Source organism: Finegoldia sp. BIOML-A4 (assembly GCF_009679635.1).
GTDB lineage: Bacteria > Bacillota > Clostridia > Tissierellales > Peptoniphilaceae > Finegoldia > Finegoldia magna.
Map to the genome: position 1 here is coordinate 57,672 of NZ_WKZC01000002.1, position 57,671 is coordinate 115,342.

General features: G+C 32.4%; 56 protein-coding genes (2 of these 56 cut by a window edge). 1 reads left to right on the forward strand and 55 read right to left on the reverse strand.

The window, feature by feature from the left end; genetic code table 11:
* The 34 genes from GKG01_RS02665 to GKG01_RS02825 form a co-directional block, all read right to left on the reverse strand.
* Positions 1-863, reverse strand: the 5' portion of a protein-coding gene (locus tag GKG01_RS02665; protein ID WP_154271332.1) for a UvrD-helicase domain-containing protein. Its footprint begins 172 nt before the window's first position; only the first 863 of its 1,035 coding nucleotides appear in the window; it begins with the start codon at positions 861-863; its stop codon lies off the left edge, out of view.
* The gene (locus GKG01_RS02670) at positions 848-2,404 is read right to left on the reverse strand and encodes a TOPRIM nucleotidyl transferase/hydrolase domain-containing protein (RefSeq protein ID WP_154271333.1); all 1,557 of its coding nucleotides are present in this window, start codon (positions 2,402-2,404) and stop codon (positions 848-850) included. Before GKG01_RS02670 ends, GKG01_RS02665 begins: the two co-directional genes overlap by 16 nt.
* Positions 2,405-2,435: 31 nt before the next feature.
* Positions 2,436-5,039: a DEAD/DEAH box helicase family protein gene (locus tag GKG01_RS02675; protein ID WP_154271335.1), complete on the reverse strand. Its 2,604-nt coding sequence runs from the start codon at positions 5,037-5,039 to the stop codon at positions 2,436-2,438.
* A gap of 4 nt (positions 5,040-5,043) precedes the next feature.
* Positions 5,044-6,696 (reverse strand): site-specific DNA-methyltransferase, encoded by a 1,653-nt coding sequence (locus GKG01_RS02680; protein ID WP_154271337.1) that lies wholly within the window; start codon positions 6,694-6,696, stop codon positions 5,044-5,046.
* 2 nt (positions 6,697-6,698) lie between these two features.
* Positions 6,699-6,914, reverse strand: coding sequence for a helix-turn-helix transcriptional regulator (locus tag GKG01_RS02685; RefSeq protein ID WP_154271340.1), 216 nt, complete (start codon positions 6,912-6,914; stop codon positions 6,699-6,701).
* A 318-nt stretch (positions 6,915-7,232) separates the two neighbouring features.
* Positions 7,233-8,765: a glutamine-hydrolyzing GMP synthase gene (gene guaA, locus GKG01_RS02690; RefSeq protein ID WP_094205270.1), complete on the reverse strand. Its 1,533-nt coding sequence runs from the start codon at positions 8,763-8,765 to the stop codon at positions 7,233-7,235.
* An 8-nt stretch (positions 8,766-8,773) separates the two neighbouring features.
* Positions 8,774-10,369 (reverse strand): ATP-binding cassette domain-containing protein, encoded by a 1,596-nt coding sequence (locus tag GKG01_RS02695; RefSeq protein ID WP_094204086.1) that lies wholly within the window; start codon positions 10,367-10,369, stop codon positions 8,774-8,776.
* 244 nt (positions 10,370-10,613) lie between these two features.
* Positions 10,614-11,639 (reverse strand): phosphoribosylformylglycinamidine cyclo-ligase, encoded by a 1,026-nt coding sequence (gene purM, locus GKG01_RS02700; protein ID WP_094205268.1) that lies wholly within the window; start codon positions 11,637-11,639, stop codon positions 10,614-10,616.
* On the reverse strand, positions 11,639-12,112 hold the full coding sequence (gene purE, locus GKG01_RS02705) for a 5-(carboxyamino)imidazole ribonucleotide mutase (protein ID WP_154271341.1): 474 nt from the start codon (positions 12,110-12,112) through the stop codon (positions 11,639-11,641). Before purE ends, purM begins: the two co-directional genes overlap by 1 nt.
* Before the next feature lie 9 nt (positions 12,113-12,121).
* The gene (gene guaB / locus GKG01_RS02710) at positions 12,122-13,573 is read right to left on the reverse strand and encodes an IMP dehydrogenase (RefSeq protein ID WP_094207541.1); all 1,452 of its coding nucleotides are present in this window, start codon (positions 13,571-13,573) and stop codon (positions 12,122-12,124) included.
* Positions 13,574-13,761: 188 nt separating this feature from the next.
* Positions 13,762-14,715 (reverse strand): hexose kinase, encoded by a 954-nt coding sequence (locus GKG01_RS02715; protein ID WP_094205265.1) that lies wholly within the window; start codon positions 14,713-14,715, stop codon positions 13,762-13,764.
* A gap of 71 nt (positions 14,716-14,786) precedes the next feature.
* Complete coding sequence (locus GKG01_RS02720; protein WP_154271343.1) at positions 14,787-16,331, reverse strand: FAD-dependent protein; 1,545 nt, start codon at positions 16,329-16,331, stop codon at positions 14,787-14,789.
* Positions 16,332-16,457: 126 nt separating this feature from the next.
* The gene (locus tag GKG01_RS02725; RefSeq protein WP_094204092.1) at positions 16,458-16,898 is read right to left on the reverse strand and encodes a C-GCAxxG-C-C family protein; all 441 of its coding nucleotides are present in this window, start codon (positions 16,896-16,898) and stop codon (positions 16,458-16,460) included.
* Entirely contained in the window at positions 16,891-17,811 is a 921-nt protein-coding gene (arsS, locus tag GKG01_RS02730; RefSeq protein ID WP_094207544.1) for an arsenosugar biosynthesis radical SAM (seleno)protein ArsS, read from the reverse strand. Before arsS ends, GKG01_RS02725 begins: the two co-directional genes overlap by 8 nt.
* Entirely contained in the window at positions 17,808-18,755 is a 948-nt protein-coding gene (locus GKG01_RS02735; protein WP_154271345.1) for a (Fe-S)-binding protein, read from the reverse strand. Before GKG01_RS02735 ends, arsS begins: the two co-directional genes overlap by 4 nt.
* Positions 18,730-19,392 carry a TIGR04283 family arsenosugar biosynthesis glycosyltransferase gene (locus tag GKG01_RS02740; RefSeq protein ID WP_154271347.1) on the reverse strand — a complete coding sequence of 221 codons (663 nt, stop codon included), beginning with the start codon at positions 19,390-19,392 and terminating at the stop codon, positions 18,730-18,732. Before GKG01_RS02740 ends, GKG01_RS02735 begins: the two co-directional genes overlap by 26 nt.
* Positions 19,364-20,845 (reverse strand): TIGR04282 family arsenosugar biosynthesis glycosyltransferase, encoded by a 1,482-nt coding sequence (locus GKG01_RS02745; RefSeq protein WP_154271349.1) that lies wholly within the window; start codon positions 20,843-20,845, stop codon positions 19,364-19,366. Before GKG01_RS02745 ends, GKG01_RS02740 begins: the two co-directional genes overlap by 29 nt.
* A gap of 54 nt (positions 20,846-20,899) precedes the next feature.
* Complete coding sequence (locus GKG01_RS02750) at positions 20,900-21,670, reverse strand: rhodanese-like domain-containing protein (RefSeq protein WP_172975082.1); 771 nt, start codon at positions 21,668-21,670, stop codon at positions 20,900-20,902.
* Between the two features lie 101 nt (positions 21,671-21,771).
* Positions 21,772-22,668: a 4Fe-4S binding protein gene (locus GKG01_RS02755; protein WP_154271352.1), complete on the reverse strand. Its 897-nt coding sequence runs from the start codon at positions 22,666-22,668 to the stop codon at positions 21,772-21,774.
* Entirely contained in the window at positions 22,661-22,813 is a 153-nt protein-coding gene (locus GKG01_RS09015; RefSeq protein ID WP_172975083.1) for a CD1871A family CXXC motif-containing protein, read from the reverse strand. The genes GKG01_RS02755 and GKG01_RS09015 overlap by 8 nt, the downstream gene beginning before the upstream one ends.
* Positions 22,814-22,828: 15 nt before the next feature.
* Positions 22,829-23,983, reverse strand: coding sequence for a TlpA disulfide reductase family protein (locus GKG01_RS02760; protein WP_154271354.1), 1,155 nt, complete (start codon positions 23,981-23,983; stop codon positions 22,829-22,831).
* Between the two features lie 207 nt (positions 23,984-24,190).
* Complete coding sequence (locus tag GKG01_RS02765) at positions 24,191-25,051, reverse strand: DegV family protein (protein ID WP_154271356.1); 861 nt, start codon at positions 25,049-25,051, stop codon at positions 24,191-24,193.
* A 211-nt stretch (positions 25,052-25,262) separates the two neighbouring features.
* Positions 25,263-25,661 (reverse strand): hypothetical protein, encoded by a 399-nt coding sequence (locus tag GKG01_RS02770; RefSeq protein WP_094205255.1) that lies wholly within the window; start codon positions 25,659-25,661, stop codon positions 25,263-25,265.
* Entirely contained in the window at positions 25,651-26,391 is a 741-nt protein-coding gene (locus tag GKG01_RS02775; RefSeq protein ID WP_154271358.1) for an NAD-dependent protein deacylase, read from the reverse strand. The genes GKG01_RS02770 and GKG01_RS02775 overlap by 11 nt, the downstream gene beginning before the upstream one ends.
* Entirely contained in the window at positions 26,384-27,292 is a 909-nt protein-coding gene (locus GKG01_RS02780; protein ID WP_172975084.1) for an EamA family transporter, read from the reverse strand. The genes GKG01_RS02775 and GKG01_RS02780 overlap by 8 nt, the downstream gene beginning before the upstream one ends.
* Positions 27,292-27,747, reverse strand: a complete 456-nt coding sequence (locus tag GKG01_RS02785; RefSeq protein WP_154271360.1) for an 8-oxo-dGTP diphosphatase — start codon at positions 27,745-27,747, stop codon at positions 27,292-27,294. Before GKG01_RS02785 ends, GKG01_RS02780 begins: the two co-directional genes overlap by 1 nt.
* A gap of 9 nt (positions 27,748-27,756) precedes the next feature.
* The gene (gene mobB / locus GKG01_RS02790) at positions 27,757-28,764 is read right to left on the reverse strand and encodes a molybdopterin-guanine dinucleotide biosynthesis protein B (RefSeq protein ID WP_154271362.1); all 1,008 of its coding nucleotides are present in this window, start codon (positions 28,762-28,764) and stop codon (positions 27,757-27,759) included.
* Positions 28,761-29,942: a molybdopterin molybdotransferase MoeA gene (locus tag GKG01_RS02795; protein WP_154271364.1), complete on the reverse strand. Its 1,182-nt coding sequence runs from the start codon at positions 29,940-29,942 to the stop codon at positions 28,761-28,763. Before GKG01_RS02795 ends, mobB begins: the two co-directional genes overlap by 4 nt.
* Positions 29,943-29,952: 10 nt before the next feature.
* Entirely contained in the window at positions 29,953-30,588 is a 636-nt protein-coding gene (locus GKG01_RS02800; RefSeq protein WP_154271365.1) for a formate/nitrite transporter family protein, read from the reverse strand.
* A 2-nt stretch (positions 30,589-30,590) separates the two neighbouring features.
* Positions 30,591-31,343, reverse strand: a complete 753-nt coding sequence (fdhD, locus tag GKG01_RS02805; RefSeq protein WP_154271367.1) for a formate dehydrogenase accessory sulfurtransferase FdhD — start codon at positions 31,341-31,343, stop codon at positions 30,591-30,593.
* A gap of 143 nt (positions 31,344-31,486) precedes the next feature.
* Entirely contained in the window at positions 31,487-32,107 is a 621-nt protein-coding gene (locus GKG01_RS02810) for an epoxyqueuosine reductase QueH (protein ID WP_154271370.1), read from the reverse strand.
* Entirely contained in the window at positions 32,079-32,774 is a 696-nt protein-coding gene (locus GKG01_RS02815; RefSeq protein WP_154271371.1) for an HAD family hydrolase, read from the reverse strand. The genes GKG01_RS02810 and GKG01_RS02815 overlap by 29 nt, the downstream gene beginning before the upstream one ends.
* Complete coding sequence (locus GKG01_RS02820) at positions 32,774-33,478, reverse strand: TrmH family RNA methyltransferase (protein WP_154271374.1); 705 nt, start codon at positions 33,476-33,478, stop codon at positions 32,774-32,776. Before GKG01_RS02820 ends, GKG01_RS02815 begins: the two co-directional genes overlap by 1 nt.
* Entirely contained in the window at positions 33,479-34,459 is a 981-nt protein-coding gene (locus GKG01_RS02825; RefSeq protein WP_154271375.1) for a C39 family peptidase, read from the reverse strand.
* A gap of 113 nt (positions 34,460-34,572) precedes the next feature.
* Between GKG01_RS02825 and GKG01_RS02830 the strand changes: the two genes are divergently transcribed.
* Entirely contained in the window at positions 34,573-35,277 is a 705-nt protein-coding gene (locus tag GKG01_RS02830) for a class I SAM-dependent methyltransferase (RefSeq protein WP_154271377.1), read from the forward strand.
* Between the two features lie 45 nt (positions 35,278-35,322).
* On the opposite strand, the gene GKG01_RS02835 is transcribed toward GKG01_RS02830, so the two are convergent.
* From GKG01_RS02835 to GKG01_RS02935, 21 genes are all read right to left on the reverse strand, one after another.
* The gene (locus GKG01_RS02835; protein WP_172975085.1) at positions 35,323-36,774 is read right to left on the reverse strand and encodes a helicase HerA-like domain-containing protein; all 1,452 of its coding nucleotides are present in this window, start codon (positions 36,772-36,774) and stop codon (positions 35,323-35,325) included.
* Between the two features lie 15 nt (positions 36,775-36,789).
* Entirely contained in the window at positions 36,790-37,299 is a 510-nt protein-coding gene (locus GKG01_RS02840) for a hypothetical protein (RefSeq protein WP_154271379.1), read from the reverse strand.
* A 1-nt stretch (position 37,300) separates the two neighbouring features.
* On the reverse strand, positions 37,301-38,578 hold the full coding sequence (locus GKG01_RS02845; RefSeq protein WP_154271381.1) for a glucose-6-phosphate isomerase: 1,278 nt from the start codon (positions 38,576-38,578) through the stop codon (positions 37,301-37,303).
* 8 nt (positions 38,579-38,586) lie between these two features.
* The gene (locus GKG01_RS02850; protein WP_154271383.1) at positions 38,587-39,693 is read right to left on the reverse strand and encodes a PP2C family protein-serine/threonine phosphatase; all 1,107 of its coding nucleotides are present in this window, start codon (positions 39,691-39,693) and stop codon (positions 38,587-38,589) included.
* Between the two features lie 12 nt (positions 39,694-39,705).
* Positions 39,706-40,827: a class I SAM-dependent RNA methyltransferase gene (locus GKG01_RS02855; protein ID WP_154271385.1), complete on the reverse strand. Its 1,122-nt coding sequence runs from the start codon at positions 40,825-40,827 to the stop codon at positions 39,706-39,708.
* A 130-nt stretch (positions 40,828-40,957) separates the two neighbouring features.
* Positions 40,958-41,992, reverse strand: coding sequence for a DUF4097 family beta strand repeat-containing protein (locus tag GKG01_RS02860; RefSeq protein ID WP_154271386.1), 1,035 nt, complete (start codon positions 41,990-41,992; stop codon positions 40,958-40,960).
* Complete coding sequence (locus GKG01_RS02865) at positions 41,993-42,307, reverse strand: PadR family transcriptional regulator (protein ID WP_002835632.1); 315 nt, start codon at positions 42,305-42,307, stop codon at positions 41,993-41,995.
* A 68-nt stretch (positions 42,308-42,375) separates the two neighbouring features.
* Positions 42,376-43,419, reverse strand: a complete 1,044-nt coding sequence (locus GKG01_RS02870) for a DNA polymerase IV (RefSeq protein ID WP_154271387.1) — start codon at positions 43,417-43,419, stop codon at positions 42,376-42,378.
* A gap of 42 nt (positions 43,420-43,461) precedes the next feature.
* Complete coding sequence (locus GKG01_RS02875) at positions 43,462-44,418, reverse strand: SH3 domain-containing protein (RefSeq protein ID WP_154271388.1); 957 nt, start codon at positions 44,416-44,418, stop codon at positions 43,462-43,464.
* A gap of 138 nt (positions 44,419-44,556) precedes the next feature.
* A complete protein-coding gene (locus GKG01_RS02880) occupies positions 44,557-46,410 on the reverse strand; it encodes an oligopeptide ABC transporter substrate-binding protein (RefSeq protein ID WP_154271389.1) in 1,854 nt (617 codons plus the stop codon).
* A gap of 11 nt (positions 46,411-46,421) precedes the next feature.
* Positions 46,422-47,342, reverse strand: coding sequence for an ABC transporter permease (locus GKG01_RS02885; RefSeq protein ID WP_154271390.1), 921 nt, complete (start codon positions 47,340-47,342; stop codon positions 46,422-46,424).
* A 9-nt stretch (positions 47,343-47,351) separates the two neighbouring features.
* On the reverse strand, positions 47,352-48,320 hold the full coding sequence (locus GKG01_RS02890) for an ABC transporter permease (RefSeq protein WP_094207571.1): 969 nt from the start codon (positions 48,318-48,320) through the stop codon (positions 47,352-47,354).
* A gap of 1 nt (position 48,321) precedes the next feature.
* Positions 48,322-49,260, reverse strand: a complete 939-nt coding sequence (locus tag GKG01_RS02895; RefSeq protein WP_154271391.1) for an ATP-binding cassette domain-containing protein — start codon at positions 49,258-49,260, stop codon at positions 48,322-48,324.
* Between the two features lie 9 nt (positions 49,261-49,269).
* On the reverse strand, positions 49,270-50,265 hold the full coding sequence (locus GKG01_RS02900; RefSeq protein ID WP_154271393.1) for an ABC transporter ATP-binding protein: 996 nt from the start codon (positions 50,263-50,265) through the stop codon (positions 49,270-49,272).
* A 546-nt stretch (positions 50,266-50,811) separates the two neighbouring features.
* On the reverse strand, positions 50,812-51,726 hold the full coding sequence (locus GKG01_RS02905; RefSeq protein WP_094207574.1) for a PfkB family carbohydrate kinase: 915 nt from the start codon (positions 51,724-51,726) through the stop codon (positions 50,812-50,814).
* Positions 51,727-51,734: 8 nt separating this feature from the next.
* Complete coding sequence (locus tag GKG01_RS02910) at positions 51,735-52,913, reverse strand: zinc ribbon domain-containing protein (protein WP_154271395.1); 1,179 nt, start codon at positions 52,911-52,913, stop codon at positions 51,735-51,737.
* 301 nt (positions 52,914-53,214) lie between these two features.
* Positions 53,215-53,703, reverse strand: coding sequence for a dihydrofolate reductase (locus GKG01_RS02915; RefSeq protein WP_241684731.1), 489 nt, complete (start codon positions 53,701-53,703; stop codon positions 53,215-53,217).
* Positions 53,703-54,257: a hypothetical protein gene (locus GKG01_RS02920; protein WP_154271399.1), complete on the reverse strand. Its 555-nt coding sequence runs from the start codon at positions 54,255-54,257 to the stop codon at positions 53,703-53,705. Before GKG01_RS02920 ends, GKG01_RS02915 begins: the two co-directional genes overlap by 1 nt.
* A gap of 15 nt (positions 54,258-54,272) precedes the next feature.
* Positions 54,273-55,322, reverse strand: coding sequence for a magnesium/cobalt transporter CorA (gene corA / locus GKG01_RS02925; RefSeq protein ID WP_154271401.1), 1,050 nt, complete (start codon positions 55,320-55,322; stop codon positions 54,273-54,275).
* Positions 55,323-55,334: 12 nt separating this feature from the next.
* Positions 55,335-55,667 (reverse strand): thioredoxin family protein, encoded by a 333-nt coding sequence (locus GKG01_RS02930; RefSeq protein ID WP_154271403.1) that lies wholly within the window; start codon positions 55,665-55,667, stop codon positions 55,335-55,337.
* Positions 55,654-57,671: the 3' portion of a glycogen/starch/alpha-glucan phosphorylase gene (locus GKG01_RS02935; RefSeq protein ID WP_154271405.1), read on the reverse strand. The gene runs 361 nt beyond the window's last position; 2,018 of the gene's 2,379 nt are visible here — the last part of the coding sequence; its start codon lies beyond the right edge, outside the window; the stop codon is at positions 55,654-55,656. The genes GKG01_RS02930 and GKG01_RS02935 overlap by 14 nt, the downstream gene beginning before the upstream one ends.

Below are 57,671 nucleotides of genomic sequence, written 5' to 3' on the forward strand. Positions count from 1 at the left end.
CAATCCTCTCCTTTTACATCTCCCCAATTTTTATGAGTATATCCATATTTTTTCGAATTACTATAATGTAATTTAATAATATTTTCGTCCTTAAAAATTTCCTTTATTTCATTCTCATTATCGATATATTGAAACCTAGAATTATCGTCACTAATATGATGCGAATATATTTCTATATCTAAATTATCTCTGATAAATTCACAAGTTTTATTATTACATCGCCAGCTCTTATCAAAAGTATTATCATCAACAATAAATCCATTTGATACGAACTTATCTTTATAACGATTGTAATCCTCAAACAAGTTTTTATTCACAGGTCCATCTCTACTTGTATCATAGGTATGTTGAAAAAAATCACCAACAAAAAGTATCTTTACATGCGACTCCATAATTTTTAAAAGGAAATTAAAGTCTCTACCTGAAATATCCTGAATTTCATCAATAAGTAATTCATCAAAATATTTTTCTATTCTTTTTTTTATGTCATCAATAATATCAAAGTATTCGAAACTCATAGCCAATCTATTACTAAAAAAATATCCTGATGACGTAAGATAATACTTTAAATCCGTTTTCTTTATGCTTCTTAATTTATTGCTTTCAAAAATTATACCTTTAGCTCTTACCTTGTCAGCTAAAAATGGTTTATAACAAAAGGAATATAAAAAATTAAAATATGTCATTAAACTAATATTGCTAGGGAACTCTCCATTAAATTTTTCCAATATTTTCTTCTTAATATTAGAAAAATTATTTGTTGTGTAAGTTATAATTAAACTTTTCTTATCCAAAGATAAATTATCAATAATATAGCTAGTTTTACCAGAACCTGCTACTGCAAAAATTACTCGTTTATCCAATTTATTGCTCTTTCTATATATTCAGGCGCTTCTAAATCACCAATCTCAGCTAGTCTAAGAGCTGAAGTAGTTTTATTTTTTAACATATACTGTAGTGCCTCTTTACCAAACTCAGATTCACAAACCTGCTTATTCTTTTCATATAAATAATATTCAAAAGTTGGTTTCTCATTATCTTCTTCAAAAAAAATTTTTATATTTTCAAAATTATAATCCTTATATTTATTGATACATTTTTCTTGATAATTCGAATCATTATCGGTTATTACCGCAACCTTAGAGCCCGTTATTTTCGCTATATCCAAATACCTTTTAAAACTTAAACCCCTAATGGCTAAAACATGAACGCCTTCATAACTAAGGCTTTTTTTAGTCACATCCATATAAAACTCATTAAAAAGTATAAACTCTGAGGGCCCTTCCACTAAAATCAATTTTTCAGATAATATAAATTCTAAAATTCCAGCTGGTGGTGCTTTTAAAAAATAATCAGAGGTTTCTTTATTTAGAGATTTTAAATAAAGAGGAACATTACTTTTTTGTTTAGATAATATAATCAAATTATACAATTCAAGCCCAGTACTTATAAGACTACTATGTGTCGCAATAAAAATTTGACCATTCTGATGCTGTTCAATATTTGCAATTAATCTTTTTAAATTAGTATAACTTAAATGGTTTTCAGGTTCTTCAAATAATATAATGTCCACATTTTCACCTGATTTTTCTAATGCAAAGTCAGTTTTTATTAAAACTTGTAGCCCAGTTCCTCTATTATTTAATGCAATTGAATTTTCGTATATCATAAGTTCATCACTAAATACATTTGAAAAACTATTTTGTAAGGCAAACTGATAATTTTTGTCTGTTGGGAGCCTTTCGTTTAACTCCTTAAGATTATCTTCACAAAATTTTGATTTCATTTGTCTATATTTACTTTTGTGATTTATTCTTTCAAGTTCGTTTCCTTCTGTATATTGTTGATACATTTTTTGTACAAAATAATTTGTTTTATATTCAGAATTCATATTGCCGCTGTCTATAAACACAGTTCTAAGTTTTTTCTTATACCCACTAAAAGTTTCATCTGAAAAAGTAGAAAATCTTATTTGATAATACTCATAAGGAAAAACCGATGTTTCTTCTGATAGAAATTCGTTTATTTCTTTCCCATATTCATCATTTGGAGAGCAAACCAGTCTAATTCCATCTGTAACAATTCCTAACGAATTATTATTACCATTCATAGTATGATCAAATTCACCTTTTAAGTACAACTCAACCTTCATTTCTGGCAAATTTTCATATCTTCTAGAATTCTGAAATTTATTAATAGCATCAATGTTTATTAATTTATCCAATCCTATATTTTCAACTCTTTTAATACTTCCTGATGCAGCAAGCTCAATAGCTTCCAGTACCGAGCTTTTTCCTACTTCATTATCACCCACTAATATATTAACTCTTTCATTTGGACATATTGTATAATCCTCAAAACTCTTAAAGTTTATTAATCTTATCTTATCTATTGTTACTGACAATTGTACCTCCCAGCATACTTAATATTATTCATCATTGTAAGCATTGTCTTATAGAATTATCAAATTCATTAATCCTAAGCTCTCTATTAAAGAATGGAAGCCCTATAATCCTATACTTATTATCATCTACATAAGTTTTTGTTGGTATCCCTTGCTCTTCAATTTTTAGTAGGAAATCTTCTTTCCATTTGTCTTTTTCTATTAAATGGCTTCCTTTAGGTTCGATATAAATTTGTTCTTGGAGATACCAATCTGTACCTTTCTTTTGCAAGAACAATAAAAAGTCAGGCTCAAATCTTTCTCCAGTATCAAATTCATAAATAGCTAGAGCTGGTATCCTTTCGTTTCTTACTAGATAAATTTTCTCATATTTGTCACTTAAGTCCTTTACTATCCCCTTAAAATACTTAACAAAGGCTTTTTCTTCATCGGTTCCGTAATTATCGTTATAAACATACCAAGGTTCAAATGCTAGATCCATAGAATCTTCATTAACGATCATAGCTTGTGAACTACCTAATCCATCCCCATGAGGATTATCAACATATATTTTCTTATCTTTTAATACTTCATGAATCCTTTTAGCATAAAATTCTTTTGTCCCTTCATATTCGGTCTCTATTTTTTGAATATATGTCGAAACTTCTTTTAATATTTTCATTGTTCCGGCATATAGATCTTTTGCTTCTATTTTTTCGTTAGAGCTTTCGATTTGTAATGTAATATTTCCTAAGTAATTCTCAGATTGTAAAAATTCTTTCTTAGATTTTAAGTTAGGAAAATATGATTTAAGTGTATTGAATTTCAGGACCTCAAAATTTGACATTGCACCTTCAGTAATATTTAAAGGTATATTTTTAAATTCATATCTAAAAGTATTGGTCATACCGTTAGCTTTTACTTTTCCTTCATCAAATAATCCATATATAAATGAACTGCCTGTTGATACTCTATATTGATAAAATCCATTTCGTATTTTTTTATCTATTCCTGTGACTAATTTTCTTGACTTCTCAACTTTTTTATTTGAAAATACATATGCTTCTCTGAAAAAATCTGTTTGTTTAAAATCATCTTTCAATATATAATTAATTTCCATCGGAGCATTTGCTAATAAACCCGTTTGTTTTAGAGCGTATCTCAACTCTCCAATATACCTCGAATCCTGCATAGAGTGATATAAAAGAGTTTCTAATATTCTATTTTCATTAGTTACATCATAATCATATTTACGCTTATTTCTTGGTTGATCATCTTCAATTTTAAATGGACAATATCTAGCTCCACGTCCTATTAGTTGAGCTTCACTTATCGTCGTCTTCCCTGGTTTTCCATTTTTTCCATCTCGTGTTTCATATAATCTTACAATATCAAAAAGATTTAATACATCCCAACCCTCATTTAACATATCAACTGTGAAAATTATTCTATATGGATTATCTTTTGCTTCAAGAGAGTTTACGGCAACTTGTTTTTCCTTTTCTTCAGATTCACTCTTAGAATTTAATATTATAGAGTTTTCAGTTGCAAATCCTAATTTTATATCAGATACAAGAGCATTTAAACTTGGGTCTTTTTTAAGAAAATATCCTATAGCATTCCTTAAATATTCATTATCAGAATCCTTATATTTTAGAATTTCTTCAGCCTTGAGATTATTTAATTTTTGGTAAAATTCATCATAGAATGCTTTTGATTCTTTAATAGTTTTAGATTTTAATAAAACAACTGGCTTTATATTTTGACCATTGTCACCAAATAAATGTCTTCTATAATAGCTTATAACAAGAGCAAGCAGAGTTCTCGTCCACCTATCATAATCACCCTGCATATTATTAAAGTCTTTGGTATATCCACTTTCTCTAAACTTAGATAAGGTATAATCATATACAATTTTATCCAAATATTTTTTCTCAACATTAGGATCTTTCAAGTCAGCGGTTGCTGTAAATTCTAATAAGGCATTATCTCTATTTGCTCTAAATATTTTTTCAATTGTGTATTCCCAGCTTTTGGCATTTTCTTCTAGGTTTGTTTTTTCACTTTTTGTAAGACCCTTAGTAACAGTATTTATATGGTGGGATTCATCTGAGATTAAAACAATCTTATCATCCTCAAAATCATCAATAGTAGGCGAATTCTCCTTTGGAAAATTCATATCCATATGAAGCTTTTGTGTGGAAGTAAAGCAAATATTTATGGCGTTTTTATCGTAAAAAGCAAAATTGTTTACTTCTTTTACTTGAACCTGTTCTCCCATCAATTCGATATTATCTGCAAAAAGATACTTAATAGAAGATTGATTGAGGAAATTTTCTTTAGTTTTTTCGATAATATTATTCTGATTTACAAAAAATAAAAACTTTCTATAACCTTTGGTATATAAATATAAAATAAGACCTGCCATAATAACAGTCTTACCAGAACCAGTTGCCATATGAAATAAATTATGAATTTGTTTATTTTTAATCAAATCACTTTCAACATAGGTTATAAAATACCTAAAAGCATCTTCTTGATAATCACGCAAAATGATATTAGGATTTAAGTTTGACTCTATATAGGAAGGCAATTCTTTCAAAGCCCCTATTTTTTTAATAACGTCTAACTCTTGGTACAAATATTGATCAGTCATAACATCACTCCTTGCCATAGAAGCTTCTAGTAAATGTCTTGTCAGACTCACTCACCTTATAATCTTCATCGTCTACATCTGAAAAATTTACATATAGCTGGTTTTTATTTAATAGCTCCATCACAAGATTCTTTTGCTCATCAAGGCTAAGCTTATCAAAATCATCTTCACTTTCTTTTAAATCACTAGGAAGGACAGAAGGAATTAATTTTCCATTGTCTATGGACTTATTCAAAACAATTTTAACTTGATAAGTATTTTCCGCTTTTTCTAGTTCATTGACTAGACTTTCATTATCTTCTAAAAGTTCACAGTAAACAAAAGATCCACCACCTTGCCAGTTTACTGATTTAGAAATGCCAAACTCAAAACCATCAACGACTTTTTGTAATCTTTCTAAGCCAATGAATATTTGTTCACTCATTTGCTCTATTCCTATATATTTTCTCCCCAATTTATGAGCAGTTGCCGCTGTTGTTCCGGAACCAAGGTGATAATCTAATACGATATCTCCTTTATTACTTCCCATTTCAATAATTCTTTGAAGTAATTTTTCTGGCTTTTGTCCAGAAAAGTCTAATAATTCAGATCTGTATCTATCTGTGGAATATATATCATCCCACCAATCTTCAAGTTTTTTCCCTTGAGCTTCTGCTTTTTCTTTAAAATCCTCTTTAGTATCAGCATTTCCAAATACCTGACCTGTATTATGAACACCACTCTTATGCTTAACATACGGCTGATTAAATAATGTATTTTCTCCATTGCCATAATATAAAATATCATCATGCTTTCTTGGTAAAAACCTAGAGCTTCCTGATGGGCCAGTGTAACACCAAATAATATTATTTTTAAAATTTTCTTTTCCAAAAATATCATCCATTAATACTTTTGCATAATGAGATTCATTAAAATCCAAGTGTACAAATATAGATCCATCTGGTTTTAGTAATCTTTTAGCTATAGTAAACCTATTTTTCATAAATGTTAACCAAGTTGAATGATTAAATTTATCATTATACTTAAATGAATCTCCTCCAGTGTTAAAAGGAGGGTCAATGTAAATAAGCTGCACTTGACCTTCATATCTTTCTAATAAAGACGACAAGCCAGCCAAATTATTTCCTTTTATAATTAAGTTATCATCTTCTTTAAATTCTATATTTTCTTCTATTCCGTCTTTTGTGTATCTCTTGGCATTCCCTAAAACTTTTGGTGCTAGTAGTCTATTTACCTGATCTGGGGCTAGGGTTTCATTATAAAAAATTTCATCTCTTTTTTGGTCTTCTTTAGTTTGTCCACCTTCAAGGACACAGTCTTTATAAGGCCATACCAATGAAACATCTAGTTTTTGACTAATTAGATTATTATTAGAATCAACAAGACCTATCTTATTTTTATACATAGTAAAAGAATCTGAAAGAAATTCTTTTGATTCTAGGACCCATACAAATTTATTTTTATCAAAAACATATATGTCATCAACTTTAGTAAAAAAAGCTTCTTTCAATAAATCATTATTTAGCAAGGCCTTTAATAATTTCTCATCATTAGCTCTTGCTGCATCTGATACCTTAGTCTTGATAATTTGATTAGATTCCCCAAAAAAACGTTCATCAAAGCTCAATACCTTTTTTAATTCGTCTAAAAATTTCATAACTACCTCACATACTCCATAACATCTTCAACTCCACAATCCAACACACAACAAATCTTTGCTATAGTTTCTAAATCAATTCTTTTAACTTTATTATTACAATAAGAATTAAGTTGCGTCCTTTGAAGGTTTGCTTCTCTTTCTAATTTGTTTTTGCTTATATTTTTTTCTTCTAAAACCTGGTCTATTTTAAAAATAATTTTCCCAAAGTTTTGCATAAAGTTCTCTCCCTTATAATTTTTAAAATCGGTATTTCAATTAATTATATTATATCATATTTTCAAAAACTTCTTACAGGTCTAAGATTCTTATTTTCTTTGAAGTATATCTAAACTTATATCATATCTTATTTAAAGATTATAGACAATCAAAAAGACCGCAGATTTTAACTACGGTCTAATTTTTTGTCCAAATGTAAACCACTTGGAACTATTATTCAATTTATTCTTTTTTACAAATGTTCCCATTTTAGTCCCAGCTACAGTTTTTTATCTTCTGTAACCGTTGATTTTACAAGGTTTTTTGTTTTTTTGCTACTATTCCCATTCAATTGTTGCTGGTGGTTTACTTGTAATATCGTAAACTATTCTATTGATGTGATCTACTTCGTTGATTATTCTTACTGAAGTTTTATCTAATACTTCGTATGGGATTCTTGCCCAATCAGCTGTCATGAAGTCTGTTGTTGTTACGGCCCTTAGTGCTAATGTATAGTCGTAAGTTCTGAAATCTCCCATTACTCCGACTGTTCTATTGTTAGTGATTACTGCGAAGTATTGGTTGATGTCTTTGTCGATTCCTGCTTTTGCAACTTCGTCTCTGAATATATAGTCTGCTTCACGCAACACTTCTAATTTTTCTTCAGTGATTTCTCCCATAACTCTGATTCCTAATCCTGGTCCTGGGAATGGTTGACGATATACCAAATATTCTGGCATTTCTAATTCTAATCCCAATCTTCTGACTTCGTCTTTGAATAAATCGCGAAGTGGTTCGATTAAATCTTTGAAATCAACTACATCTGGAAGTCCTCCAACGTTATGGTGAGATTTGATAACGGATGCATCGCCTTGTCCAGATTCTATTACATCGGGATAGATTGTCCCTTGCGCTAAAAAATCTACAGATCCGATTTTCTTAGCTTCATCTTCAAATACTCTGATGAATTCTTCTCCGATGATTTTTCTCTTTTGTTCTGGATCTGATACGCCTTTTAATTTATCTAGGAATCTGTCTTTTGCATCTACTCTTACGAAGTTCAATTCGTCATTTTTGAATGCGGCTTCGACTTCGTCGCCTTCATTTTTTCTCATCAAACCATGGTCAACGAATACGCATGTCAAGTTTTTGCCGATAGCTTTTGATAGAAGTGATGCACATACGGAACTGTCTACCCCACCTGATAATGCCAACAAAACTTTTTTGTCGCCTACAGTTTTTCTGATTTTTTGGATTTGTTCTTCCAAGAAGTTTTCCATTGTCCAATCTCCATCAGCTTTACAGATTTCATAAAGGAAGTTTTTGATAAGTATTTTACCTTCAACTGTATGATTAACTTCTGGGTGATATTGAACAGCGTAGATTTTCTTGTCTTCATTTGCAATTGCTGCTACTGGGCAAGAGTCCGTTGTTTGAATGATGTCAAATCCTTCTGGTTTTTCTGATACGAAATCAGTGTGACTCATCCACACGATGCTTTCGTCGCTCATATCTTTTAAGATAGAACTTTGATTTGCAATTTTGGCATTAGTTTTACCAAATTCACGATTTTTTGCCTTTTCAACAACTCCACCAAAATCTTTGGAGATAAGTTGCATTCCGTAGCACATTCCCAAAATAGGAATATTTAATTCAAAAATTTCTTTATCGATTTGTGGAGAATTTTCTTCGTAAACGCTGTTTGGTCCGCCTGTGAAGATTATCCCGATCGGTTGTTTTTCCTTAATAGCATTCAATGCTTTTTTGTAAGGAACAACTTCGCAGTACACGTTCAAATCTCTTACACGACGAGCGATTAGTTGATTATATTGTCCTCCAAAATCTACCACAATAACTAATTGATGTTTCATTTCTACTCCTAATTATTAGTTAAATATTTTTCTATATAGTCTTCGTAATTCATTGATACGTCACGATAAGTTCCGTCATCAAATATTTCAATAATTCTATTTGCAACAGAAGATACAAATTGGTGATCGAGTGATGTGAACAAAATATTTGATTTGAATGTAATCAAGCCGTTATTTACGGCTTCGATACTTTCCAAATCCAAATGGTTTGTAGGTTGGTCGAACACCAAGACATTGGCTGGTGTTACCATCATTTTGGAAAACATCATTCTGACTTTTTCGCCCCCGCTAAGAACGTTGGCTTTCTTCAAAGCTTCATCACCTGAAAAAAGCATCTTTCCCAAAAATCCTCTGATGTGAATTTCAGATTTTTCTTCGCTGAATTGTCTCAACCAATCAATCAAATTCAAATCGCAATCTTCGAAGAACCTAGTGTTATCTTTTGGAAAATACGTGTGAGTTATAGTTTGTCCCCATTTGTATTCTCCTGTATAATCATCATCGTTTCCGTTGATTATTTCGAAGAATTTCGTGATGGCGATTTCGTTTCCAATGAATCCAATCTTATCTCCTTTGTTTACCCTGAAGCTCAAATTATCGATAAGCTTGTTGCCATTTTGTTCTACAGTCAAGTTTTCTACATTTAGAATTTCATTACCAACTTCTCTTGAAAGCTCGAATCCAACGAATGGATAACGTCTACTAGATGGTTTAATGTCATCCAATGTGATTTTATCGAGAAGTTTCTTCCTACTTGTAGCTTGTTTGGATTTTGATTTATTTGCAGAAAATCTTTGAATGAAATCTTGAAGTTCTTTGATTTTGTCTTCTTTTTTCTTGTTTTGTTCTTTTTGCATTCGAAGTGCAAGTTGGCTTGATTCATACCAGAAATCGTAGTTACCAACGAACATATTAATCTTTCCGTAGTCGACATCGACCATATGAGTGCACACTTCGTTTAAGAAATATCTATCGTGAGATACTATGATTACAATTCCTGGAAAATCCATCAGAAAATCTTGTAGCCACAATATTGCTTTCAAATCCAAACCATTTGTAGGTTCGTCTAGTAGTAATATTCCTGGATTTCCGAACAAAGCTTGTGCCAATAACACCTTTACCTTGTCAGATTCTTTCAAATCTTTCATCAACATAAAATGTTGTTGTGTCGTTATTCCCAAACCTTGCAGCAAAGATGAACTTTCCGCTTCTGCTTCATATCCTCCAAGTTCTTGGAATTCTGCTTCTAATTCCGCTGCTCTCATTCCATCTTCATCGCTGAAATCTGGCTTCATGTATATAGCATCTTTTTCTTTTTGGATATCGTAAAGCTTTTTGTTTCCCATCAAAACTGTATCCATTACGCTGTTTTCTTCAAAAGCGTAGTGATCTTGGTTAAGTTTTGATAATCTTGTGTTCTTATCTATCGTGACATTGCCTTTTGTAGGCTCTTTTTCTCCGGATAAAATTTTGAGGAATGTAGATTTCCCAGCACCATTCGCACCAATAACTCCGTAACAGTTACCTGGATTAAAAATTAGGTTAACATCCTCAAATAATTTTTTATCGGGGAATATGACACTTAAATTGTTAACTGTTAACATCTAAATCCCTCCAATACTCACATATTATACCATAAAAGTATTATCAAGTCTTGATATCACAATATTTGGATACATTTTTCAATTCAAAAACAACCATTTAATTTTGAAAAATAAATGGTTGTTAATTTTATAAATTTATATTTTGCTCAATCCTTTTACAAAAGTATTTTTACTTAGTTTCTTAAATTTTCTGTACCTAAATTCTAAAGTATATACTTATTTAAAAAATTAATTTATTCAAAAATTAGTCCAAATTAATCGCAACTTTTGTTTCTGTTTGTTTGCAAACTCCGCATTTTTTTGCTTTTGGATCAATTTTTTGTAATACTTCAAGAGATTTATCCACATCTTTTGCATCTACTACAATTACCATTCCAATTCCCATATTAAATGTGGAGAACATTTCTTTTGTTTCGACATTTCCCCATTCTTGAATAGCTTTGAACACAGGATCAATTTCTGATTCTTTTAAGTCAAATTCTATTCCTATATTTTCAGGCAACATTCTAGGCACGTTTTCGTACAATCCACCACCTGTGATGTGAGCAATTCCTTTGATTTGAACTTCTTTTAATAAAGCTGATATTTCTTTTTCGTAAATTCTCGTAGGAACCAAAAGTCTTTCTCCAACTGTAGTATCTTCAAATTTGTCGGATAATTTCACATTTGCCATATCCAATGCCGCTCTTACAAGTGAAAATCCATTGCTGTGAACTCCGCTTGATGACAAAGATATTGCAACATCGCCTTCTTTAATGCTACTTCCGTCAATTATTTTTTCGCGGTCTACGATTCCAACTGCAAATCCCGCCAAATCATAATCATTTTCTTTGTACAACCCTGGCATTTCGGCAGTTTCTCCACCGATTAATGCACATTCTGATTGTGTACAACCTTCTGCTACCCCACGAACCAAATCTGCCATTTTTTCTGGTTTTAAACTTCCTGTAGCGATGTAATCCAAGAAGAACAATGGCTTTGCTCCTTGGCACAAAACATCATTAACACACATTGCAACCAAATCAATACCAACTGTATCGTGTTTGTCTAGTTCCATGGCTAATTTGATTTTTGTTCCAACGCCATCAGTTCCACTAACCAATACAGGTTCTTTCATATCGGAGATTTCTGGTTTAAATAAACCAGCAAATCCACCGATACCTGTTAGAACTTCTTTTCCATGAGTTTTCTTTACGATTTCTTTTATGATTTGAACTTCTTCGTAACCTTTTTCTTTATCTACACCAGAATCTTTGTAAGTTAATCCCATTATATTTCTTCTAACTCCCTGTCAGAATCAATGACACCTTGTTTCATTTCTTCTTTGTAATCTTTTAATTTTTGAGCTAGTTTTTCGTCAGACAAAGCAATCATTTGAGCTGCTAAGATAGCTGCATTTTCTCCACCATCGATTGCTACAGTTGCAACTGGAACTCCTTTAGGCATTTGAACTATTGAATACAAAGCATCCATTCCAGCAAGTGCAGATCCTTTTACAGGAATTCCTATAACTGGTTTTGTTGTCATTCCAGCTGTTACTCCACCTAAGTGTGCTGCTTTTCCAGCGATTGTGATGTAAACTTTGCAGTCGTCTTTTTCAACAGTTTCTTCTAAAACATCCAATGCTCTGTGTGCTGAAATAACTGATACTTCATAAGATAGATCAAATTTTTTCAACATTTTAGTAACTTTTTTTGCAACTTCAATATCTGAACTGCTTCCCATTATTAATCTAATATCCATTGTTTACTCCTATTTTTTTGTATAGTTTGGAGATTCTCTAGTAATTGTAATATCATGTGGATGATTTTCTACAAGTGTTGCTGGAGAAATCTTCACGAATTTTGATTTTTCTTTTAATTCAACTAAGTCTTTGCTTCCTACATAACCCATACCTGAACGAAGTCCACCAACTAATTGATAAACAACTTCTGCTACAGATCCTTTGTAAGCAACTCTACCTTCTACTCCTTCTGGAACGTATTTTTTAGTGTTATTTTGGAAATATCTGTCTCCACTTCCAGCTTTCATAGCTCCAAGCGAACCCATTCCTCTGTATTCTTTGTATTGTCTACCTTCTAATACAACTAATTCTCCAGGACTTTCTTCAGTACCAGCGAACAAGCTACCTGCCATGATAACAGATGCACCTGCTGCTAATGCTTTTGTAATATCTCCTGAGTATTTAATACCACCATCGGCAATGATTGGAATACCGTGTTTATCAGCTTCTTTTGCACATTCGATTATAGCTGTCATTTGAGGAACACCTATACCTGTTACAACTCTTGTCGTACAAATAGATCCAGGTCCGATACCAACTTTAACACAATCTGCCCCAGCTTCTATCAAATCCCTTGTAGCATCTGCTGTTGCAACATTACCTGCGATAATTTGAAGATCTGGGAAAGCTTCTTTTAATTTTCTTACAGCATTCAAAACTCCTCTTGAATGACCGTGAGCTGTGTCGATTGTTACGACATCAACTTTTGCATCTACTAAAGCTTGACATCTTTCAATCATATCATTAGTGATACCAACAGCTGCACCAACTAATAATCTTCCTTGTGAATCTCTTGCTGAATTTGGATATTGGATTGTTTTTTCAACATCTTTTGTAGTGATAAGGCCTTTTAATTTGAAGTTTTCATCTACAATTGGAAGTTTTTCAATCTTGGCATTCATCATTTTTTCCAAGGCTTCATCCATTGATATGTTTTCGTGACCTGTGATTAATCCTTCTTTAGTCATAACATCACCAATTGGAAGTTGTTCGTCTTTTACGAATCTAACATCTCTGTTAGTTAGGATTCCGACTAAAGTCATATCATCATTAACTATAGGTACACCGCTAATTCTGTAGTGACTCATCAATTTCAAAGCATCAACGATTTTGTCATCTGCAGATAAGTAAAAAGGATCAGTAATTATTCCATTTTCTGAACGTTTAACTCTATCTACTTCTCTTGCTTGTTCTTCAATAGTCATGTTCTTGTGAATAATTCCGATCCCGCCTTGTCTCGCCATAGCGATAGCCATTTTTGACTCAGTTACAGTGTCCATTCCTGCTGACATCATAGGAATGTTCAATTCAATTTTTTTAGTTAATCTTGTTTTCAAGATAGTTTCATTAGGTAACACTTCTGATGGACCTGGTACTAGAAGTACGTCATCAAATGTTAATCCTTCGCCGATAAATTGCATAATACCCTCCTCATAAAATAAATAAAAACTTTGTTAAAAATTTTTAATGTTGAGAATAAATTTACCATACAAATGATCACAAGTCAAGCAAATTTATTCCTTTTATTTTCTTTACAGTTATTATATCAGAAATACAAATTTTTGAGCAAGAAAAAAGCACCAAAAAAACTTTTTGATGCATAAATCTTCTATAATAATTCAACATTTATTTGTTCTGCTACTTCGTTTATTTTATCTGCGTCCAGCTTTTCAACTTCTGAAACTCTCGCATTTAATACGCCAAGAGATAAAGCCTTCAAAACAGTTTCCATTACGCCTTCTTCATCATCCAAGAATTTCGCCAAGCCAGCCACAGTAGCATCTCCACTTCCGACAGTTCTTTGAATTTTGTATTGAGGAACAGAAATCCTGTACAAATTATCTTTGTATTTTAAAATTGCTCCGTATTTTCCATTGGTAACCAAAACTATTTCAATATCATCTAGCAACTCGTTTTCAAAGATGTTCTTCAAATACTCAGAATCTTTGTTTATGAAATCTTCTGAAGAAATATCTTCTGTTAAACCAATGATTTCCTTAAATTCGTAGAAATTAGGCTTGATAGCAAATGGTTTATAATTATTTTCCAACACTTTTTTAGTCACTTGTCCATTTGTATCCAAAATAATCTTGCTATTAGCTTTTAGAATATCCATAGTTTCTTCGACAAAATCTTCGGATAAACCGTTCATCAAACTTCCACTGATTACTGCTATATTGTAATTTTTTCCGATTTCTTTAATAAGTGACATAAAAGTTCTTTCAAATCTAGAATCAATTTTGTTAGTTTTTTCAAAGATTTCAAATTGCTTATCGCCATGAATTACTCTAATGCAGTTTCTTGTGTCGACATTTGTAAAAATAAAGTCGTGCTTGATATTCACATCGTCTAACTTGTCGATTACATAATCTCCATTACTTCCTCCAATAAAGCCTGTAACCATGAAATCTGCCCTCAACAAATCCAAAACTTTGGACACATTTATCCCTTTGCCTCCAGGCGTTTTGTACGCATCATCAACAACATTTACTCCATTAGTATCCAGCTCATCCATTTCGTAAATCACATCAATAGCAGGATTCGCAGTTATACAAAGTATCATTTTATTCCCCTCTTCAAATTAATTAAAAATTTAGCTTTTATTAAATATACCCAATAATTTAGTTTTTTAAATTATTTAGATAACTTTGATGTAAGAATAACTTCAGCAGCCTTCAATCCGTCAATCGCACTTGATACGATTCCTCCAGAATATCCACTACCTTCGCCAATCACGTATAAATTATCAACATTTTCACTTCTTAACAAATCATCTCGATCCATTCTCACTGCACACGATGTTCTCGTTTCAACTCCTGTGAGTATAGCATCATCCATTGAAAATCCGTGAAGCTTGTTGTCCATCATTTTAATCGCAGTTTTAATGTAATTTGTAACATGCTCTGGGTAAATATCATTCAAATTGCTCAAAACATATCCCGGTTTTACAGTAGGTTCAACTTCTCCGATCTTTTCAGATTTTTTATCATCCATAAAATCTTTTACCAACTGAACTGGAGCATTGTAGTTCGCTCCTCCCAATTCAAAAGCTTTGCGTTCGATTTCTTGTTGAAATCTAATCCCGTCTAATAAATTATGTCCATAAGTATCTTCATCTATACCACACACAATCGCACTATTTGCGTTTTTGCCGTCTCTTTTGTGAAAACTCATACCATTGACGCACAATTCATTTTCTTCACTAGAAGCATTGATTACATATCCGCCTGGACACATACAGAAAGTGTACACTCCTCTTTTGTTTTCTTCAGAATAAGAAAGCTGATAAGTCGCACTTGGAAGATCTCTGTCGCATTTATATTGTGCAAAATCAATCATTTTTTGTGGATGCTCAATTCTAAAACCAACCGCAAAAGGTTTGTTCGTCATTTTAATTTTGTCGGCTAACATCATCACCGTGTCTCTAGAACTATTTCCAAGAGCCAAAACGTAATAGTCAGATTGAAATTTTCTATTATGCGATTTTATTCCCACACATTTTTCATTTTCAATTTCGACATCGTCGATTAATGTATCGAATTCAAATTCACAACCCATTTTGATAAGGTCATTTCTCATATTCACAATTACTTTTTGCAATTCATCGGTTCCTATGTGAGGCTTGGAGTCATACATAATTTCACTAGGAGCGCCGTAGTCCACAAAAGTCTTCAAAACTTCCCTGACTCTTTTGTCTTTGGAACGTGCAGTTAATTTGCCGTCAGAAAAAGTTCCAGCTCCACCTTCTCCAAATTGCACGTTACTGTTTGTGTTAAGCTTACCAGTATCCAGGAATTTGTTGATATCTTCAACTCTTTTGGATACCTCGCTTCCTCGTTCAATAACTTTCACCTTAGCTCCTTTTTTCGCTAATAAATACGCACAAAACAATCCCGCAGGACCACTTCCAACAACTGTGACGCTTTTCGAATTATCGACATCTTCTAGGTTAAAATCTTCTTCATGATATCTTTCGCAATTTTTGATTGATTTTATTTTTTTATCAGACAAATCAACATCCACGATAACTTGGTAATTAAACAGAATTCCCCTTCTAGCATCAATTGATTTTCTGTAGATTTCATAATTGAAGTTTTTCATTCCAATCATTTTAGAGATTTTTTTCTTCAATTCGCTTTCGTCGTCATTTTTTAATTTTATATTTCTAATAATAATCATAATTTTCTCTCTTTCATTTGTTACTTGTATTATATCATTATTTAAATAGAAATATTTATTGCCCTTACATTAGGATTTTTAAATCCACACTTAAAAAGCTGCCTACCAAAGTAGACAGCTCTCAATTTATTTTTCTTCAAACATTTCCTCTAATATATCTATTGCATCATTCACAGCTTGTGGACATTTTCTTTGCATCGTGTTTTCTTGTTCGATTTTTTCAAGATTTTCTGCTATATTATCTCCCAATATTTCTTCACAAATTATCGTAGATTGTTTTTCTTTGAATTTGGTATCGAATTCGAACATTTTTTTTACTAATTCAACTTTCTTTTCGCCTTCATTCGGCTTTGAATGTCCGTATTTGATTCCTAAAACCATGTAGGCACCAGTTACTGCTCCACATGTCATTCCTTTGTACATTCCACCTGTAAATGGTGATGCGATTTTTGTAACAAGTTCCTTATCTACGCCCAAATCATCTGCGAAATATCTCAAAACAACTTGCGCACAATCTATTCCTTCTGTAAATTGTTGCCAAATTTCTTCGTTAGTTAATTTACTCATCCAATGCACCTCCACAACTTGATCCACTACCTGCAGTACAACCGTAGCAGTAATCTTTCCACACGATTTCTCTGGATAAATCCTTCACATCGATTAAATCTTTGATGTTTGTGTAGTCTTTCATTGGGACTTTTTCTGCTAAGTGGAAGTCGCAATCGTGAAGATTTCCTAAGCTATCCACAGAAATTTGGAATCTACACATTATATTTTCACAAGTTTCTTCATTGTAATTATCTTCCAACAATTTCATGTAATCTTCGTATTCGCCTTTTTCAATTAAAAAATCTTTGAAATATCCAATAGGCATATTTGTAATAGTGAACAAATTATTAAACACAACATCCTTCTTTTTCAATTCGCGTTCATAATCTGATTGAAGATTGGATTGTTCTGGTGGCAAGAATCCACCAAGTGGATTATAAACTAAATCCAATTCTTTTTCAGTTCCATAGCCAATTTCGTTAAGCTTCTTCAAGTTAGCTATGACTTTGTCGTATACGCCATCTCCTCTTTGGCTATCTACGTTATCTTCTGTGTAGCAAGGAAGAGATACGATAATTTTGATTTTTTCTTTATCAAATAAATCCATTAATTCCTTGTTTTTTTCGATATCTGTTGCGTTTGTTCTAATAATAAGTTCGTCTACTCTTTTCAAACATTCCTTCATAAACCACACAATTTCTGGATGTGTTGTTGGTTCTCCACCTGTAATATCCACAGTTTTCATCTTGTGGTTATCCAAAAACTTCAAGCAATCTTCCATAGTTTCTTTGCTCATTTCTAAGTTTTCGCTGTTCTTCATAACGTGGCAGTGTTTACAACGCAAATTACATTTTTCAGTAATGTTTAATTGTAGCGTTGTGATATCGCCAGTTGTTTTATATTTTTCAGGAATTCTATCTTCGAATCTCATTTTCTCCCCCTAAATTTTCCTTTTAATGCATTTTTGAAAAAGCTTGGATCGCATTTTTCATCTATACCAACCATTTTACTTACAAAGTGGTGCACTTCATTATTTGCCACAAACTTGGACGAACAAGTCGCACAATAAGTATATATTTTTTCGTTTTTAATGGAGTTTTGCATTTGAGTTGCGATGTCTTTTTCGCTTTTTCCTGCAATTCCACCTGCTCCACAGCAGTTTGTACTTATGTATTTATTGTTAAATCCTTTGATATGATTTTTGATTTCTTCAAAAATTATGTGATTATATCGGTCAGAGCATGGGAAGAACACATTTACTTCCTCATCAATATCTTGTATCATATCTCTTTCTTCAAGCCATTTAAAAATCGTAATAACTTCAACCGACAAATTTTTGTAAAATTTGTGGAAACAATTTGGACACACGCACACTATTCTTTCCACTTCTTTGTCTTTGAGTTCTTTTTCAAACCTTTCCATATAATTATTTTCAAATCCAGTATAATCACTTGGAAGATTGCAACAATCAATTGAATAATCAAATCCTTCTTTGTTGAACAATTCCATTAAATATTTTGTAGTATCTGGATAAAATGCTGGGAAATTACAGCCCAAATACAACAAATCTTTTGTTTTTCTTTTAGATTTGTTTTTGAAGAAATAGTTTTCTTTTTGTTTTTTTACTGATTCGAATTTAGGATTTTGTTTTCTTAAAATAAGAGAAATCTTTTTTCCATCCAAATCAACCGGACACACCGCTTTGCATTTTTGACACAAGAAACAAGAAAATGCCAAGTCTTGTCTGTCAGCAAAATCTTTTAAATTAATCTTGTATTTCGTCAAAAAAGGACAACATTTTGTGCATTTACCACAGTCAATGCACTTGTCCTTAACTTCTTGTAAGTAATCATTTGTACTTTTGTTTGATATCATCTACCTTTTCCCCCTTGCGATACATATGTTGACATTTCTGCATCATCCACATAGTTCTAAAAGGCCCATTTTTCTGAAATCTACGCGATGAAGAATATATCTTCATTTTTGAAAGAAAAATTTTGTATCCTTTTTCCTTTACTCTAATTGAAAAATCGTAATCTTCCATTAAATCAATATTTTTGAATCCACCCATCTCATCGTAAAACGCTCTCGTGAAAAACATTCCCTGATCTCCGAATGCGATGTTTCTTTGTCTGACACGATTACTAGAATTAAATGCGACAATTTGCATTATGAACTGTTTTGGAACAAACGAAATGCTGAAACAACCCATTTTATAATTTTGTAAAATTGATTTGATTTCTTCTTTTGGATTTTCTTTGAAGAAAGTATCCGCGTGAAGAATCAGAATTATTTCCCCTGTTGAATTTGCAATTCCATTTATAATTTGATTGCCACGACCCTTGATGCTTCTAATTGGATTATATCCTCTGTCTCTGATTTTTTCAAACGTGTCGTCATCTCCACTTACGCTGAAAATCACCTCAAACTCATCATCAAAAACATCCAGGTGGTCGATAAACCTATCGATTTTGTCAGATTCATTATACACTGGCACTATTACTGAAATCATTCGCTTTTATAAACTCCCATATATTATCCAAAAATTCATCAGACAAATATGCTTTTATCTTTTCAAAAGTAAATCCACTATCTCTATTCTCATCCACGTATTGAGTATATGCCATTGAACACCAAGTTATTCCTCTGAGACATGTGAACAACAAATATTTTACGAATTTTTTCCTGTCGACTTTTACTTTTGCTACTTTATCATACTCGTCCAAGAAATCATACATAGTGTCCATATCAAATATTACATCCGTCTTCCAAAAAGTCGTCGTTGGTGCCAAAAAATGCGCCAAATCTTGCTCACGCTCTCCTATAATCGGTTTTTCCCAATCTATAATATAAGATTTATCTCCAATTATAAAATTTTTATTGTTTAGTTCAGTGTTGATAAGACATGGATTTTCAAGTATAGAATCCAGTCCCAAATTTTTGATGTATTTTAGCATATCTGAAATTTTCTTTTCAGTAGATTGGCTTTTCTTATCCCATTTTTGATAATTAGAAAACATCTGTGTAAATTCGTCGAACATCATATTAAAAGGACTGTCTGCTTTTATAAAATCTTGTCCTGTCACATCTAATGAGTGGATTTGTGAAAGCAAATATGCTGCAATTTTTAAATCAGTATGATAATCCAAATCCCTTCCTATCAAGTATTCTTCCGTAAGATAAGAAATTCCCGATAGCTCATCACGTTTTAAATCGTAAACCTTGGCAGTTACATTTGATTTTTCTAAAAACTTGAGCGCATTATACTCGTATTCAATTTGATTATCCAAATGCATTTGTGATCCACGCGCAATTCTTATCAAATAATCATCATCTATCAGATAGTTCGAATTGTACTCGCCTTTACCAAGTAACTTCACATTTTCAGATTGTGATATGTATTTTACAAAATCAATGTCAGTGTCAATATCATGGGTTTCTTTCAGTTTATAATAAGACAAATCATGTTCAATCAAACTATTTTCCAAATCGTTTTCTACATTAGGATTTGAATATTTTTTATTCTCAAACAACACATCGTACGCTTTTTTCATTCCAATGAGACTATAACCGCCGTCTTCAGTTGGGCTGAACACAACATCATTGAGGTCTAATTTGTCAAAAGCTTCATCGAAAATCTCACCATCAAAATCAATGATGTCTGATCCGATTAAAATAACCTTGGAATAGGATTGTGACAAAACTTCTTTGATAGAATTATTCATCCTTTGACCGATATCATCTCCCGTTTGTCTTATACATTCATAAGGAGAATTTTTCGTGTAATCGTCAAATAATTCATCTGGAGTTAGAGACAAAAAAACTTTGTAGTTTTTGATAGCATTTAAGTTTTTTTCTATCAAATTATTACTCATAATTATCCTTTGTTCTTCTGATAAAATTGTAGATAATCTTGTTTTAGATTTTTTATTTGGAATTTTAGTCATTAAAATTACTGCGTTCATTCAATCTCCTGTAAAAAAAGCGGCCCATATTCTGAGCCGCATTAATTTTAAAAACTATTTTACTAATTCGTAGTCGTGTTCTTTAGTTCCATCTAAAGAGTTGAATACGTCTTTGTTTCCTCTGTCGATTAATTTTTGTGCTAATTGACCAGATTTATTTCCAGAATAGCAATAAGTGTAAACTGGTTTATCTGTAGGAATTTCTGATAATCTTGCATCTGCTTCATCTAATGGAATGTTAATTGCATTTTTGATATGACCTTCATCATAATCTTTTTTATCTCTAACATCAACTATTACGTTGTTAGTATCTTCAGATGCTTTTACTAAATCTTCTGGTAAAATGTTAGCGAATTTAACTAATTTGTATTCAAATTTCTTAACGCCTTCTGCGTTTGTAACATCTTTGAATCCGTTATTTACTAAAATTTCAGCAGCTTTTTGGCTTTTCTTTCCTGTGTTGCAAACTGTGATTACAGCTTTATCTTTGTAAGCATCTAATTTAGAAACTTCTTGTTCAAAAGTGTCGATTGGCATATTGATAGCCCATTTAACGTGACCTTGGTCGTATTCTTCTTTGCTTCTAACGTCAACAACCAATACAGTTTCTTTTTTCTTCTTATCTTGTTCGATAGCTTCAAGATCAGCGCCTTTCATTTCTTTGATGGCTGCTTTTTCTTCAGTTTTTTCTTCAGTCTTTTCTGCTGGTTTTTCAGCATTTTGTTCTGTTTTAGTATTATTGTCAGCTGGTTTATCTGAATTATTTGAACATCCAGTAACAGTTAAAGCTGATACTAAAGCTAATGTTAATAAAAGTTTTTTCACTATAAATTCCTCCTAAAAATCTTTTCCATAACATTGTATCATACAGACACAACAAATTCCAAGATTCATTTATTGAAATTTTCTATAAATGATTTTGAGTATTAATTTTTATCTCTTATTCCACAGCTTATCGCATCAACAGGGCAGGCATTTTTGCATCTTGCACATCTAATACATTCCTTATGATTGCAGTTTTTCGTAGGATCCACGTTCATTTGGCAAACTTTCTTGCATCTTCCACAACTAATACATTTGTCTTTGTCCAATCTATATTTAAAAATAGAAACCGGATTGAAAAATGAATAAATCGCACCCAAAGGACAAATATATTTGCAGAAAGGTCTGTAAATAATTATTGAAATTAAAATCGTAAGTATCAGAATAGTTCCCTTCCAATAATACAAAAATCCAATCGCTCCTCTCATGCTTTTGTTGAGTAACACGAGAGGAATTCCTCCTTCAAGCATTCCTATCGGACAAATCAGTTTACAAAAATACGGAGAGCCTTGTCCCAAAATATCCACCACAAACATCGGCAAAATTATTACAAAAATTAGCAAAATAAAATATTTTAATTTTCTCAAATGTTTATCGTATTTAAAAGTTTTTATCTTTTTGAAAAAAGGGATTTTGTATAACAAATCTTGAATCAATCCAAACGGGCACAACCATCCACACACAAATCTTCCCATCAAAGCTCCAATAAAAAACAAAAATCCTACTATGTAATAGCTAAACTTAAAATTAGAGTTTCCAATTACAGCTTGTAATGAACCAATCGGGCAAGAGCCTTTGGCTCCGGGGCAAGAATAACAATTCATCCCCGGAACGCAAATTTTCTTGAGGTTTCCACCGTAAATCTTTCCGGTTTTAAAACCCTCTACATAAGAATTTGTAATCAAAAACCACAGCGATTGGAAAGCGTGTCTGAAATTATCCATTATTTTATATCTGTTTTTCTTCGTTCCAAAGCTTAGTAAATCTTTAATCTTATCCAATTCCAATACACTCCATGCAAATTCTTATAGCCTTATCCAACACAACTTTTACTTCACCGTTGTTGTAACCGTAATAAATCATCCCAACAGACAAAAATAAAATCGTAACTGAAAATATACGGCTATGAATAAATTTTTCGTACATTTAAATCACCTAATTTTATTTGTTTTTCAAATTAGCTAACTCTTTTTCAATAACTTGTTTCCATTCTTCTTTTGATTTTGCACCAGAATAAGTTTCTCCTACAATATTTCCATTTTTATCGACAAAGAAAGTTTCTGGCATTGCTTGTATTCCGTTTAATCTGCCGTTGAAGTTTGATTTGTCTGGCATTAAAAATGGATATGAAGCTTTTGTTTTTTCTTGAATTAGTTTTGCTTTTTGCAATGCTTCATTATTTGTACCATGATCGTCCACAGTATCTGTGACAACTCCGACGATGTTTATGCCTTTGTTCTTCATTTCTTTTTGAACTTCACTCAAATCAGGAATTTCATTCACACAAGCACTACACCAAGTGGCAAATACATTTACCATTGTAAGGTCGTATTTTGAAAAATCTTTGCTTGAGAAATCTTTGCCATTGATATCTTTTGTGGATAAATTGTTCAAACCCTTAACAGATTTTTTGTCGAATGCTTCTGTGTTTTCCAAATCAGTTTTTTCAGATAATACAAATCCATTTTCAGGACGTGGTTTTTTGTCTATAATATCAATTTGAGTTTTAGCAAATTCTTTTGCAAAACCTTCATCTATTTTACCTTTTGAACTTATGTAGTAAGTGAACTTACCATCTTTTGATTCACCGACTTTTTTGTTATTGTCGCATTTTGTGATTTTGGCGATTTCAGCTTCAGGTATATTTTTGTCAAACATTCCAATAGAACCCACTCTTTCAAGTTCTTTTTGCCATTTTTCGTATCCATCACCCATTTTATCCACTAATGCATTTTTTTGTTCTTCAGTTAATTTGCTGAAAGTAAGCATGGCGTATTTCAATTCCTTGTCGATAGGACTTTGTTCATCCAACATCGCAATCTTCTTGTCTTTCATATCTTTTTTAACTTGTTCTGAAAGCTTGAACTTCATTCCCAAAAACTCATATACAAATTCATCTTTTGGTTGTAGTGAATAATCAGAAGGTTTGAATTTTTCGTTTTCACCGCTTTTATCATCCTTTATTCCCGCTTCTTTTGGGCTTACCACTTTAGTTTCTTTTCCCGTATTTCCACTAGATTTTTGACAACCTACCGCTCCAACGCTAAAACACAAAGCTAGTAGCAAAGTAGTTCCTTTTAATACATTTTTTCTCATAATTTCCTCCATAAAATATCTAAGTTCATATTTAGATAACACGCATTCGTGTGATCTGATATTATATTACGATAGTTTTATGAAATGTTCGTGAAACAAAAAACTTTTTCTAATTAAATCGGAGTTAACAAAATCTATATTTGAGCAAAAAAATAATGCGTTATCAAAAACGCACTATTATTTAAAATTTCTATATATAATTTTGAATTAAACCTCAGTATTTACAATTCCAACAGCAATGCTGCCATTTCCTGAATGGCAAACTAAAACTGGAGATATTAATTCGATATCAAAAGGTAAATTATTTTCAGTTTTTAACTCATCGTAGATTTCACTAGCCTCTTGTTTAGAATCTGCATGTACAACAAATAATTCATTGCCTTTAGATGCATTATTTTTTTCCGATTTAATCAATTTAAGCAAATGTTTTATGGCTCTCTTCTTGCCAATAACTTTATCCACAATGTCTAATTTACCATTTTCCAATTTCAGTATAGGTTTTAGACTTAGTGCATTTCCGATTAATCTTTTGGATTTGCTAATTCTTCCACCTTTTTCAAGATATTTTAAAGTGTCCACTAACAAAAAAATCTTACCGGTCAATTTGATTTTGTTTACATAATCTTCTATCTCATCCAACGACTTGTTTTGCCCCACCATTTCTACAGCTTTTTTAATTAAAATCCCCTGTCCAAGAGATGCCGATAAACTATCAACAATCCTGATATCCACATCATACTGTTCTTGAATAATTCTCTTGGCAATTTCTGCTGATTGGTAAGACCCACTTAGTTCAGATGTTATCGTAAAACATATTATGTCACTGCCTTGTTTTGCTGCCTTTTCAAATTCGATTTTGTAATCGTCAGGACTTGGCTGCGAAGTTTTCGCAAAAAATTGCGAATCATTCTTCATCATCTCCAATAATTCTTCTGATTGTATTTCTATTTTGTCTTTAAGTGATGTATCTTCGTTTATTATTATATTAAATGGAACAATTCCTATGTTGTTTTGTTCCGTATAGGCTTTTTTTAAATCGCAAGCTGAATCTGATATGATTTTTATCATCGTTTGCTCCTCCTAATTAATTTTTTTAATGATAACATTTATTGTTCATGTGGTCAATTATATGTAATTTATATACATAAACTCATTAAATTTTAGCCATTTATACAATATTAACCCAAATTATTACTTTTATCCGAATAATTTATCAAATAAAAACACAAAAAAATCTATTATCAAGCGACTAACTCAATAATAGATTTTCTCATTTTTATTAACTTTTCTTCACAAATTTATGCCCACAATGCGGACAAGTTACTTTGATTTTTCCTTTATTTCTTGGAATTTTCATTTCTTTTTTGCAGTTAGGACATTTAATGTACTTCTTGTCCTTGGAATTTGCGGCTCTGATTTTGTATTTTTCAAAAAAATCAGTCATAGGTTTTACAGCCTTTGAGAATTTTTGATTCTCAATCATTCGTTGATATTTATTAACAGAAAAAACTCTGAAAATTCCGAAATACACAATTAAAATCATCGTAATGACTTCTATAACTCTATTTTTAAATTTTAAATTAATCAAAGAAAGTATCAGAGCGACTACTATCATAGTCTTCGACAAAAAATCCACTCCGTACACTTTTTGCAAATAATTTTTGATTTTATCTTTCATCTATATCCCTCGTCACATATTCTAAAGTTTTTGCAATATCGTCATGAATCACGATATTTGCCATATTATCGTAGCTTGTACGATCTAGATTAATTAGTATCAAATTATCTCCTCTAAAATAATTGATAAGACCACTTGCAGGATACACGACAAGCGAACTTCCAGCTACAATCATCGTGTCTGCCTTGTTAATCCAATTGATTGCTTTTGCAAATTCACTTTGTGGTGGAACTTCTCCGTACAATGTAACATCTGGACGAACAACACCTCCACATTTTTCACATTTGCATGGTCTTTGTTGTTTGTAATAATCCAAATCGTATTTTGCACCACAATTTACACAATAATAATCTCTCAAATTGCCGTGAATTTCTGCGATATTTTTCGTCCCTGCCATTTTGTCTAAGCTGTCGATGTTTTGAGTGATTACTCCAAGTAATTTGTTAGCTTTTTCTAACTTTGTCAGAGACAAATGAGCTTTGTTTGGTTTTACTCCATCGATAATCAAATTTTCCAATACATAATTTTGGAATAAATCGGGACGTGTCACGAAAAATTCGTGACTTAACATATATTCCGGTGAAAAATCGCTGTCGTTTTTCTTGTTGTAAAGTCCCGTTGCTGATCTAAAATCTGGAATTCCAGATGCAGTGGACACTCCTGCTCCACCAAAAAACACGATTTTGTCACTTTGTTCTACAATTTGTTTTAATCTTTCAACATCATTCATTATTTACACTTCCCTTTGCTCTTCTTTCTTGAAATCTAGTTGAAACTGCCAGTATCATCACCGACATAAATATCATAAAACAGCCAAGCAATCTTCTTGGATCTGTAGTTTCGTTAAATAAAATAATTCCTAATATCACTGATGTAATTGGCTCCAAGGTCGAAAAAATCGTGTACGTGCTAACACCAGCATTCACAATGGAAAGTTGAATGAAAAGCGTTCCAAATACGGAAACCAATATCGAAATCACGAATGCAATAATCCACGCATATCTTGATAAAGACAATGTAAAATCTCCAGTAATAAGCCCAAATACAAAAAGCATCGTTGAGTTAATTGTGCAATTGTAAAATGTAACTTTGACACTGTCCATGTTTTTAAGTCCGGATACATCCATATAAATCAAATAAAAAGAATAAGTACAACCAGATGCCACAGCCAAGAACATTCCCAACGGAAAATTACTGCTTCCACCGACATTATTTGCTAGTAAAATTACTCCAATTATCGATGCTATTAGTGAGATGAATTTGTATTTCGTCATCTTTTCATTTAGGAACATAACCGAATAAACTGTAACAATAGTCGGAAAAATAAAATGGATAGAAGTTGCAAGCCCAACGGAAATGTATTGATATGAAGCATAAAGCATTGTCATTGTGATGCAACCACCAATGCTACACATTAAAATCAGTTTTTTCAGTTCTTGCTTTGTAACTTTTAGGCTGACATTTCTGCTTTTCAATGAAATAATCAAAAATGGAATTACGAAAAACCCCCTCAAAAAAGAAGTCATAATTACGTTACTTCCATTGCTCAGAGTTTCTCTAACCATAATCGGTGTAAATCCAAAAATCAACGCCGATATTATGGCGAACATCATTCCTTTAGCTTTTCTCACTATTTATAACACTCCTTTTTTACGCATTTATTATCTTCATAATAAAGCACGATTTCAGAATATTTTCCGTCGTAAATAGCGAAAATTTCACCCATAGAATCGCTATGTCCATCCATGTTTTTTAATTCTTCGTAATCTATAAATTCCAATGTCCCTTCGACATTTTCTTTTACCAATTCTCCAGAAAAATCATCAGTTTCGTACAGAAATCCAACAATTCTGTCGTCGTTGTCAATGTCGTACCAGCTAATCATTCCAACGTATTTTATGTTTTCAATATCCAAATTAGTTTCTTCTTTCGCTTCTCTAATGACAGATTCAGTTATAGATTCTATCTTTTCGACATGACCTCCTGGAAAAGTTAACCCTTCCCAACCGTATTTTTTTACTTTATCTAAAACCAAAACATCATTTCCACGATTTATTTTGATCATATTGCACAAAATATTTTCCATAAATACCTTCTAAATTTTAAATTTTCGAATAATGTAGTCTGCAAATTCTGATGGATTATTGATATCGAAATTATCGAAACCCGGAAATTTCCTGTCGCTGATAACTGCGTATTTGTTCACATCGCTACATACCAAATCATCTGTAAGAGTACATTCGTATTTAATGAAATCTGAATCCTTCATTCCTTCGATAATAATCAAATCAACATCGTCTAATAATTTGATCAAATCATAAATATTTTTACTCCTACCATCTAATTTAAAGTATTTATCGTTAAAAATCAAGGTCTGACAAGCGCCGTACTCTTTGTAATAAAAAGTGTCAGTATCTTTGAAATCAAGCTCAAAATCGTGCCCATCGTGTTTAATTACCGAGCAGGTTTTATCTCTTTTTTTCAATTCATAAACAAGCTTTTTAATAAAAGTAGTCTTGCCACTATTTTTTTTGCCGCAGATACAAATCAAAGGCGTCGCATTTTGTTTCAGTTCTTCTGGATAATTAATATTAACAAATTCATCCTCAAAAATTGTGTATTTCAAATTAACAAATTTCGTATCGATTTTATTAATCAAATTCATCACACGATAATCTTTACTTTCCAGCATTTCTTCCAAAATAGGAATTATTTTTTTCGAAAAAATCCCGCAAGTAGGATAGCATCTTTCATCTGTTTCAAAAATTACAGCTTCATCTGAAAAACTTGCGATAGATGCTGCAAAATCCACCAAATCAGATTTTACATTTATCATATCGCAAGAAGTTATAAATACATATTCATTTGTAGAATTTTTTAAAATCTCCAATATTCCACTCAAAGGTCCCGCATCAATATAAGTGTCCTTTACAGTTTTAATTGGAGAATAATCGGCTGTATTAGATGAAACAATTACTTCAAAATCTTTGAACCTATCTATTAATTCTTCTATAAAAGTGTGACCGTAAAAGTTCAAATCAAACTTGTCTTGACCCATTCTCACGCTTTTCCCGCCAGCCAATATTCCTACAGAAACTCTCATATTTCACCCAAATATATATAATCTACGTTTGAACCCACATACAAGCTTTCATTTTGTTTTTGAAGTAAAAGCGCATTGCAATTTGTCAAATCTTGTAGCATGGAATTTTTGTGCTTATCAAAAATCGTAATCTCAGAATCTTTTACAAAACATCTGACGTATCGTTGAAGCTTCGAAGGTTTCATCGATCCTTTTACAACTTTTCCTTTTTCAAATTGTTTTACATTTAATCCATAATATTTATTGTACAAATCCCAAAATAAAACTTCAAAATTACAAAAAGCTGCAAACGGACTTCCAGAACACGACAACACAATTGTGTCACCTACTTTTGATGCCATCACTGGAGTTCCAGGCTTCATGGCAATTCTATGAAACAAAACTTCTCCGATTTGTTTCATGCAGGTTTCCATTAAATCTTTGTCACCAACACTAACTCCGCCCGTTGTTATAACGATATCTGATTTTTGCGTTAGGTTTTTTATTTCTCTTATAATTGATTGTTCATCATCCATGCAGTTTTTTTGTTCGACAACTTCTACGCCCGAATTTTTTAGAATAGATTTCAATGTAAAAGTAGTTGAACTGTAGATTTTACCTGGAGTATAATCATCCCCTGGATACAACAATTCAGATCCTGTCGACAATAGCCCTACTTTTAATTTCCTATAAACTTTAACTTTTGCATAACCATTTGAAGCCAAAATCGATAAATCAACTGAAGAAATCCTCGTGTTTTTAGGAATTAACAAATCTCCTTTGGACACATCTTCGCCTTCTTTGATGTAGTAATCAAAAGGCTTGTAAGATTTTTTGATTTCAATAAAATCATCAACTACTTCGCAGTCTTCTTGTTTTACAATTGCATCGTAGCCTTGTGGTACGAATGCACCTGTCATTATTCTCACGCAAGTATTTTCTTCGTATTTAAAGTCATTGCAATCACCTGCAAAATTCGTCCCAATAATTTTCTTTTTCGATAATTTGTCAGAATCTTTGCTACTTACAGCGTATCCATCCATTGCACTTTTTGGATAAGGAGGATTGTTGAACTTCGCCAACACATCCTCCGCCAAAACTCTGTTATAAGCATCATCGATATCAATTTCTTCAATATCAGATGCTTTTTCTTGTGTTTTTCTAAGAATTTCCTTAGCTTTTTCTACTTGTAATAACATTTATTCAACCTTATTCACTTTTTAATTTTGTGTTTATATTTCTCATTGTTGGAATCAAAATTCCGCCCAATACATTACCTAAAGTAATGACAATTAGAGCGATAATTGTTTGTGAATTCCACATTCTTGCCATTTGAATGTAAAACATATCTGCAATACAGTGTTCAAATCCGCATAGGATAAATACCATAATACTCATTACAATTCCCAAATATTTTCCAATTTCGTGAGGATTGTTTAAGTATTGATCCACAGCGTGAACAACCATAATATTACAGAAAATACCCAAAACAAACAAACTAATCAAAGTATCGTCTGCTTTTACTTGAACCAATTTCGTGGATTTTTCGATAATTCCCGGAGCAACTCTTGTAAGACGAACCAATTCCGCTACGATAATACTACCAACTAAATTTCCAACCCACACCATCAAGCACCATGGCAAATAAGTTTTCACATCATTACAGAACAGATATCCAACTTTTCCCGTAAACAAATTGTACTTTAAAGTACACACAGCAAAAAGTCCCAAACTGAACATAAATGCTCCAACGATTTTATTGTTTAGGCTCAAAAACACAACTCCGCCCATAGCAATAAATGCCCCTGCCATAATGGCATACAAAAAATCCGCTAATTTTTTCATAACTAATCCTTCTTTCTAAAATCCCTATAAATATTTAAACGACTTTGTTTACAAAAGCCGATTACGGACAGATTATATTTACTTGCTAGTTCCAAAGAAATATCCGTTGGTGCACTTCTAGAAACTATGACAGAAATTCCTGAGTTGATACATTTTTGAACGATTGATGAAGGAATTCTTCCGGAAGTAAACGCAATCAGATCGGATAATTTTTCGCCTTTCAATACAGCTGTTCCAACGGCTTTGTCAAAAGCGTTGTATCTTCCAATGTCATCACATTGGCAAATTATCTCTTCCCCTTTTGCCAAAACAACAGAATGCACATTGCCAGTTTCTTTGAATAATTGAGATCCCGATAAATTGTAATTGGAAATCTTCAACAGCGTTTCTTCATCCCAATCAATCGGAGTGACTTTTTCATTTCTGTTTGTAAAATTGTATGGAACATTTTTGTAATCGCCACTTTCTGTAGTCACATGACTTGGAGTGTTATCGATATCTTTCAACTCAACATTACAAATATTTCCATTAATACGTATATCTACGCTTTGTATATCTTCAGCTCTTAAAATATTTTCCGTGATAAGATATCCCGTCACAAGTTCTTGTAAATCCTTTTCAATACACAAAAGTTTAACAATCGGTTTCGAATTAATATTGATATCCAACAAAAATTCTCTAAGAATAACATCTTCTACTTCTTCTATAACTCCATCGTTATATTTCCTAACCATTACATTTTTTTCAAAATCCATAAAATCTCCTTTATCTTATTATATCAAACAACTTTAGCCGATTCAAATACTATAATTCCAAATTTTTATAATAATTTTGTCACATAATTCTCATTTTAAATATTTTAGAAATAAAAAATCGGCGATAAAAATCACCGATTCAATCAATCATTATTATGTCGTTGTTCTGCTTCTTTTTTGCTGTAAACGCACCCACAGTAATCTTGTCTATACAAATCAAATTCCTTCGATAATTCGATTGATCTCTTGTAGCCATTTTTCTTTTTGAAATCAGAATGCAAGAATTTAGTTTTATGAGTTTGTTCTAATTTTTCTCCGATTTCATTAATCCATTGGCTGTTTTTATGAGGACTAACCGATAACGTCGTCGTTACAAAATCAAAACCCATCTCATCTGCAATGTCGAAAGTTCTGTCGATTCGCAAATCGTAGCACTCATAACAGCGCTGTGATTTCTCTCCCAAATCCTTATAAGGAGCAACTCTTTCGTAAAATTCATCGGGATCGTATTTGTCAACGATTATGTCAATAGGATATTTTGCTTTTGTATTTGCGATGACTTTTTTCTGCTCCATAACTCTCTTATCGAACTCAGATTGTGGAGAAATATTTGGGTTGTAAAACAAAATAGTTATCTTAAAATACTGTGACAAATATTCCAAAACATAACTAGAACAAGGACCACAACAACTGTGAAGAAGAAGTGTTTCTCCTCCATTTAGATTTTCAATTGTCTTATCCAATATTTTTTGGTAATTCTCCATAAAAATCAACTATCCTTCTTTGATCAGAAATCACAAAATCTGCTCCCGATTCTACGAGTTCTTCTCTTTCTCTAAATCCCCACTCAACACCAACACTTGTTACATTCGCATTCTTGCACGTCTCAATATCTGTGTCAGTGTCTCCAAAATATACAATCTCTTCTTTTTTAATAACCAAATCTTCCACGATTTTTTCTAGCAAAAATGGATTAGGCTTTCTTTTGGTTTCATCTTCCAATGCAGACACATAATCAAAATAGCCTTGTGGAAATAAATTGTTCAAAATTTTCTCCGCTGCTGGAAGTGTTTTATTCGTGCATACGCAAACAAGTGCGCCCATTTCTTTTAATTTATCCAAACTTTCTCTAATGTATGGATACAGCTGCGTTTTCTTATCGTCATAGCCGTTGTAATACTCAATATAGCTGTCGTAGATTTCAGAAAATTTCGAATTAATCACTGCTTCATTCAAATTATCGCGCTCTATTAAATAATCCAGAGATTTTTCCACCAAAATTTTAGGTCCATCTCCAAGAAAATAATTAAATTTTTCCTTTTCTACGGGTTTGAGTCCGAATTTTTTAGTGGTATGGTTGAAACAATTATTTATCATTTCAATAGAATCTATCAACGTTCCGTCCAAATCAAATACAAATACTCTCTTCATTAAATCACACTCGATTGATACATTGCAATGGAACAAGCTATCGGTAAATTCAAGGAATCCACATCCTTAGATTGATTGATGAAAATCTTATTTTCATTGTAGTATTCTTTTGGAAGCCCTGCCCCTTCATTTCCAAATGCCAAGCTAAATGGTTGTTCGAACTTCACATCGCCAAGTTCATCTGAACTTTCATCTAGCAAAAACGAATAAATCTTATTTTCTGGGAAATTTTTCTTGTAATCTTCTAGATTATCGAATCTTTGAATATTTAATTTGAAAAAAGCTCCCATACTCGCACGTACAACTTTAGGATTGTAAACGTCGCAAGTATTTGAAATCAACGCCAAATCCTTGTAACCAAATGCAAGCATGCTTCTCATAATCGTTCCAAGATTTCCCATATTGTCTATTCCGTCCAAAATTATGTGGTTTTTTTCTTTGAAATTTGATTTTTCTTTTTTGAAAACTCCAATCACATATTCCTTGTCTTTTAGTGAAATTTTGTTGATTTGTTTACTCGAAATCGTATAAGGAATTTTCTTCTCATTCAATATTTTTATTAATTTTTCTGTGTCATTGAAATCCTCAGAAATTAAGACCTCCTCAACAATATCAGCCTTATTTTCAATAAGTTCATAAGTTGGAAAAGGTCCCATTGTATAAGAATATTCAAGATCTTTTTTGTATTTTGTGTATTTTTTCATTTATACTCCATTACTAAACACCCACATCGCTTTGATTTGTGGTTGTAATCTATCGTATTTCCATGATTTTTGCGAATTAGTAAAACTGTTTGGATCGTTGATTATAATATTGCCATTTGCATCCATTCCCGAAATCACCATTACATGCCCCGTTTGTGTGAAATCTCCAGGTCTTACAGAAATTAGAATTGGATTTCCTTTTTTTAGATTTTCTTTAATAATATTATAATTCGCATCCATTTGAACAGCTTTCAATCCGTATTTTCTTGCTATATAAGGATAAAATCCCCAGCTTGTTCCTTCTGATGAAGAATATCCGTTGCGATCACTCTCTTCAGCTATTTTTGCTGGAGTGATTGAAGGGTCGTTCTTCAAATACGACATAGCCATTGCGCAACTTGTAGGGCCACATCCTGTAAATCCAATAATTCCGTAGCCGTATTTTTCATAACCCCATCTCTTGTCCCACTGCAAATACAATGGCACATTTGAATTATTTGCATTTTCTGGATATGAATAGTCGTTTTTAATTGTAGAGTCAATTGTTTTCGCCACGAAATTAACCGCAGTGTAGTTATTACCAGCAAGTTTTAAAAGAGATGGATGAATGTCATCAGCGTTTTTCATCACCAATTTTGCATTAGGATTGTACTTAGCGTAAACTTCCAAATTGTGCAACAATTCATTTCTCTTAAATGTGTTTTGGTAAATATTTTCAGTTTTTTTGATTTCTTCAAAAACTTCCTCATCAGTTTTCTCTTTTTCCACTGGTTCTTCTGGTTTGGAGTTTTGTTGGACTGAAGTTTTTTGCTCCTGAGCTATCTCAGCTTGTTTTTGTTCAGCTGCATGCTCTTGCCTATCGTTTTTTACTTTTATGATTGAAAATAGAATTACTAGAAGAAATACAGAAAACACAATCCTTCGTTTTACTGCACGTCTTCTTTTTTCTTCTAGAAATCTATCGTGATTATTACGTATCAAGTTTCCACCTCATTTATCTAATTATATCACAGGATTTGAAATTATTACAAAATTATGACAACTTTATAAAATTGTAACATTCTTTTGGGTATAATTACATTAGAGGTGATGATATGAGTAAATTTTACGATTCAATTTCAGATAATTACGAAGATATTTTCCAGCCAAATGATAAGCAAATTAGTTTCTTAGAAGAACTTTCTCACGGCAAAATCTTGGATGTAGCATGTGCCACCGGAAAAGTTGCGAAAAGACTTCAAGATGATGGATTTGATGTGATGGGGATTGATTTGGAAGAAAAGTTTGTGAACAAAGCAATTAATGAAAATAAAATCGATGCTAAATGTATGAATATGCTAGATATCGACAAATTGCGAGATAATTTCGGTTTGATTTATTGCATTGGAAATTCTTTGGTACACTTAGATTCTTCAGAAAAAATAAATGAATTCTTGAAAAAGTGCTACAACAAGTTAGACACAAAAGGAAATCTTGTAATTCAAATCATTAATTTTCATCCATTTTTACAAGTAGATGATGATTACTTAGGAAATCTTCCTACTATCAAAAATGAAAAAGTGGAATTTGTAAGAAAATATTTCAGAAATGGTGATTTTATAAGATTTAACACAGTTATGACAGCAGGTGATAAATCTATTGAAAACGACGTTAATTTATTTCCAATAACATCTGATGAATTAGTAACACTTTTAGAACAAAATGGTTTTGAGAATATAAAAATATACGGAGGATTTAACAAATCAGAATTCGATAAGGAAAATTCTAGACCGTTAGTATTAGCCGCCGAAAAACTATAAAATAAAATTTACTGGCATTAAAAAACCTCCCACATGGGAGGTTTATTAAAATTTTATGCTCTTTTTTATTGATCCGAAAATTCCACGCGCGATGTCTCTTCCGATTTGTCTTGTAAAACTACCAAGCATGGAGTTGATGCTTTTAGACGCGAAATCTTCTATCGGAGATTTTTCTTGTTTTTTAGATTTCTTAGTTTGTTTTTCTGGCTCTTCTTTGATTTGATTTTGCAATTTTTTTTGCAGTATTTCATAAGCAGATTCTCTGTCGATTGATTGTGAATATTTTTGATGCAAATCAGAGTTTTTCACAATATAATCCACGTCTGATTTAGAAAGTGGCGTAAACGATGAGTGTGGTGGAAGCACGAGTCCTTTTTTAGTTATACTTGGTGCTCCTTTTTCATCCAAAAATGAAATCAACGCTTCACCTGTTCGTAAGTTTACAATTTCATCTTTTACATTCATATCTTCGTTTGCTCTGAAAGTTTCAGAAACTTTTTGCACAGCCTTCAATTCTTTTGGAGAGAAAGCTCTCAATTGATGCACAATTCTATTTCCCAATTGCGAAGAAATCGAATCTGGAATGTCTAGTGGGTTTTGTGTTATGAAGAATATTCCCACACCTTTTGAACGAATAAGTCTTACAACTTGTTCAATTTTATCCATTATCATCTTGTTTGCATTATCGAATAACAAATGTGCTTCGTCAAAGAAGAACACAAGTTTTGGAATTTCTGGGTTTCCAACTTCTGGTAGTGATTCGAAAAGTTCTGATAATAGCCACAACAAAAACATCGAATACAAGTTTTTGTCGTTAATAAGTCTTGCCGCAGAAATTATATTCACAAATCCACGTCCATCAGAATCTGTCTTCATCAAATCTCTTATATCCAAACTTGGCTCTCCCAAGAATTTATCTGCACCCATATCTTCGATGTACAATAATTTTCTCATGATTGCACTGATACTTTGAGTTGTGATATTTCCGTATTTTTTGGAATAAACTTCCCTGTTGTCTGACAAATGATTAAGCATAGAACGCAAATCTTTTATGTCCAACAACAATAGTCCTTCCTCATCTGAAACCCTGAATGCAATATTCAAAATTCCAGCTTGTGTATCGTTCAAATCCAAAATTTGCGATAACAAAATTGGTCCCATTTCAGATACAGAAACTCTCAATGGAAGTCCAGCTTCTCCGTAGACATCCCACAAATTTACAGGATAGTTTTTGAAATTAAAATCTGTGATATTCATTTCATCAAGTCTGGATTTTAAATTATCGTTCATTTCACCAACCGATGCTAAGTTTGACAAATCTCCCTTAACGTCTGACAAAATAGTTGGCACTCCCAAATCTGAGAAATATTCGCACAATACTTTTAATGTAACTGTCTTTCCGCTTCCAGTCGCTCCTACGATAAGCCCATGTTGATTTACTTTATTTGAAAGAAGTTCGATATCTTCGTTTCCTCTTGCAATCAATAGTTTTTCCACAATTTCCTCCGCATTCTAATTTTCTTGAATAATTTGTTTCAAATCAATGAAATTGAACAAAGCTTTATTGTAAAAAGCTTTTGTTTTCTTGTACTTGTTGTAATTGTTGTACACGTTTATCCCGTAAACAAACAAACTAAACACCATCAATATGTATTTGCCAAATATCAAATACAAAATCATTCCCATAATAACATAAAATATTGGGCTGTAATCAAATGGCAAATCGTAAAACACACTGTAAATTATTTTATCAATGCTAATTAATGCCAAAAATAACCACGCATACATCGCTAGATAGAGCGTATTTGATTCTAATAAATTAAGAATGATTGCTGGAATAAAATACACTCCCGCTCCTATTATTGGCACGAATGAAAACACAGTTATAAAAAACGATTTAACAAAAACATGGTCTACCTTAGCAAATTTCAAAAATAAAACAGATGTCAATAAAACCAATATTATTTTCGAAATTTCGTAGCTTTTCTCGTACAAAACTATTTTCTTTAAATTCTCTTTCATATTAATAACCCGGCTTTTCTAATAATTTAAACATTTGCTTCTTGTATTCTTCAACTCCCGGTTGATTAAAAGGATTCACTCCTAAAACAAGTGCTGAAATTGCTACACTCATTTCAAAGAAATAAATCATATATCCTAGATTTTCTTCATTAATCTCATCAATTTTCACGACAACACTTTCAACATTTGACGACAAGTGCGCATTAAGCGTTCCTTGCATAGCCATCTTATTCACATAATCCACTGATTTACCGCTCAAATAATTCAGATTATCCAAATTATCAGCATCGGATTTTATATACAAATCTTTGCGTGGATTTTCTACTGAAATCACAGTTTCAAATACATTTTTTTGTCCATCTTGAATCATTTGACCTACTGAATGCAAATCAGTCGTGAAATTACACATCATCGGGAATATTCCCTTATTGTTTTTTCCTTCCGATTCTGCGAATAATTGCTTGAACCATTCAGAAAAATATTTCAATCTCATTTCGTAATTAATAAGTATTTCGATGTCTTTTCCATTGCGATACATGTTATTTCTGAATGAAGCGTATTGCAAAGCAAAGTTTGATTCGTAATCAAGTTGTGTAAAATCTTCCATTGCATTTGCTGCGCCAACCATTAATTTGTCAATGTCCAGTCCTTTTACGCAAAGTGGCAACAATCCAACAGAAGTTAGAACGGAAAATCTTCCCCCGATGTCATCTGGCACTACAAAAGTTTCATAACCATTGATATCAGACAATTCTTTCAATGCACCTTTTTGTTTATCAGTCGTGGCGAAAATTCTGTTCTTTTGTTCTTCTTTTGTGTATTTTTCATCCATTAATTCTTTTATAAATCTAAAAGCGATTGCAGGCTCTGTAGTAGTTCCCGATTTGCTTATTACATTTACACAAAAATCCTTGTCCTTCAAATATTCCAAAAGTTCAGCCAAATACGTAGAAGACAATTGGAAACCAGCGTAGATGATTTCGATGTCCGATTTCTCAAAATAATCGCTCATCGCATAATCAATCGCCTTAGCTCCCATATAACTTCCACCGATTCCAATAACAACTAAACAATCAGATCTTTCTCTTATCCTCTTAGCACATTTTTTGATTCTCTCGAATTCTTCTCTGTCGTAATTTTTTGGCAAATCAATCCATCCTGTGAATTCCTTGCCTTCACAGGATTTGTTTAAAAGCTTTTCTAAAGCATTTACGGATTCTGTTCTCAAAGTATCCACAGAATTATGACTTGTCGTATTTGAAAAATCTAGCTTGAACATATTTCCTCCTATAGAACCTTCAAACTCACTAGAACAATATCGTCATCCTGTTCCAAAAATCTAAAAGAATTCACCTCGTTTAGCACGTATTCAATTCTTTTATCCGGAACTTTCATTAAATCTCTTTTTAGTCTTTCTTCACCGTAAAATTCGTTGTCAAATCCTCTAGTTTCAGTTATCCCATCAGTGTACATAATTAATTCATCACCACTGGAGACCAATATATCTCTTTGATCAAACCCAACTCCTTCAAACATGGGAGAGATGGGATGACCTGTAACCTTTAATTCTTCTATTTTGTCATTCGAAATCAAAAATGGAATACCATTGTGACCAGCATTTGCATATGAAAATATTTTGAGTTTTCTATCGTATAATCCATAAAAAATCGTAAAATATTTGTCTACCGATAAATTAAGTTCAGTAAATGTGGTATTCAAATCCTTTAGCACTCTTTTCGGTCTAGAATCTGTAATTCTACTTACTAAATACCTCATTGTCTGTCTGATAAACATCGTCAGTATAGATGCAGCGATTCCATGTCCCACAACATCTGCGATGTAAATTCCCACAAATCTTTCGTCAATGTCAATGCAATCAATGATATCTCCGGACAAATCCCTAGATGAAATATAGCTGTAATCCAAATCCAAACCAACATGCTCACCCTTACTAGGCAAAGTTTTGCTTTGAATGTGTTTGGCAAATATGATTTCATCCTTGATGTCCTTGTTCGCATTAATCAAATCAATCTGAGTTTTGACCTCTTTTGAAATATCTCTGAAAACCTCGACAGTGCTGACCACTTCTCCATCTTTATCCATAACTGGAGAAGAAGTTATGGAATAATCCACGCCATTTATTTTTCTTTTTTCTTTGATAGTGCTGTTCAAACGGTATTTCCTATCTGCCAAACATTTTGGAAAATCTTCGCTGTAATCCAAATAGCAATTCACTCCTATAGGATTGATAGGCATAGATTTTATCATGCTAGTATTGGCAAATATTATTACCCCATCTTTATCTATTACTCTAACTAAATCCTTCATAGAATTTAGAACTTCGTAATCAGATCCTTTGAAATCACTAACATCTTCACTTGATTTCTTCTCCAAGGATATCTCCTCCTATTTAGGTCTCGGACCAAAATATTGATACAAATAACACTTCATATTTCCGTTGTACATCTTTCTATTTTTAGATGCTTTTTTGCCGTAAAATTTCTCAAACTCTTCGCAATCTGTGATTATATATTGTGATGCAGTCTTGAATTTTGCCATTTTAATTCCCAAATCCTTATAAATCTTCTCGGCTTCTTGTCTTTCGCCAAGCCTTTTTCCATAAGGTGGGTTAGATATTAGAACGAAGTAATTATCATTTAACACAACATTTCTGAAATCCCTCGTCACGAATCTAATATCCTCCCTGACTCCAGCATTTTCGGCATTAGCTATCGCTTTTTCAATCGCTGAGCCGTCCACATCACTAGCGAAAATATCTATCTTTTTATCGTAATCAATGCTCTCCAAGGCTTTGGTACGCTCTTGTTTGTAGGCATCGTTGAATTTATCATTAAAATTAATAAAATCGAATTTCCTATCAATTCCAGGTGCAATATTTCTGAATTTTCTCGCAGCTTCTATCGCAAAAGTTCCACTGCCGCAGAACAAATCCACAAGAGGTCTGTCGCTATTAGCAAATGATAAATCGATAATTCCTGCTGCTAAGTTTTCTCTTATAGGGGCAAGAACTGATTCTTCTCTGTATCCTCTTTTGTGAAGTCCGTCTCCAGAGGTATCCAAAGTTATCGAACAAATATCTTTTACCAGACTAACTTCAATCCTAAATCTCCCCTTGGATTTTGAGAACCAGTCCACCTTGTATTTTTTCTGAAGAGATTTAATAATCGCCTTTTCTGTAATCGATTGACAGTCTTTAATAGAAAATAATTTTGATTTGTAACTTCTGCCTTCTACAATAAAATTAGAATCTGCTTCTAAAATATCCAACCAATTTATTTTTTCAACGCCCTTAAAAAGTTGTTCGAATGATACAGCCTTAAAATTACCCAATTCGATTAGAACTCTGTCTGCACATCTCAAATTTATATTTAATTTTGCGATATCTTTTTCATCGCCTTCAAGCATTATTCTTCCGTCGTTTACATTCAAATTCTCATAGCCCATATCCAAAAATTGTCTTTTGACCAAGCTCTCCAAACCGAATGCACAAGTCACTATTATTTTCAAAATTATTATTCCTCCATATTACCTTCTATTTTATCATATTTTCAATGTTTTTTTACGTTATAATAATATTTAACTGTAAATTTACAATAAAAAAAACTGCAACGAAAAATCATTGCAGTCTATTTAGATTCTAATCTACAGTAATATCTCCACTAACTGTTGCAGCACTTATTTCGATTTCATCATTTGAGAATGATTGGTCGTGAGATTTACTGATTTTTTTCGAACTATCTTTGTAGTAACTATCAATTTGAATTTCACCGCTAACAGTTCTAAGTTCTATAGAACCTTTCTTTTCTTTGATATGGATATTAATATCGCTAGATACACCTCTCACATTCAAATCTTTGTTTTCGTTCACATCGATTTCGATATCGCCACTTACAGTGTTCACTGTGATTTCTGGATTTTCAGAATTCACCTTCACATCACCGCTTACAGTATTAACATAAATTTCTTTTTTGCATTTGGAAACTTGAACATCTCCACTTGCAGTGTTGACATTTACATTGTTCGATTGTGTAGTGATATTTACATCACCACTTGAAGTGTTGCAAGTAACATCATTACTAATAACATCTACATTTACATCTCCTCTTGCTGTGGCGATGTTTAATCCCAAATCACTGTCTTGTGGAATTTTGATAGAAATTGATTTGATGAAACTTTTTTGGAAGAATTTTTCCATTTTAACTTTACCAAGCTTCAACACGTGATTCATATAATCTACATCTAACTTTTGTGTTTCATCAGTTGTAGTGTAAGTTACGATTATTTTATCCAATTCGTGAGTTGACACATCTATGTCCGCATTCGATTTAACTTCAATTCTGTGAAAATCATTGTCAAATTCCAATGTTTGTTGTGACAAATCATAGTCTTTGTCTTTAGATTGGTCAAAAATTTTAGAATTAAAGAAATCACCAATGCTATCCAAGTTAAACATACCAAATAAGTTGTTTTCTCTGATGATTCCAGCTTCTTTACATTCGTTGAATATTTCTCTTGGATTACCTAATTCAGTTGAAATCTCTTCTTCAGTTTTTCCGTTTTCAACGCCGATTCTAAAATGTTCTTCGTAATCATTCTTGATTTCTCTGTAAGTTGTTTCGTCGACATTTCTGAAATAATAATCTAAAAGTTCCATAAATTGTTCTTTATTCATTTAAAAACCCTCCTCTAACAAGGCCTTAACACTTTCAACTAATTTTTTATAATCTTCAAGTTGTGAGTGCAAATAAGTTTTTCCTTCGTCTGTTATCTTGTAGTATTTTCTAGATGGACCTGACTCTGATTGCTCAGTGTAATCTTCCAAGTATTTGTCGTTTTTCAATCTTCTAAGCATAGGATAAATCGTTCCTTCGCTCATTGGTATCTTATCTTTTATCTGATCTATAATTTCGTATCCGTAGCTGTCTTGTTTAGATATAACCGATAAGACACATAATTCTAAAATCCCTTTTTTTAATTGTGTGTTCATATCTTACCTCCTGATTACATTATAATACACAGTAGTACATATTGCAAGGTATTATGTAAAGTTTTTTACTATAAAAATTTTAACTGCTCAAAAGTCGTGTCGCTAAGGTTTGCAGCAGTAATCCCAAAAAGTCTGACAGGCTTTTCAATTTTAGTGTTAACCACAAGATACTTCACAATCCTATAAATATCCTTGACATCACTAATGTATTCATCAAGAGTCATTGATTTTGTAATCACCGAAAAATCGCTAAGCTTTATTTTAATCCTAATTGTTTTCGCTTTAATATTTTTCTTATGAAGATCTTCCGCCAACTCTTCGCTGAATTCACCAGCTTTTTTTAGTAACTCATTGTAATTTTTCAAATCTCTTTCAAAAGTGTACTCAACTCCAATAGATTTTCTAATTCTTGACAAATCCAACTGTCTATCGTCAATACCACGAATTCTATCGTAAATCACTTCGCCAAACTTCCCGAACAATTCTCTCAAATTATTTCTGGATAAATCGTACAAATCGCATACTTTTTTTATTCCAATATTGTTTAGTTTTTCCTCAGATTTCCTGCCAATTCCTTGAATTTTTCCCACATTTAAGTCCATCAAAATATCTGGAATATCATCTTGTGTTATAATTTTGATTCCATGAGGCTTGTTCCAATCTGACGCAAGCTTTGCAAGGCTCATATTGTAGCTAATCCCAATAGAGATAGACAATCCCGTTTTTATCCTGACATTTTCTTGGACTAGATTTGCCAGTTCTAATCTATCCATATCGATATGAGAAATATCCATGCAACCTTCATCTATACTCATCTTTTGAATTTTAGTAGAAAACGCAGACAAAACTTTGAAAACTTTCTCGCTGTTTCTTCTGTATTTTTCAAAATCTGGAGGTACTATAACGAGGTTTGGAACGATCTTTTTTGCCTGAAATATTGGCATTGCAGAATGCAAACCGTACTTTCTAGCTTCGTAGTTAGCAGTAGTAATTATTCCTCTCTGACTTCTTCCACCGACAACCATTGGGACGTGTTTTAGCTTCGGATTATCCAGAATTTCACAAGAGGCAAAGAAAGCATCCAAATCAAAATGCAAAAAATTTAAATCCATAACACACCCCTTTCTACTAAAAAAGCCCTCATTATTGAGAGCTTAATCGTTAATTTCTAAGTTGTTTGATGATATCCATGCATCGTATGATTTTAGTGAATCTGCACTTTTAATTATCGCATGACACCATACTCTTTGACCTGAATCTGGTTTTGCTTCATAAATGTACACTTCACTTCCCATAGGAATTGAGGAAATCACTTCTGATTTATTGCTTGGTTCTTCGTAGATTTTTGCATTATCTGTAGTTACCAAATAAGTTTTGCCAACTAAACGAATGCACAAATCGATAAGTCTTTTGTTATCATCAGTTTCATAACTTTCATCTTCTTTATCTTCTTGCTTAGTGTTTTCTTTTTCTTTCTTTAATTCTTCTGCTGATTCATTGGCAAGTTTTTCAGCTTTTTCTCTGGCTTCTTTTTCTTTTTTCTCAGATAATGCACGTTGTTTTTCTTCTTCTTGCTTTTTCTCATTATATTGATTTTTTGCTTTTTCAACTTCTTTTATCTTGTCGATAACAAGAGTTTCGTGTGGCATTACACGTGCGTATGAGTTTAACATATTCAAACTTGCATCAAAGTTGTCATCTTCTGCAAATGAATCACTTGCAATTATCACAGCTTGTGTGCTTTCTTGCAATCTTTGTTGCGCTTTTTGATAATTGACGCTATCTTTGTTGCTTACTTTCAAGAAACTTTTTGCTGCATCGACATACTTCATTTCCTTTAAATAATTCACACCATAATCGTAATTATTCTTAGAAGACAAAAGTTCAACAGCTTCACGTTTTTTATCTATATAAGATCCATCGTTTGTTCTATCGTATAACTCACTATAATAATCTACAGCTTTTTGGTAATTACCATCTACTATACATTGATGAGCCAATTTATCTAATTTTTCCGCCTTTGATGAATTAAAAATATTTAATCCTACAAAAGCTCCAACAAATATTACTAAAGTTACCAAAACTACAGCAATAATATTCTTCTGCTTCATTCATTACACCTCTCTATTATTCTAATGAATAAGCTAGAATAAGTCAATAAACGAAAACGTTATATTTTACGTATTTTTACATATTTTACACAGAAAAAAGTGGAGTGCAAATTTACACCCCACTAATTTCAAAAACTATTATTCTTTCATTGGTTGTTCTGCTGTAAGTTCGATTTCATTCCATCTGAAGTCATCTTTGTTAAGATCTTGAACGTATCTGAAATCAAATTTCTTAACTCTGTTGTTGATTGGAGATAAAGCTTCTCTGTAAAGTGTTGGAATCAATGGTACATTGTCTTCCATTACTTTAGCAAAGTCTTTGTAAGCTTGTGCTCTTTCTTCATCAGATGTTTTACCATCAGCTATCTTATCCAATGCTTGTTGCATTTCTGGATTAGTATATCTGTAGTAGTTGAATGATGCATTCTTACTGAATAATCCTGATGGATCTGGGTTAGTACCTACACCCCAAGCTCCTTGGAATACGTCGATTTCTGGATCGTCGTTTTTAAGTTTGTCATAGAAAGCGTTGAATTCGATTAATCTTCCACCTGTTAGTTCAACATTCAATCCAATTTCTTTCCAACATTGGATATAGTATGCTGACAATGGTTCTGCGATTTCTCCACCTGACATTGATGCGAATTTGATTACCAATGGTTTACCATTTTTGTCTTCTCTCATTCCATCATTGTCTACGTCTTTATATCCAGCTTCGTCTAACAATTGTTTAGCTTTTTCTGGATCGTAGTTGTATCCTTTAAGGCTATCATCAAAGTAATCTTTGAAGATTGGAATAACAACTGATTTTGCTTGTGATCTGTATCCTAGGTAGAATTTTTCACCAACTGCGTTGTTGTCGATTGCATAACCCATTGCTTTACGTAGGTTTACATCTGCCATCTTAGCGTTAGGATCTACTACAACTTCTCCTTTAGCTTTGTCCCATTTACCTAATTTAAATCCTAGGTAAGTGTATGCCATGTCTTGGTATCTTGCAACTTTGTATCCTTTTAATTCTGATATTTCTTTGAAAGTATCTGAAGGTGCCCCACCTGCGATATAGTCGTATTTACCAGATTTTAATGATGCTAAGATTTGTGATGTTGGAACTACTTCCATTACAACTTTATCGATCTTAGGTTTTCCACCCCAGAAGTGTTCGTTAGCTGTAAATTCAACTGATTGTCCTGGAACTACATTTGAAATGTAGAAAGGTCCAGCTGATTTAGGGTTCTTTCTGATAGGGTCAGAAGAGATTATGTCTTTTATAGCTATGTCTTTTACTTGTTCGTAGTTAGTTGGTTCATGCCAAATACCAGCACCCCATTTAATTGAAGGTTTCCATTCTTTAAATGAGATTTGAACTGTTTTTTCATCTACTTCTTTAACACCAGATATGTCTTTTGTTTTTCCTGCGTGATAATCTTCCATACCAACGATATTAATCATATCATCATCATAACGTACACCAGGATAATCCTTGTGTCCAATGATTAAGTAGTTGATGATAATGTCTTTTGCAGTAACTGGTTTTCCGTCATTCCATTTGAATGAGTCTGATAATTTGATAGTAGCAGTCTTTGCTTTTTCATCCCATTCAAATTTTTCAGCTCCAGAATCTCTCAATTCCAAACTTTCTCCAGCATTTGCTGCACCATACATTGTAGGTCCAATGATTGTCCAGTCGTAGTTATCGTCGTAAAGTGCGTTGTTGAATATACCTTTAAATGGTGAGTCTGTAGGGATACCTACTCTAAATGTACCACCTTTAATTGGTTCGCCTTCATTTTCAACAAGAACACCGCCGCCCATTTGTTCTCCGACTATGTTGCCTTTGTTTTCTGCGTTTTCATTTTTGCCTGTACTAGATTCTTGTTTTGAACCAGAATCTGACGATTTTCCGCTATCTTTCTTAGAATTTCCACATCCAGTAAGTACGAATGCCAATACTAAAAAGATTGCCAATAATGATTTAAACTTCTTTTTCATTATTTTCACCCTTATCCTTTCCTTTGTTTTGCATCGGAAGCTCTTCTTAATGCTTGACCGATATAATTTATACACAACATCATTACTAATATCAATAATGATGCAGGTAACCATACATATAATTTATCTTGAATAACTTCTGGTTTTCTGGCTAATGATACCAAAGTTCCAAGTGATGGATCTGATGGCGGAAGCCCGAAGCCTAGAAAGCTTAGTCCTGTTTCAATACCGATGTTACCAGCGAAACTTAATGTCATATCTACAATTAATATTGAAGAAATGTTTGGCAAAATTCCTGTAAACATCGTCTTCAAATCGCTAGTTCCCATTGTCTTAGAAGCATTTACGTAGTCTTTTTTACTTTCAGCAAGAGCTTTTGATCTTACAAGTCTTGCCATTCCTGTCCAGTAGAACACTGTAAATATCATTACAAATGTAAACATCGAATATTTTGGAACAATTGTTACGAAAACTATGATAATCATCATTGTTGGAAGAATTTGGATGAAGTCTATAATTCTCATTATAATATTGTCCAACCATCCTCCGTAATATCCTATCAATAAACCTACAACTATTCCTATTACAGATGTAAGTATTGTCACGGCAATTCCTATGACTATTGAGTTTCTAGCTCCAATAATTAATTGTCCAAATAAATCCCTACCGCCCTGGTCAGTTCCTAGTATGTGTCCAGCTTCTCCTGGTCTTACGTACGAATTAAGTATGTCAACGTTCATTACTTGTTCTTTATCAAGTAACATCGCTCCTACGAAAATTCCTATCCACAAAACTGCTAATACCACCAATGACACTATAGCTAGTTTATCTTTTTTAAATTCATTAACAATTACTTTAAATCCAGTAGGATTATCTTTTGCAAGGTCTTTATATTCTTCAAGCTTTTCTTCTGTTACTTTTACTTCTTTCATAAAAACCTCCTAATCTATTCTTATTCTAGGATCCACGATACTCATGATAATATCACTTAATAGTGAACCGCAAAGTGTCAAGAAACCATAAATCATTACAAGAGCTGTCATAACTGAGTAGTCCCTTTGGTTAATACAGTCAACGAATAATGAACCCATTCCTTGATATCCGAAAATTGTTTCAATCATGATAGAACCAGCTAACAATCCTGTGATTTGGAATCCGAAGAATGCAGCTATTGGTAAAAGTGAGTTTCTAAAAATGTGTTTACTGTAAACTTTTTTAATAGGAACCCCTTTTGCTCTTGCAGTTCTTACGTAGTCTTGACTTTTTGCATCTACAACTTCATTTCTCAAATATTGAATAGTCCCAATAGTTGTAAGTAGTGCATAAGATATTGCAGGAAGTAGCATATGATAAAATCTACTTAATACTGCTGCCATGCCACCTTTTGCTGATGCTTCAAGACTTATAATACCACTTGTAGGAAACCATCCTAACTTGTATCCAAATATTAAAAGCATTATCAAGTAAAATACGAACCCTGGGGTTGCTAGTGCCAGGAAGTTATACAAGTTAACCCCCTGATCGAATGCCGACCCACTGTATCTACCTGCGTTTATTCCTAGAGGAATAGCAATTGCATACATTATTATTAATGAGAACAATGATAAGAAGAATGTATTCTTAGCTCTTTGACCAATAACGTCTTTCACTGGTAGCTTTTGAGTATAAGAATCTCCAAAATCTCCTTGAAGTGCATTTCCAACCCATCTCTTATATTTCACATACCATGGATCGTAAAATCCAGATTTTATTTTAAGTTCTTCTTCAACCTTTGAGTTACCAGTACTTGGTGTGATTTTCCCTGTAAAAGGGTCCCCTGGCATCTTTTGAGCTACAAAGAATATAAATAAACTTAACACTATCAATTGAGGAATCATTATTAAAAATCTTCTGATTATTGTTTTAGTCATATTATATTTCCCCCTTTCTAGCTGCTACATAATGAGAATCTTTGTATTTCGTCAAATCGTACACCGATCCATTTTCATCGTAGTAGACATTTTTTTGTTCATCAAACTTCTTTTCAATAGCTTGTCTAGCATCTCTAAGCTCTTTTCTTCTATTTGGTTCGATTTGAGGAATCGCTGCGATAAGTCTTTTCGTGTAAATATGTTGTGGATCAGAATACAACTCATCACGATTACCAGTTTCTACAAATTTGCCGTTATGCATAATATAAATGTAATCACACATGTGTCTTACAACCCCCAAATCGTGAGAGATGAAAATGTAGCTTAGATTAAACTCTTGTTGAATCAACTTCATGTAGTTTAATACTTGCGCTTGAACTGATAAGTCAAGTGCACTAACTGGTTCGTCTGCAACTATCAATCTTGGGTTACATGCAACAGCTCTTGCAACACCAATTCTTTGTCTTTGACCACCTGAGAATTCAAATGGATATTTGTAAATTGCACTTTCGTTAAGTCCAACTATGTCTAATAATTTAAACACCTTTTCTTTTTCTTCTTTAGGTGTTAAGTTTTCAAAATTTCTGATTGGTTCAGCGATTATATCCAAAATTCTTTTTTTAGGATCAAGCGAACTCATTGAGTCTTGGAAAATCATTTGAACATCTTGATTGTAGTTAATCTTTTTTCTGTAAGATCTACTTGTAACATCTTTTCCTTCGTACAAAATGTGTCCATCTGTAATCTTTTCGAGTCCTACTATAGCTTTTCCGATAGTTGACTTCCCAGAACCTGACTCTCCAATCAATCCATAAGTTTTTCCTTGTTCAATATCCATATCAACTCCATCAACGGCTTTAATATAGTCTTGAATTGTATTAAAAAATCCACCACGAATTGGATAATGAACTTTCAAATTTTTAACTTCTAAAAATCCCATATTTCCCTCCTATTCGTCTTTAAAATGGAAGTTCTTCCAGCATGTACAACGAACTAAGTGTCCATTGCCAACATCATGTAATACTGGGTTTTCTTCATGTTCTGAATCGTCTATCCAAGGAATACGAGGTGCAAATCTGCATCCTTTTCTTGGTAAATCTTTTAATGAAGGAACCATACCTTCTATTACGTGTAACTGATCAGATTCATTATCTGCTTGCGGAATGGAATTTAATAAGCTTCTAGTATATGGGTGAAGTGGGTTACTGAACAACTCATCCACAGGTGCAATCTCAACGATCTGACCTGCATACATTACGCAAACTCTATCAGCGGTCTGTGCTACAACTCCTAAATCATGGGTTATCAATATAATTCCTGAATTCATTTGATTTTGTAATTCTTTTATTAAATCTAGAATTTGTGCTTGAATTGTAACATCAAGTGCAGTAGTTGGCTCATCAGCTATCAAAACATGAGGCTTACAACTCAAAGCAATCGCAATGATTACTCTTTGTCTCATACCTCCTGATAATTGATGAGGAAATTGTCTTGCTATAACTTCAGCATTTTCAATCCCTACTTTTTTTAGAAGATCAACAGCTTTTGCTTGACGTTGTTTCTTGTCCAAATCAGTGTGATACAACAAAGCTTCTTCAATTTGTTCGCCAATTCTCATTAATGGGTTAAGAGATGCCAATGGATCTTGGAATATCATACCAATTTCTCCACCTCTCAACTCATTGAATTGAGCTTCTGTATAATTCAAAATATTTTCGCCGTTATATATAACTTCACCGCTAATTTGAGTGTAGTTCATATTATGTAAACCCATAATTGTAGTAGCAAGTGTAGATTTGCCACAACCAGATTCGCCAACCATAGCTAATACTTCATTTTCATACAATTCAAATGAAACATCGTCTACGGCGTCATAATAATCGTCTTTTATTCTAAAAGCTGTATGCATATTATTAACTTCCAATATTTTCTTATTAGCAGACATCTTATTCTCCTTTCAGTTTATTTTTCGTATGATTTATGTATGAATAATAAATAATACTTTATCTCATTATAGTGACATAAAACGAATTTGTCAATTATTATTTATTTTTTAATTTAAAATTTCAGTATAAAATACAGTTTTTCCATGTTTTTTCGAATTAAATTACACTTTTTAGCTACAATAATAAAATTTATGATTTTGTTTTCCCATTATAATTCTGCCATTTAAAATTAATTATGAAAATAAAACTAAATTATTTTTATTCATTTTTTAAATTTGTTCTAATAATAAAATAAATTGTGTTTTTGCATAAAAATGACTTGACACAATCTCTTTATTATGGTAAAGTAATGATAATCATGAGCCTATTTACAAATTTATTAATTTTTAAAAAATGTAACAAAAAGCTTGCATTCGTTATATTGAAATGGTAAAATATATTTAATTATTGAAAACTTTTTCATTTTCAATTAAATCTCCATTTCTTAATTTATTACAACATAAAAAACAAGGTATGAATTAAATTCAACACCTTGTTTTTTTATTTTAGTCTATTTTTATTATATTAATATCTTTAAAGCAATCATCTATTTGGAATTTTTTCGGCAAATCCTTGGTCTTCAACGAAGCTAGCGCACAGGCATTTGCCATTTCAAAAGATTTTTCATAATCTGAAGTTCTGATAAATGTCGCGATAAATCCCGCGATTATTGAGTCAATAACAAAATCTCTTTTTTGGTTTAGCATCTGTTCTATGTCAAAAGCATAGATTGAATTCTTTTGGAACAAATATACTTTATTATCTACAAAAGGCACTATTACAAATTTAGAATTCAAATCAAATATTTCGTTTTTACATTTTAGTAAATCTGATTCTGAATCTATTTTTGTTTTAAATAGATGTTCCAAGCATTTTACACTTATTTTCTCAAGTAATGATCCCCCGTTAGCAAATCTCTCCAAATAATACTCATCTATATCTAGTACGAATTGTGCTTTGTTTGCTTTACAGATTGCAATCATTCTTTCGATTACAGTTTCTGTTATATTTTTCGGAAAAGCCGTGGACAAAAACACAGTATCTCCCTCTTTAACTCTTGATAGAAAGTATAATAATTCCTGTAGTTCTTGATGAGAAATGCTAGGTCCTTTTGATTCGATTACGGTTTTCGAAGAGCCTGTGATTTTGATATTAATTCTAGTATTATCATCAATTCTTATGAACTCAGATTTGATATCTTCTCTTCTTAGCCAATCTTCTACAAATTCTCCGGTAAAACCTCCTGCAAATCCAGTTGCAACAGTCGGAAGTCCAAGTTGTTTTAAAACTCTCGAAACATTGATTCCTTTTCCAGCTGGAAGCATCAAATCAAAATCCGATATATTGTTTTTGTCAAATTCAAAATCCGAAACTTCACTTACAAATTCAAGTGCTGGATTCATAGTAACTGTGTAAATCATTTAATCACCTACATTAATCCCGGAGCAAGTCCAAAAAATATTTTTTGAAGAAGTGTCATAACGACCATAAACACAACAAGTCTTGTTATCACAATTCCAGCTGCATTAAGTCCGTAAACTTTCCACAAATTTTTGTAATCAAATCTATCTACTAAAATAATCGTTGCAAATAATATCAATATTACCAATGAAATTAGATATATAAAAGCGTGCGCTCCCAAAAATGTGAACGTGAAAACTGACGAACTAAAACCGACAAGTCCTCCTGCTGTTAAAACCCCAAATAAGCTAAATATCAAAGATTCTATAACTGAAAGTAAAACTGAGATATTATATCTCAAATCCTTGTCGATAGGTTGATATAATTTCGTTCCTGCTAGTTTAAGTCCCAGACTGTATGATAAAACTTTTTGGAAAACATCCAATACCAATACAGAGACCATAACCACGATTGCCTTTGATTTTTGAGTAAATGTCCAGTGATTTGTAGAATTCATGTAAAAGAATAAAAGCGGCAACGCAGATAACACTACAACCGCAAGTCTCATTGAGAACCTGTAAGGTTGTGTGCCTCCCATCATTTTCTTCAGTATTTTAGTAAAGAACAAATTGATTTTGTCAAAAACTTGTTTACTTTTAACCTCAAAAGTATCCATAAATTGGTCATCATCTTCATCTTCGTCTTCAAACTTATGAATAGTAAACTCATTTGCCGAAGTGAATCTTATCGATTCATCCCTTTTAATTTTTTCTTGTTTTTCGTCATAACCTTTGGTAATAAAAATCGTGTTTTCATAATTTTCTTCAGGTTCTTTTTCTTCCTCGTGGTTTATTTTCTTCTCAACTTCTTTGTCGGGATTGAACTTTCCATATTGAGATTTGTTTTTGTTAATCACTTGAAAAATATCTTCAATCCTTTTAGGCTTGTGTTCCGTTTTATTTTTATTTATGATATCTTCAGCCTTTTGTTCTTCAGCTGATTTTTCACGATTTTTTATATTAAAAATATTCATCACATCGTCAGAATATGAATAATCCTTATCTGTAGATGCGTGATTATCTTCTGGTTGTTCTTTTATATCCTTTTGTTCATTCAAACTTTCACGGTATTCTTTCAAATTAAACCCACAATTGTGACAAAAATTCACCGTATCTAACACTTTTTCATTGCAATTAGGACAACGCATTTACTCACCTCCGTAACCGTATTATATCACAATACATTATACTCAATTATAACTTTGCCAAATCTTAATATTTGGGCAATAAAATAAGAGATATTTTATATCCCCTATTTTTCAAAGAGTAAATACACATCATGCACGAATATCTAGACTACAAAAATTGTTGATTTCTGAATCTCAAAATCCTAAAATCGTAAGCACGCTGCGCTTACGCGGTCGATTTTGAACGGATTTTTTCGATGTCAAATCAAAGCATTTTTTTCCGTATGATATTCTTAGCATGAACGTGTAATACTTTTTTCCTCTATTTTCTTTTAAACACCATATATCTATAATCCATACCTTCGTAAGTTTTGATGTCTGATTCTTCCGCTACATAATAGTCGTCGTCTTCAAATAAGTTTCTGATTTTTGCATCATACTCAAATTCTGCGTCAACATAAGTGATTACGAATTCATCAACTAAATGTATCAATGATTCAATCGTGTTTGCTCCACCTATCAAATATTCTGTCATTTTGTGATCTGGGTTAATTTCTTTGAGAGTGCGTAGCAATTCTTCTTCGTTTTTTACGCAAAGCATACCGTCTAAGTCTTTGCTTGTAATTATTATGTTGGTTCTATTCGGTAGAGGTTTTGAATCCGGCAAAGATTCCAAAGTTTTTCTTCCCATTATAACGATATTTCCAGTTGTTAATTCCTTAAATCTTTGCATATCTTCAGGAATTGAAAAAAGCATATCTCCATCTTTTCCTATCGCAAAATTTCTATCTACTGCTAATATAACTTTCATTAACAAAAATCTCCTTTCCTTATATTACTTACAATTTCATTCAATTTTTCCATTGCATGATTATCTGTCCAATCAAAATCACCTTCACATATCCTTACGACAAGTATACCCATTTCCTCACAGCAAATATCAAGCATAGTGCTGTAGATTGCATTTTGCAAATCAGATGACGAATTGGAAAGGATGCTATCGCATTTGTTTATCCATTTTTCAATACAAAAACCATAGTTTTTATCTCGTGGATAATTCTCAAGTGCAATCCTTCTTTCTTTTGTAAACTTCCTATTCGCATCATACATAAAACAAAGCTTATTTTCCTCATTATAAGCCATTATGTTGATATCATTGACATATCTTATCAAATCATCTCTGTTTATATTTTCATCTAGTTCATTCAAAACTTCTTCCAAATTTTTGTTGTCTATGTTTGGTTTCAACTCAGAAAAATTCTTGCTAAATTCAATATCTCCACTAAAATACACTCGCAGTATTTTTTTAATAGCATCAATTTGTTCTTTTTCATAATCAGATGCCAAAAAAGTACTGTTTTCCATAAAATCTCCTTTATATTACATCCATTTTTTCTTTTTAAAATAATAAATCATAACACTAGTAATCACAACAGCAGTAACCCAGAACAAAATATATCCGTATTTCCCTTGAAGTTCCGGCATATATTTAAAGTTCATTCCATAGACTCCTGTTAAGAATGTCAACGGCAAAAATATCGTAGACCACACAGTCAACACCATCATTACTTCGTTAGTTCTGTTGGAGATATTAGTGTCAAATGCATCTATCATGGAGTTAATCATATCGCGATATACTTCTATGAATTCAAGCATTTGGATTATGTGATCGTACAAATCTCTCATGTAAATAGATGTGTTGTGACTTACCAAATTTACTCTGAACTTCGAAATTTCATTGATAACTGAACGCAAAGGCCACAAAGTCTTCCTCAAAAATATTAGGTTTTTCTTCATGGTGTAAAGTTCTCTGAGAATATCGTCATCATGATTAGTCATCATAGCGTCTTCCAAATCATCTATGTATTCTCCCAAAATATCAAAAATTTGATAGTAGTTGTCGATGAATGCATCCATTAACAAAAGCAATAGTCCATCTGTAGTTTTCGGCCTAAAAACAGGAATTTTTTCTAACTTGTCCAAAACTCTGTCAAATGATGTGGTTTTGTTTTGCTCTACAGTCACTAACAAATTTTCTTTCAAAACAAAAGAAACTTGGTTAAACGATAATTCTTTTACACTGTTGAACATATCATAATCGACAGTATCCGTTACCACGAACAAATAATCATCATAAGCTTCCAGTTTCGTCCTTTGTTCCACATCCAACATGTCTTCTATTATAAGAGGATGGATTTTGAATTTTTCTTTCATTTTTATGAAATTATCTGTATCTGATAATCCTGTGATATATATCCAATTTATCCTGTCATCTCTCAATTCTATATCATCGATGTCTGTGGTTTGATGTTTGTCGAAATGATGTTCATCAAAAGTACAAAAAGTAATCTTGGTGTTCTCAAGTTCGTTCTCAAGCCTAAGAGTATCTAATATTTCGTTGATTCTTTCCTCAAATAATAAATTAGCCAATATTATCTCCTATTATTCATCCAATAATTTGTTTGCGTAATTTCTGTATGTCGATTTTGAGTTATCCCCTACAAGTCTGTCGATGATTTTTCCATCTTTTATAAATAAAGTCGTAGGTAGAGGCAACGCTTCGTAATGCGTAATTATCTCATCCTTGTCAATTTCTCTAACTTTTTTAGCTAAATATTCGTAAAATTCTATTTCTCCTTGAAATGATTTTTCGATATCTTCCAAATCATTTTTCGCCGGAATACATGGACAAATCCCGTCAGCGTGGAAAAATAAAATCTTGTTTCCTTTGTTAAATATCTTAGAGTTAATGTCACTCTTTTTAAATTTTTTCATTTGGTACTATCCTCCAAATCTCTTCTGCATATTCTTTTATAGTTCTATCCGATGAAAATTCTCCGAAATTTGCGATATTTATCAAACTCATCTTAGCCCATTTTTTCTTGTCTGAGTAAGTCTGTAAAATCTTTTCGTGAATTTGTTCATAATCGTTGAAATCTTTTAACACAAAATATTCGTCCAACTTAAAGGATGAATCTCTGTTTACAAGTGAGTTGTAAATGTCCAAGAACATAAACGATCCACTGTCATTGATCAAATCGCTTAGCAAAGTATCCACAACTCGTTTGATGTTTTCATCCTTATAATAATACTCAACTGGATTGTAGGTGTCTCTGATGGAATTTAATACGTCAACAGTTGCTCCAAACGGGAAGTTGTTGTCCTCACCTGCATGATTGAAAATCTCAATATTAGCCCCATCGTAAGTTCCCACAGTCAATGCTCCATTTAACATAAACTTCATGTTGCCAGTTCCAGAAGCCTCTTTTCCCGCAGTCGAAATCTGCTCACTCACATCTGCTGCAGGATACACCAATTCTCCGATTGATACGTTGAAGTTTTCTAAGAATACAACCTTGATATATTTGTTAACAACATCATCATTGTTCACGAGATTTTTAACTTCATTGATAAATTTTATAATAGCCTTTGCTCTGAAATACCCCGGCGCTGCCTTCGCTCCGAATATATATGTTTGTTTTGGAATATCTGATACTTCGTTGTTTTTGATTTTATAATACAAATTCAAAATGTGAAAAGCATTCAGCAATTGTCTCTTGTATTCGTGAAGTCTTTTAACTTGTATGTCAAAAATAGAGTTCTCATCTACATCGATATTTTCATGCTCTTTGATGTATTTTTTGAGTCTGATTTTGTTGTGAAGTTTGATTTCCATTAGCTTTTCCAAAACACTCTCATCATCTTGGAAATTTTCAAGCTGTTTTAATTTTGTTAGATCAGTTTTCCAATCTTCTCCCAAAAGTTCTGTTATAAAATTCGTTAGCTCTGGATTTGAATAAAATAGCCAACGCCTTGGAGTAATTCCATTTGTTTTGTTGACGAATTTATCCGGATACAAATCGTGCCATGATTTTAATGTCTCGTTTTTCAGAATTTCTGTGTGAATTTTTGCAACGCCGTTAATCTTTACGGCTGTTAATATTGCCAAATGAGCCATATTAACAGTATTGTCCTTCACTATTCTGAGATTGTCGATTCTATCCACAGAATAATACAATCCCACCAAATCACTGACAAATCTCCTGTCGATTTCAGTGATAATATCCATAATTCTAGGGCTCACTTCCTCTACAACATCGACACTCCATTTTTCCATCGCTTCTTGTAAAATCGTGTGATTAGTGTAGTTGAACACATTGCTTGTAACATTCCAGGCTTGTTTCCAAGAAAGTTTTTTATCATCCATCAACACTCTCATCATTTCTGGGATAGCCATAACAGGATGAGTATCATTTAATTGGATAGTATTGTATTTTGCAAAATCTTCAAAATCCTTATCATTTGGGAAGTTTTTCTCGTATTTTTCAATTATATCTTGAATAGATGCGCTACTGAAAAAATACTGTTGTTTAAGCCTTAAAACTTTTCCCGGTCTTTGGATATCATTAGGATACAAAACTCGGGTAATATCTTCTGCCCTGTTTTTTTCTTTTACAGAATCATCGTATTGAAAATTATTGAATTTTTGAAAATCAAATCCGTCATCACATTCTGCCTGCCACAACCTCAAAGTATTTACAACGTGATTTTTGTATCCTACAACAGGCATATCATAAGGAACTGCTTTTACGACTTGGTTTTTGTATCTAATGATTTTGGATTCAGATTCTACACGTCTTGACCAAGGATCCTTGTCCAATGTCCAATTGTCTCCGACTTCCATCTGAAATCCGTTGTGAAAATATTGTTTAAAAAGTCCTTGGCGATATCTCACGCCATAACCTGTCAACGGATAGTCCAAACTCGCCGCACTTTCCA

Coding starts and splice junctions, on each gene's coding strand:
- GKG01_RS02675 (WP_154271335.1), bottom strand. CDS start 5,039: ATGACTGATCAATATTTGTACCAAGAGTTAGACGTTATTAAAAAAATA.
- GKG01_RS02680 (WP_154271337.1), bottom strand. CDS start 6,696: ATGAAATTTTTAGACGAATTAAAAAAGGTATTGAGCTTTGATGAACGT.
- GKG01_RS02685 (WP_154271340.1), bottom strand. CDS start 6,914: ATGCAAAACTTTGGGAAAATTATTTTTAAAATAGACCAGGTTTTAGAA.
- guaA (WP_094205270.1), bottom strand. CDS start 8,765: ATGAAACATCAATTAGTTATTGTGGTAGATTTTGGAGGACAATATAAT.
- GKG01_RS02695 (WP_094204086.1), bottom strand. CDS start 10,369: ATGTTAACAGTTAACAATTTAAGTGTCATATTCCCCGATAAAAAATTA.
- purM (WP_094205268.1), bottom strand. CDS start 11,639: ATGGGATTAACTTACAAAGATTCTGGTGTAGATAAAGAAAAAGGTTAC.
- purE (WP_154271341.1), bottom strand. CDS start 12,112: ATGGATATTAGATTAATAATGGGAAGCAGTTCAGATATTGAAGTTGCA.
- guaB (WP_094207541.1), bottom strand. CDS start 13,573: ATGCAATTTATCGGCGAAGGATTAACATTTGATGACGTACTTCTAGTA.
- GKG01_RS02715 (WP_094205265.1), bottom strand. CDS start 14,715: ATGATACTTTGTATAACTGCGAATCCTGCTATTGATGTGATTTACGAA.
- GKG01_RS02720 (WP_154271343.1), bottom strand. CDS start 16,331: ATGATTATTATTAGAAATATAAAATTAAAAAATGACGACGAAAGCGAA.
- GKG01_RS02725 (WP_094204092.1), bottom strand. CDS start 16,898: ATGAGTAAATTAACTAACGAAGAAATTTGGCAACAATTTACAGAAGGA.
- arsS (WP_094207544.1), bottom strand. CDS start 17,811: ATGAGATTCGAAGATAGAATTCCTGAAAAATATAAAACAACTGGCGAT.
- GKG01_RS02735 (WP_154271345.1), bottom strand. CDS start 18,755: ATGATATCAAACAAAAGTACAAATGATTACTTACAAGAAGTTAAGGAC.
- GKG01_RS02740 (WP_154271347.1), bottom strand. CDS start 19,392: ATGATTTCAGTAATAGTGCCAGTGTATAATGAATCTGACAAAATCGAT.
- GKG01_RS02745 (WP_154271349.1), bottom strand. CDS start 20,845: ATGAACGCAGTAATTTTAATGACTAAAATTCCAAATAAAAAATCTAAA.
- GKG01_RS09015 (WP_172975083.1), bottom strand. CDS start 22,813: ATGTACGAAAAATTTATTCATAGCCGTATATTTTCAGTTACGATTTTA.
- GKG01_RS02760 (WP_154271354.1), bottom strand. CDS start 23,983: ATGAGAAAAAATGTATTAAAAGGAACTACTTTGCTACTAGCTTTGTGT.
- GKG01_RS02765 (WP_154271356.1), bottom strand. CDS start 25,051: ATGATAAAAATCATATCAGATTCAGCTTGCGATTTAAAAAAAGCCTAT.
- GKG01_RS02770 (WP_094205255.1), bottom strand. CDS start 25,661: ATGAAAGATAAAATCAAAAATTATTTGCAAAAAGTGTACGGAGTGGAT.
- GKG01_RS02775 (WP_154271358.1), bottom strand. CDS start 26,391: ATGAATGATGTTGAAAGATTAAAACAAATTGTAGAACAAAGTGACAAA.
- GKG01_RS02785 (WP_154271360.1), bottom strand. CDS start 27,747: ATGGAAAATATTTTGTGCAATATGATCAAAATAAATCGTGGAAATGAT.
- mobB (WP_154271362.1), bottom strand. CDS start 28,764: ATGAGAGTTTCTGTAGGAATATTGGCTGGCGGGAAAAGCGTGAGAATG.
- GKG01_RS02795 (WP_154271364.1), bottom strand. CDS start 29,942: ATGTTATTACAAGTAGAAAAAGCTAAGGAAATTCTTAGAAAAACACAA.
- GKG01_RS02800 (WP_154271365.1), bottom strand. CDS start 30,588: ATGAAAAAATTAGCGGATTTTTTGTATGCCATTATGGCAGGGGCATTT.
- fdhD (WP_154271367.1), bottom strand. CDS start 31,343: ATGGATTTTGAAAAAAATGTAATGGTTAGGAAATATAACGATGGAGTT.
- GKG01_RS02810 (WP_154271370.1), bottom strand. CDS start 32,107: ATGGAGAATTACCAAAAAATATTGGATAAGACAATTGAAAATCTAAAT.
- GKG01_RS02815 (WP_154271371.1), bottom strand. CDS start 32,774: ATGAAGAGAGTATTTGTATTTGATTTGGACGGAACGTTGATAGATTCT.
- GKG01_RS02820 (WP_154271374.1), bottom strand. CDS start 33,478: ATGAAAAAATACACAAAATACAAAAAAGATCTTGAATATTCTTATACA.
- GKG01_RS02830 (WP_154271377.1), top strand. CDS start 34,573: ATGAGTAAATTTTACGATTCAATTTCAGATAATTACGAAGATATTTTC.
- GKG01_RS02840 (WP_154271379.1), bottom strand. CDS start 37,299: ATGAAAGAGAATTTAAAGAAAATAGTTTTGTACGAGAAAAGCTACGAA.
- GKG01_RS02845 (WP_154271381.1), bottom strand. CDS start 38,578: ATGTTCAAGCTAGATTTTTCAAATACGACAAGTCATAATTCTGTGGAT.
- GKG01_RS02860 (WP_154271386.1), bottom strand. CDS start 41,992: ATGAATAAAGAACAATTTATGGAACTTTTAGATTATTATTTCAGAAAT.
- GKG01_RS02865 (WP_002835632.1), bottom strand. CDS start 42,307: ATGAACACACAATTAAAAAAAGGGATTTTAGAATTATGTGTCTTATCG.
- GKG01_RS02870 (WP_154271387.1), bottom strand. CDS start 43,419: ATGGATTTAAATTTTTTGCATTTTGATTTGGATGCTTTCTTTGCCTCT.
- GKG01_RS02875 (WP_154271388.1), bottom strand. CDS start 44,418: ATGAAGCAGAAGAATATTATTGCTGTAGTTTTGGTAACTTTAGTAATA.
- GKG01_RS02880 (WP_154271389.1), bottom strand. CDS start 46,410: ATGAAAAAGAAGTTTAAATCATTATTGGCAATCTTTTTAGTATTGGCA.
- GKG01_RS02885 (WP_154271390.1), bottom strand. CDS start 47,342: ATGAAAGAAGTAAAAGTAACAGAAGAAAAGCTTGAAGAATATAAAGAC.
- GKG01_RS02890 (WP_094207571.1), bottom strand. CDS start 48,320: ATGACTAAAACAATAATCAGAAGATTTTTAATAATGATTCCTCAATTG.
- GKG01_RS02895 (WP_154271391.1), bottom strand. CDS start 49,260: ATGGGATTTTTAGAAGTTAAAAATTTGAAAGTTCATTATCCAATTCGT.
- GKG01_RS02900 (WP_154271393.1), bottom strand. CDS start 50,265: ATGTCTGCTAATAAGAAAATATTGGAAGTTAATAATATGCATACAGCT.
- GKG01_RS02905 (WP_094207574.1), bottom strand. CDS start 51,726: ATGATTTACACAGTTACTATGAATCCAGCACTTGAATTTGTAAGTGAA.
- GKG01_RS02910 (WP_154271395.1), bottom strand. CDS start 52,913: ATGCGTTGTCCTAATTGCAATGAAAAAGTGTTAGATACGGTGAATTTT.
- GKG01_RS02915 (WP_241684731.1), bottom strand. CDS start 53,703: ATGAAAGTTATATTAGCAGTAGATAGAAATTTTGCGATAGGAAAAGAT.
- GKG01_RS02920 (WP_154271399.1), bottom strand. CDS start 54,257: ATGGAAAACAGTACTTTTTTGGCATCTGATTATGAAAAAGAACAAATT.
- GKG01_RS02930 (WP_154271403.1), bottom strand. CDS start 55,667: ATGAAAAAATTTAAAAAGAGTGACATTAACTCTAAGATATTTAACAAA.